The organism is Nocardia sp. NPDC003183, assembly GCF_053590715.1.
This window is the reverse complement of the sequence record NZ_JBSFTG010000020.1, coordinates 56221-107095: the sequence shown is the minus strand read 5'-3', so window position 1 is coordinate 107095 and position 50875 is coordinate 56221. Positions and strand designations below refer to the sequence as shown.

42 protein-coding genes (1 of these 42 cut by a window edge) are annotated in these 50875 nt (G+C 68.4%); 20 read left to right on the top strand and 22 right to left on the bottom strand.

The features are described 5' to 3' along the window. From ACWDXS_RS32940 to ACWDXS_RS32915, 6 genes are all read left to right on the top strand, one after another. Window positions 1-264 (top strand): hypothetical protein (locus ACWDXS_RS32940; protein WP_449971818.1); only part of this gene is annotated, 264 nt, incomplete at its 5' end. A gap of 202 nt (window positions 265-466) precedes the next feature. Beyond that, window positions 467-1045, top strand: a complete 579-nt coding sequence (locus tag ACWDXS_RS32935) for a hypothetical protein (protein WP_378995000.1) — start codon at window positions 467-469, stop codon at window positions 1043-1045. 170 nt (window positions 1046-1215) lie between these two features. Next, window positions 1216-1530, top strand: a complete 315-nt coding sequence (locus ACWDXS_RS32930) for a hypothetical protein (protein ID WP_449971815.1) — start codon at window positions 1216-1218, stop codon at window positions 1528-1530. Between the two features lie 136 nt (window positions 1531-1666). After that, window positions 1667-2308 carry a class I SAM-dependent methyltransferase gene (locus tag ACWDXS_RS32925; RefSeq protein ID WP_378995004.1) on the top strand — a complete coding sequence of 214 codons (642 nt, stop codon included), beginning with the start codon at window positions 1667-1669 and terminating at the stop codon, window positions 2306-2308. A 34-nt stretch (window positions 2309-2342) separates the two neighbouring features. Further along, the gene (locus tag ACWDXS_RS32920; RefSeq protein WP_449971812.1) at window positions 2343-3011 is read left to right on the top strand and encodes a DNA alkylation repair protein; all 669 of its coding nucleotides are present in this window, start codon (window positions 2343-2345) and stop codon (window positions 3009-3011) included. An 89-nt stretch (window positions 3012-3100) separates the two neighbouring features. Then, window positions 3101-4771 (top strand): DUF885 domain-containing protein, encoded by a 1671-nt coding sequence (locus ACWDXS_RS32915; protein ID WP_449971809.1) that lies wholly within the window; start codon window positions 3101-3103, stop codon window positions 4769-4771. Window positions 4772-4778: 7 nt separating this feature from the next. Here ACWDXS_RS32915 and ACWDXS_RS32910 read toward each other — a convergent pair whose 3' ends face one another. Next, window positions 4779-5690 carry a hypothetical protein gene (locus ACWDXS_RS32910; RefSeq protein ID WP_449971806.1) on the bottom strand — a complete coding sequence of 304 codons (912 nt, stop codon included), beginning with the start codon at window positions 5688-5690 and terminating at the stop codon, window positions 4779-4781. A 154-nt stretch (window positions 5691-5844) separates the two neighbouring features. Between ACWDXS_RS32910 and ACWDXS_RS32905 the strand changes: the two genes are divergently transcribed. The 3 genes from ACWDXS_RS32905 (at window position 5845) to ACWDXS_RS32895 (ending at window position 8881) form a co-directional block, all read left to right on the top strand. After that, window positions 5845-6123 carry a hypothetical protein gene (locus tag ACWDXS_RS32905; protein WP_378995012.1) on the top strand — a complete coding sequence of 93 codons (279 nt, stop codon included), beginning with the start codon at window positions 5845-5847 and terminating at the stop codon, window positions 6121-6123. Window positions 6124-6215: 92 nt separating this feature from the next. Continuing rightward, window positions 6216-7481: a YhgE/Pip domain-containing protein gene (locus tag ACWDXS_RS32900; RefSeq protein ID WP_449971803.1), complete on the top strand. Its 1266-nt coding sequence runs from the start codon at window positions 6216-6218 to the stop codon at window positions 7479-7481. Window positions 7482-7630: 149 nt separating this feature from the next. Beyond that, window positions 7631-8881, top strand: a complete 1251-nt coding sequence (locus ACWDXS_RS32895; RefSeq protein WP_378995016.1) for a PucR family transcriptional regulator — start codon at window positions 7631-7633, stop codon at window positions 8879-8881. Between the two features lie 25 nt (window positions 8882-8906). Here the strand turns inward: ACWDXS_RS32895 and ACWDXS_RS32890 are convergent, their stop codons facing one another. Genes ACWDXS_RS32890 through ACWDXS_RS32875 form a run of 4 tightly spaced genes read right to left on the bottom strand, consistent with a single transcriptional unit; the run spans window position 8907 to window position 20886 of the window. Next, on the bottom strand, window positions 8907-10205 hold the full coding sequence (locus ACWDXS_RS32890) for a protoporphyrinogen/coproporphyrinogen oxidase (RefSeq protein WP_449971800.1): 1299 nt from the start codon (window positions 10203-10205) through the stop codon (window positions 8907-8909). Then, entirely contained in the window at window positions 10202-11191 is a 990-nt protein-coding gene (locus tag ACWDXS_RS32885) for an AfsA-related hotdog domain-containing protein (protein WP_378995021.1), read from the bottom strand. Before ACWDXS_RS32885 ends, ACWDXS_RS32890 begins: the two co-directional genes overlap by 4 nt. Further along, complete coding sequence (locus ACWDXS_RS32880) at window positions 11188-14385, bottom strand: type I polyketide synthase (protein WP_449971796.1); 3198 nt, start codon at window positions 14383-14385, stop codon at window positions 11188-11190. The genes ACWDXS_RS32885 and ACWDXS_RS32880 overlap by 4 nt, the downstream gene beginning before the upstream one ends. A 24-nt stretch (window positions 14386-14409) precedes the next feature. Further along, window positions 14410-20886 (bottom strand): type I polyketide synthase, encoded by a 6477-nt coding sequence (locus ACWDXS_RS32875; protein WP_449971793.1) that lies wholly within the window; start codon window positions 20884-20886, stop codon window positions 14410-14412. 236 nt (window positions 20887-21122) lie between these two features. Between ACWDXS_RS32875 and ACWDXS_RS32870 the strand changes: the two genes are divergently transcribed. The 3 genes from ACWDXS_RS32870 to ACWDXS_RS32860 are packed head-to-tail and all read left to right on the top strand — an operon-like array spanning window position 21123 to window position 24429. Next, window positions 21123-22019, top strand: a complete 897-nt coding sequence (locus ACWDXS_RS32870; protein ID WP_449971789.1) for an oxidoreductase — start codon at window positions 21123-21125, stop codon at window positions 22017-22019. Between the two features lie 25 nt (window positions 22020-22044). Then, window positions 22045-23217: a lipase family protein gene (locus ACWDXS_RS32865; protein WP_449971826.1), complete on the top strand. Its 1173-nt coding sequence runs from the start codon at window positions 22045-22047 to the stop codon at window positions 23215-23217. A gap of 24 nt (window positions 23218-23241) precedes the next feature. Next, entirely contained in the window at window positions 23242-24429 is a 1188-nt protein-coding gene (locus ACWDXS_RS32860) for a lipase family protein (RefSeq protein ID WP_449971786.1), read from the top strand. Here the strand turns inward: ACWDXS_RS32860 and ACWDXS_RS32855 are convergent, their stop codons facing one another. From ACWDXS_RS32855 to ACWDXS_RS32840, 4 genes are all read right to left on the bottom strand, one after another. Continuing rightward, window positions 24430-26496 (bottom strand): xanthine dehydrogenase family protein molybdopterin-binding subunit, encoded by a 2067-nt coding sequence (locus ACWDXS_RS32855; protein WP_449971783.1) that lies wholly within the window; start codon window positions 26494-26496, stop codon window positions 24430-24432. After that, entirely contained in the window at window positions 26493-27479 is a 987-nt protein-coding gene (locus ACWDXS_RS32850) for an FAD binding domain-containing protein (RefSeq protein WP_449971780.1), read from the bottom strand. Before ACWDXS_RS32850 ends, ACWDXS_RS32855 begins: the two co-directional genes overlap by 4 nt. After that, window positions 27476-27934 (bottom strand): 2Fe-2S iron-sulfur cluster-binding protein, encoded by a 459-nt coding sequence (locus ACWDXS_RS32845; RefSeq protein WP_449971778.1) that lies wholly within the window; start codon window positions 27932-27934, stop codon window positions 27476-27478. The genes ACWDXS_RS32850 and ACWDXS_RS32845 overlap by 4 nt, the downstream gene beginning before the upstream one ends. 194 nt (window positions 27935-28128) lie before the next feature. Further along, on the bottom strand, window positions 28129-29367 hold the full coding sequence (locus ACWDXS_RS32840) for an alpha/beta hydrolase family protein (protein ID WP_449971775.1): 1239 nt from the start codon (window positions 29365-29367) through the stop codon (window positions 28129-28131). 184 nt (window positions 29368-29551) lie between these two features. On the opposite strand from ACWDXS_RS32840, the gene ACWDXS_RS32835 reads away from it, so the two are divergent. Then, window positions 29552-30337, top strand: coding sequence for an alpha/beta fold hydrolase (locus ACWDXS_RS32835; RefSeq protein WP_379315119.1), 786 nt, complete (start codon window positions 29552-29554; stop codon window positions 30335-30337). Between the two features lie 27 nt (window positions 30338-30364). Here ACWDXS_RS32835 and ACWDXS_RS32830 read toward each other — a convergent pair whose 3' ends face one another. The 3 genes from ACWDXS_RS32830 to ACWDXS_RS32820 form a co-directional block, all read right to left on the bottom strand. Then, entirely contained in the window at window positions 30365-30805 is a 441-nt protein-coding gene (locus ACWDXS_RS32830; protein ID WP_449971772.1) for an anti-sigma factor antagonist, read from the bottom strand. 144 nt (window positions 30806-30949) lie between these two features. Continuing rightward, a complete protein-coding gene (locus tag ACWDXS_RS32825) occupies window positions 30950-32053 on the bottom strand; it encodes a glutamate--cysteine ligase 2 (RefSeq protein ID WP_449971769.1) in 1104 nt (367 codons plus the stop codon). Between the two features lie 79 nt (window positions 32054-32132). Continuing rightward, window positions 32133-32306 carry a CsbD family protein gene (locus ACWDXS_RS32820; protein ID WP_378995042.1) on the bottom strand — a complete coding sequence of 58 codons (174 nt, stop codon included), beginning with the start codon at window positions 32304-32306 and terminating at the stop codon, window positions 32133-32135. A 124-nt stretch (window positions 32307-32430) separates the two neighbouring features. On the opposite strand from ACWDXS_RS32820, the gene ACWDXS_RS32815 reads away from it, so the two are divergent. Beyond that, window positions 32431-33117, top strand: coding sequence for a PAS and ANTAR domain-containing protein (locus tag ACWDXS_RS32815; RefSeq protein ID WP_378995044.1), 687 nt, complete (start codon window positions 32431-32433; stop codon window positions 33115-33117). Between the two features lie 84 nt (window positions 33118-33201). On the opposite strand, the gene ACWDXS_RS32810 is transcribed toward ACWDXS_RS32815, so the two are convergent. Beyond that, window positions 33202-33570, bottom strand: coding sequence for a hypothetical protein (locus tag ACWDXS_RS32810; RefSeq protein ID WP_449971765.1), 369 nt, complete (start codon window positions 33568-33570; stop codon window positions 33202-33204). 271 nt (window positions 33571-33841) lie between these two features. Beyond that, window positions 33842-35989 carry a catalase gene (locus ACWDXS_RS32805; RefSeq protein ID WP_449971762.1) on the bottom strand — a complete coding sequence of 716 codons (2148 nt, stop codon included), beginning with the start codon at window positions 35987-35989 and terminating at the stop codon, window positions 33842-33844. A 311-nt stretch (window positions 35990-36300) separates the two neighbouring features. On the opposite strand from ACWDXS_RS32805, the gene ACWDXS_RS32800 reads away from it, so the two are divergent. The 4 genes from ACWDXS_RS32800 to ACWDXS_RS32785 all read left to right on the top strand — a co-directional run bounded on the left by ACWDXS_RS32800 (window position 36301) and on the right by ACWDXS_RS32785 (window position 38737). Continuing rightward, window positions 36301-36738: an anti-sigma factor gene (locus ACWDXS_RS32800; protein WP_379313981.1), complete on the top strand. Its 438-nt coding sequence runs from the start codon at window positions 36301-36303 to the stop codon at window positions 36736-36738. 97 nt (window positions 36739-36835) lie between these two features. Beyond that, a complete protein-coding gene (locus tag ACWDXS_RS32795) occupies window positions 36836-37675 on the top strand; it encodes an RNA polymerase sigma factor SigF (RefSeq protein ID WP_379313982.1) in 840 nt (279 codons plus the stop codon). 136 nt (window positions 37676-37811) lie between these two features. Beyond that, window positions 37812-38231, top strand: coding sequence for an STAS domain-containing protein (locus tag ACWDXS_RS32790; RefSeq protein ID WP_378995053.1), 420 nt, complete (start codon window positions 37812-37814; stop codon window positions 38229-38231). A gap of 77 nt (window positions 38232-38308) precedes the next feature. After that, complete coding sequence (locus ACWDXS_RS32785) at window positions 38309-38737, top strand: ATP-binding protein (protein ID WP_379313983.1); 429 nt, start codon at window positions 38309-38311, stop codon at window positions 38735-38737. On the opposite strand, the gene ACWDXS_RS32780 is transcribed toward ACWDXS_RS32785, so the two are convergent. From ACWDXS_RS32780 to ACWDXS_RS32750, 7 genes are all read right to left on the bottom strand, one after another. Beyond that, the gene (locus ACWDXS_RS32780) at window positions 38712-39710 is read right to left on the bottom strand and encodes an iron-containing redox enzyme family protein (RefSeq protein WP_379313984.1); all 999 of its coding nucleotides are present in this window, start codon (window positions 39708-39710) and stop codon (window positions 38712-38714) included. The two genes, ACWDXS_RS32785 and ACWDXS_RS32780, sit on opposite strands and share 26 nt — an antisense overlap. Continuing rightward, window positions 39707-39940, bottom strand: a complete 234-nt coding sequence (locus ACWDXS_RS32775) for a CDGSH iron-sulfur domain-containing protein (RefSeq protein WP_449971756.1) — start codon at window positions 39938-39940, stop codon at window positions 39707-39709. Before ACWDXS_RS32775 ends, ACWDXS_RS32780 begins: the two co-directional genes overlap by 4 nt. Beyond that, window positions 39900-40571 (bottom strand): HemK2/MTQ2 family protein methyltransferase, encoded by a 672-nt coding sequence (locus tag ACWDXS_RS32770; protein ID WP_379313985.1) that lies wholly within the window; start codon window positions 40569-40571, stop codon window positions 39900-39902. The genes ACWDXS_RS32775 and ACWDXS_RS32770 overlap by 41 nt, the downstream gene beginning before the upstream one ends. Window position 40572: 1 nt before the next feature. After that, window positions 40573-40863 carry a hypothetical protein gene (locus tag ACWDXS_RS32765; RefSeq protein ID WP_449971752.1) on the bottom strand — a complete coding sequence of 97 codons (291 nt, stop codon included), beginning with the start codon at window positions 40861-40863 and terminating at the stop codon, window positions 40573-40575. Between the two features lie 114 nt (window positions 40864-40977). After that, on the bottom strand, window positions 40978-41937 hold the full coding sequence (locus ACWDXS_RS32760) for an Acg family FMN-binding oxidoreductase (RefSeq protein ID WP_449971749.1): 960 nt from the start codon (window positions 41935-41937) through the stop codon (window positions 40978-40980). A gap of 75 nt (window positions 41938-42012) precedes the next feature. Beyond that, window positions 42013-42201 (bottom strand): hypothetical protein, encoded by a 189-nt coding sequence (locus ACWDXS_RS32755; RefSeq protein ID WP_449971746.1) that lies wholly within the window; start codon window positions 42199-42201, stop codon window positions 42013-42015. 68 nt (window positions 42202-42269) lie between these two features. Beyond that, window positions 42270-42647, bottom strand: coding sequence for a nuclear transport factor 2 family protein (locus ACWDXS_RS32750; protein ID WP_449971743.1), 378 nt, complete (start codon window positions 42645-42647; stop codon window positions 42270-42272). 38 nt (window positions 42648-42685) lie between these two features. Here ACWDXS_RS32750 and ACWDXS_RS32745 point away from each other — a divergent pair, with 38 nt between their 5' ends. Then, a complete protein-coding gene (locus ACWDXS_RS32745) occupies window positions 42686-43258 on the top strand; it encodes a TetR family transcriptional regulator (RefSeq protein ID WP_449971740.1) in 573 nt (190 codons plus the stop codon). Window positions 43259-43296: 38 nt separating this feature from the next. Here the strand turns inward: ACWDXS_RS32745 and ACWDXS_RS32740 are convergent, their stop codons facing one another. Continuing rightward, window positions 43297-48759, bottom strand: a complete 5463-nt coding sequence (locus ACWDXS_RS32740; protein ID WP_449971737.1) for an ATP-binding protein — start codon at window positions 48757-48759, stop codon at window positions 43297-43299. Between the two features lie 478 nt (window positions 48760-49237). On the opposite strand from ACWDXS_RS32740, the gene ACWDXS_RS32735 reads away from it, so the two are divergent. Further along, window positions 49238-50875: the 5' portion of an FAD-dependent oxidoreductase gene (locus ACWDXS_RS32735; RefSeq protein WP_387448609.1), read on the top strand. It continues 111 nt past the right edge of the window; only the first 1638 of its 1749 coding nucleotides appear in the window; the start codon lies at window positions 49238-49240; its stop codon lies beyond the right edge, outside the window.

The following is a 50875-nucleotide window of genomic DNA, read 5'->3' as shown; positions in this document are numbered from 1 at the left end:
AAGCGGATCAATGTCGATCGGGTCGATGAGGCGTTGTCGACGAATCCGACGAAGATCGCGACGGGTTGCCCGTTCTGCCGGGTGATGCTCAACGACGGGGTGACCGCGCGTCAGGAGCAGGGTCAGGGCGAGGGTGTCGAGGTTGTCGATGTCTCGCAGTTGATGCTGGACTCGATCACCCGTATCGATTCCGCGGCACTGTCGGCGAACCTGGTCGTCGTCCAGGAGCCCGAAGACGAGCCGGGACCGTCGACCGTCCCGTAGGACCGGAATATTTCCGGTAACCGTACCGATATCTACGGTGTGGCAATGTAATTCATCATTTATGTCGAAGTGATGATGTTTTTCCGGTATCACCGCTGGTGGGTTCCACGGAATCGCCGTCGATGCGAAAATGTCCTCGGACCGAGATCCGGTCCGGCAGAGGATGTTCCGCCGGATCTGGCGGGCAGACTGGAGGGGCAGGATGCATTTCTCGTCTCGAACAAATTCGGGCGCACAACGACTCGGCGTGATCGCCGCTCTCGCGGCAGGTGCTGTCGGCCTCGCGGCCACCACCACCGCGCAGGCCGCACCATCAGCCGCGGCTCCGATCGTGCAGGGTGTCGACAGCGGCGTGGCGTTCACCGCGAGTCCGCTGGCCGATGGCTCCGGGCTCACGGTGTCCGCCCCGGACGGCACGTTCCGGGTCGTCGGCGGTGCGGTCACGCTCACGAACAGGGAGGGCAACGTGGTCGCGGCCGTGCCGACCCGCATCATCACCGGAGCAGGCGATTTCGACCTGGTCGCGGGGATCTCCGCCGACGGCAGGTCAGCGACGCTGACCCCCACCGCCGCACCGGCCGTCGTCACCGCCAACATGGCCGAATTCGTCGACGCGGCCGGTGACACCGAGGCCCGCAAGCAGCACAACGCGGGCATCGGCGCGCTCATCGGCGCCGGCATCGGCGCTGTGCTCGGCTTCTTCCTCGGCGGAGTCGGCGCGCTGGTGACCATCCCGATCGGTGCGGGCATCGGCGCCCTCATCGGCTACTCGACGCCGTAACGGGTCCCGAGTGGTGGCCGGCCTCGCGCGGTCACCACTCGGACCGTCGCCGGGTCGCCACCACAGGGTAGGCACCGGAGGACACACGAGTGTTCAACGAAACTGTCTGTGGGACAAGATAAGTTGAGCAGCGAAGCCGTGAGACCGCGCGGCGCTCAGTTGGCTCCGCTGTGTCCGACCCCGCACGCTATCCGACCGCTCATCAGGGCCGGACATTTCACCAACTCCCCGCGCGGCCGCAGCAGTCGTCGGGTGGGTGGATCGTGGCGGCGGTACTCGTGATCGTGGGCGGCCCCGGCATCACCCTAGCCGTCGGCCAAGACCTCGGCTCCGCCCTCGCAGGCCCGATCCTGCTCGCGGTGGCCATCGCGATCACCGCCGTCCTGCTCGGCATCGCCATTCTGATCGTCACCCTCATCCGCCGCAGCCGCGCCCAGCGACCACCGGCAAGCGGATTCAGGCCCGCGATGCCTCCATCGATCTAGACGATGCTCCCGCGCAGGGCAGATGCCTTCGCGGCAGTTCGCAGCCGGCCGCTCGTCCGATCAGCCGGCTCGGACTTCTCACCATCGCGGCTAAGGTCGGCAAGGTTGGCATAGCGGCCGAATCGAGGGAGCGATCATGAACGCGTCGAACGAGCGCACACCCAGTGGCTGGGAGGACATCGTCGCCGCGGATCCGGCGCATTCGAGCCGGTATGTGGAGCGCTTCCGGACGCTTGCCACGCAGGGGACCGACATCGTAGGTGAGGCGCGGTTGGTCGACGCGATGCTCGGACGTGGCAGCCGGGTGCTCGACGCGGGGTGCGGGCCGGGGCGGACCGGTGGATACCTGCACGATGTGGGGCACACGGTGGTGGGCGTCGATGTCGACCCGGTACTGATCGACGCGGCACGCGCGGACCATCCCGGTCCGACATGGCTGGTCGGCGACCTCGCCGAGCTGGACCTGCCCGTCGCCGACTTCGACGCCATCGTGTGCGCGGGCAATGTGATGACGTTCCTGGCCCCGTCCACCCGGTCGGCGGTGCTGGCGGGATTCGCCGGGCATCTCGCGCCGGGCGGGCGGGCGATCATCGGATTCGGTGCGGACCGCGGCTACGAGTTCGCCGAGTTCCTGACCGACGCCGGATCCGCCGGGCTCACCGTCGACCTGCTGCTGTCGACCTGGGATCTTCGGCCCTTCACCGACGACTCCGACTTCCTGGTCGCGGTGTTCTCCCGAGCACCCAGCCCTGGCACCTCGACACGGTCCGACGCATGATGGTCTCCGAGGAGCACTAGACCAGGAGGCGCAGGTGCCGGAAACGACGGTGGACGAGGTGCTGGCCGAACTGGCCGCCCTCGACAACCCGAAGATGCGCGCGGTGAACGAAAAGCACGGCGACGATCACTGCGTCAACCTCACCGAGCTGCGCGCGCTCGCCAAACGCCTGAAGACACAACCGGCGCTTGCCCGGCAACTCTGGGACACCGACGACACCGCGGCGAAACTCCTCGGCCTGCTGATCTGCCGGCCGAAGATGTTCGAGCGTGACGAACTGGACGCCATGATCCGCCAGGCACGCACACCCAAGGTCCACGACTGGCTCGTCAACTATGTCGTGAAGAAGAACCCGCACGCCGAGGAACTGCGTGTCGCCTGGTTCGACGACCCGGACCCCGTGGTCGCGAGCGCGGGCTGGGCACTGACCACCGAACGAGTCGCGAAGAAGCCCGACGGCCTCGACCTCACCGGTCTGCTCGACCTCGTCGAAGCGCAGATGAAAACCGCACCCGATCGCCTGCAGTGGGCGATGAACCACTGCCTCGCCCAGATCGGTATCGACCACCCCGGCCATCGCGCCCGCGCCCTCGACATCGGCGAACGCCTCCAGGTCTTGAAGGACTACCCCACTCCCCCTGGCTGCACCTCCCCGTTCGCACCCACCTGGATCACCGAGATCGTGCGTCGGCAGAGTGCCTAGTGGTTCCGGTGCGGCGCGCTCACACCGCGGTGGCCGTGCTCGCGATCGTAGGTTGCCCGCGGGCGGCCGATGGCCGTTAGCGTGTCCGCATGGGTGTGGATGAGATCTGTGATCGGTTCGTCGAGGATTACGCGGCCGCTGATCCGGTCACGGCGACCATGTTCGGCATCGCGGGACACGACGATCGCCTGACCGACTATTCGCCTGCCGGGCACGATATTCGGGCGCGGATAGCGCGAAATGCGTTGCACGCCATGCTCGCCGCACAACCTACTGATGACGGCGAACGCGTAGCGAAAGCCGTGTTCACCGAGCGAGTGGGGCTCGACGTGGAGATCCACGACGCCGGGCTCCCCCTCGCCGCGCTGAATGTGATCGAAAGTCCGGTACAGCACATTCGGATGGTGTTCGACGTGATGGCCGCCGAGACTGCCGAGGACTGGGCGGTGATCGCCGAGCGTCTCGCGGGGGTGCCCGAGGCGCTGGCAGGTCTGCGGGCTTCGCTGCTGGTCGCGGCCGAGCGCGGGCAGGTCAGTGCGCTGCGCCAGATCATCAAGGTCGCCGAGCAGGCGGACACCTGGGCGGGTTCCGGCGCGAACACCGGGTTCTTCACCACTTTTGTCGCCGCCGCGGAAGGTGTCGAGGGTGCGCCGCTGGCGCGGCTGCGGCAGGGCGCGCATGCGGCCGAGCAGGCATATGCCGCTCTCGCCGAGTTCCTGCGCGCCGACCTCATGGCGAGCGCGCCCGCCAAGGATGCCGTCGGCGAGCAGACCTACCGGCTCTGGTCACGCTATTTCACCGGCGCGAACCTCGACCTGCGGGAAGCCTACGACTGGGGCTGGGCGGAATTCGCCCGGCTCGAGGCCGAGATGATCGCCGTTGCCGCCCGGATCGCGCCGGGTGCCTCCCTCACCGAGACCGCGACAGCGCTCGACGCAGACCCGAAATACCGGGTGCGCGGGCGGGCCGGACTCCGGGCGTGGCTACAGAAGATGTCCGACGAAGCCCTGACATCGTTGCGCGAGAAGCACTTCGAGATCCCCGACGAGCTCATGCGATTGGAATGCACCATCGCGCCGCCGGGCGGAGTCGTCGGTGCGTATTACATCGGCCCGACCGCCGATTTCCGCCGACCCGGACGCATGACCTGGTCGGTGGAGCCGGACAAAGAGGATTTCACGACCTGGCGCGAGGTCAGCACGGTCTATCACGAGGGTGTGCCGGGCCATCATCTTCAGATCGCGACCGCGGTGTACGAGGCGGATTCGCTGAACACCTACCAGCGGTTGATGTCGTTCACTTCCGGGCACGGCGAGGGGTGGGCGCTCTATGCCGAACGCCTCATGCAGGAACTCGGCTACCTCGACGACGACGGCCACCTGTTCGGGATGCTCTCCCAGCAGCTGTTCCGCGCCGCCCGGGTGGTCGTGGACATCGGGATGCACCTCGAATGGGAGATTCCGGCCGGCGCCGACTTCCACGAGGGCGAGCGGTGGACTCCCGATCTCGGCCTGGAGTTCCTGCTGACGCGGACCCTCGAAGACGAGACCACCGCTCGCGACGAGATCGACCGCTACCTGGGCTGGCCCGGACAGGCGCCCGCCTACAAGATCGGTGAACGCCTCTGGCTGGCGGCTCGCGAGGAAGCCCGGGCGCGCGCTGGAGCGTCGTTCGACATGCGGCGATTCCACACCCGCGCGTTGCGATTGGGCGGTATGGGACTGGACACGATGCGGGCACAACTCGCCGCCATGGAGTGAGCGGACTTCAGAACAGGCTGGTCTGCGCGGGTTCCGGCGTCGCCGTGATCGCGGAGTCGAGTTCGATGCGGCGACCGACCAGGCGGGTGTCGTTGACCAACACGAGTTCGCTCGCGCCCGCGGTGTCGCGGCAGGCGATGGTGTGGCCGTGCGCGGTGACCGCGTCGAGGACGTATTCGCCTGGCTCCCCGGCGATTTCGGTGGCGACCGGGAATCGGCCGTACGCCTGGATCGTGGCGTAGAAGTCCCGCCCGCCCGACCAGGCGATGTCGGTGCGCGTGATGTCGGCGGGCAGCGTGCCCGCGGCGTGCTCGGCCGCGTCGGCGACCGCGGATTCCAGCACCGCCCAGGGGCGCAGCGGTTTCGTGAGGATGCGGGTCTTGGTGACCCCGGCGACCGCCTGCCCGATCCCGGCTCGCTCGGTCACCGTCCGTTCCAGATCTCGAACGTGCAGCCCGTCCGGGGAATCGGTGATGAACCGGGCGACCAGCGCACCCTGTTCGAAGAGACGGCGATTGCGCCGCGACGCCGAAGCCGTACCGACCTTGGTCATCCCGTCCCCGAAATACGCGATGTAGAGATGGTGCGGCTGCGACAGATAAGCCCGGACCTGTTCGGGCAATGCCGTGAGCGGGCCCCGGTGGCTGTGCACCACCGACCACCCCTCGGTGACCCGGCACTGCTCGCACTGGCGCCCGGTCTCGATCCGTGCGCGACGGGGACACGCAACTTTCCCGCGACGTCCCGCACCGAACCCGTTGTAGCCCAAGCAGAATCGTCCCGAATCGGTGATCCGGAACGCCAGCCGCGTGCCGATCCCGGGCAGCAGCTCGGTGGTCCCGTCGTCGCCGAGCAGCTCGTAGAACCATCGACCCTGCTCGTCCCAGCGAGTGCCGCAGTACAGGGCGGTGGAGGTCATCGGTCGAACCTACACCGGCCGGTCGGTGCGGATCACAAGTCGGCAGCCGAAAGATATCTGAACCACCAGTAACCCCGGCACGATTTCCCACACCGTGAATCGGTCACCTACGTTGAGCGCACAGCAGGGGTGCGAAACCGGTAAGGGGAAAACAATGGACGATCTCGAGCTGCTACTCGACACGGCATTCACTGTGACACCGACCGTCCACATGGATTGCCTGACGCAACAGCTGATGGTCGCCGTCGAATCCTGTTCGCGCAACGGAATCCCCTTTCCCCGAATATGGGAAGAGGTCGAAGACGCACTCGACATGGTCCCGGCGGGCATCCCCGCCGAGTGGCGTTCAGAACTGAGGCTCTACCTCAGCGATCACGTGATTTCGGCATTCATGAATGTACCGTCCGACGCGAAACCGTTACCCGGCGTGTGAGCTTTTTCGGACCGGCGCCAACGCTCGATCACCGGTGTTGGACAGATTCCAACGCACCGCCGCGCGGCCTCGGCCGCTGTTAGCGTGCGGCGGTGCGTATCTGGCTGTTCCCGACGATCGTCCTGACCTTGCTCAGTGCGCTGATGGCCACGATGTATCTCGGCTACATCGTGGACCCCGAGAAGAATCTGCACGACTTCCCGATCGCGCTGGTCGACCAGGATGTGGGCGATACGCTCGGTTCACCGCCGCAGTGGCGCGATATCGGCAACGAGATCACCACAGCATTGCGCGACGGTGTCCCCGCGGACAAGATCGACCTGCGCGTACTGGGAATTGCCCAAGCCGAAAGACAGCTACGCAGCGGCGAACTCTACGGCGCGATCATCATCGCGGGCGACTTCACCAAACGACTCGGCAATCTCGGCATGGGAAGCGTGATTCCCGGCGAGATCGAACGTCCCACGATCACCGTGCGGACCAATCCACGCACCGGCGCGTTCGCCTCGGCGATCGTGCAGCGATTCAGCGACCGGGCGTTGACCGAGGTGAACACGCGGATCGGTGAGCAACTACTCGATACCGTGGCCGGGTCACTCGGTCCTGACTACGCACTGCCGGGTGCGACCGCGGTGACACTGCGCAACCCGGTCGAGGTGATCCACACCGAGTTCCATCCACTGCCCGACGGCAGCGGGGCCGGGCTGGGTGCGTTCTTCTACGCTCTCGTACTCCTGCTCGCGGGCACGCTCGGCGCGATGATCGTCCACACGATGGTCGACGGCGCACTGGGATTCGTGCCGACCGAGTACGGGCCGTGGTCACCGCACGTGCGACCCGCGCGGATCTCCCGATGGCGCACACTGCTGCTCAAATGGGGCGTGCTCATCGTCGCGGCGCACCTCGTGGCAGCGGTACTGCTCGTCGTCGCGCGCGTGCTGGAAATGCCGATCGCGCAGCCCCTTCCGCTGTTTCTCTACAGCGCGTTCGCGATGATCGCCGTCGGTGTCACCGGCCTGTCGGTGCTCGCCGCGCTCGGCTCGGCGGGGCTACTGGTGAACTTGATCGTGTTCGTCATTCTCGGGCTGCCGTCCTCGGCCGGTTCGGTGCCGATCGAGGCCACCCCTCGCTACTTCGGCGTGCTGGCCTCGTTCGAACCGCTGCATCAGGTGTACACGGCGGTCCGCGCGATCCTGTACTTCGACGCCGATCTGGGGTCCGGGCTCGCGAGGGGTTTCTGGATGACTGCGCTGGGCCTGGCGGTCGGACTGGTACTCGGCGCGGCGAGCACGTCGGTCTATGACCGCGTCGGCCTGCACCGCAACCGTGCAGCGAACGGTGACCCCACGCGCTTGTGAGTCCGCACAACCCCGGCTGTGAGGCCGTCGTGATCCCACCAGGCCATTCCATGGGACCGGCGACTACGACCTCCGATGTGGCTATGTTGCGATTCACACAAGTCCCACGACCAGCCCCATTCGCTGTCTGCCACACCGGAGTGCACTCGATGAATTCTCAAGCCATGGACCGGATACCCAATCCGCTCACCATCGCGGGCGGCCGGGCCGCGTCGAGTTTTCTGGGAAACGCCGACGAGCTGGTTTCGCAGCTGGTCTCCTATTTCGCCGAGAACGTGATGCCCTGCCAAGCACTGCCGAGCGAGGCGATGCGCGGTGACGTCACCGAGTTCACCCGCCGCTGCCTGGCGCTGGCGATGGAGATGCTGGACAAGCGCACCACGCCGTCCGAGCAGCAACTGGTGGCGCTGCGCGCGGCATCCGCCCAGCACGCGCGGGAAGGCGTGCCCGTCGGCACCTTGTTGCGCGCCTACGCGGAGGGGTTCCGGATCGGCTTCGAGCTCGTCGTCGGGCAGGTGACCGCAGCCGACCTCGCCGAGGTCGTCGCGGGTACCCGCCTGCTGCTGCGCACGCTCGAGGTCATCAACGCGACGGTGACGAGCGCCTATCTCGACGAACAGCGCCAGGTCGCCAAGGAACACCAGACCGGTGCGCAGACGATGGTGTCGGCGCTGCTGAGCGGCCACGGCGTCGGCGCGCTCACCCGGCAGACCGGGATCAGAGTCGCCGATTCCTATCAGGTGGTGGCGCTGATGATTCCGGAGCTGGCCGAGGAGCACGACCCGCGCGTGGACGCGCAGGTGGTGGCGCGCCGCAAACTGCGGCGGGTGCAGGCGGCGCTGGCCGATGCCTTCGCCTCACGATCACTGGCCCTGCTGAGCACCAACGGTGGCACCCTGCTGATCCCGAGCGATGAACCCGAGCTGGTGCGCATGACCGGCGATGTCCTCGCCACGATCAGCGCGACCTCGGGAGTCGAGCTCACCGCGACCCTGGTACCCGCCCCGACCGAGCAGATCCCGCAGGCCACCGAGGAGGCACACGAGCTGCTCGAGCTGGTGCGTGGCATCGCCAAACCCGCTGGGCTGTACGAGCTCTCGGATGTGGCGATCGAATATCAGCTCACCCGCCCCGGTCCGGCGCGCGAGCATCTGGCCGGTGTCATCGCCCCACTCGCCACCCATCCCGAGCTGCTGGAAACGCTGCGGACCTATATGGCCACGGGCCTCAATCGCAAAGCCACCGGCCGGCGGCTGCATGTGCACCCCAACACCATCGACTACCGGCTGCGTCGAGTGAGCGGGCTGACCGACCTCGACCTGACCACCGCGGAGGGCATTCTGCGGGCCCGTATCGCACTGCTCGCCGACGATATGGTGCACACCCGGGGCGCCGCGTGATCTCGCGTGGCGCCCCGGACCTGGCTCACGCGATCAATGCCCGGGCCGCGGCGATGCCGGATCGGTAGCAGGCCTCCAACTGGGCGCCCAGCAGGTAGTCACCCGCAAGCTGGAGTCCCGCAACGGATTCGGTCTGTTCGCGCACCACTGTGCGGAAACCGGCGTGATCGGGGAGGTAGGCGCAATGCGCCGCGGCCCAGCTGCGCGTTTCGGTCCGCACCCGCTCGATCGCCGGGCCGCCGAGATGACCGCGCACCTTCGCCTCGGCGTCGTCGATCCACGTCGCCAAGAGCTGCGCATCCGGACTCGGCCGGGCATCGCGCCCGCTGAAGGTGTAGCGGACGATATCGAGATCGTTCACCCCGTAGACCCCCGCGGCACTGCACGGCCCCGAGTCGAACGCGATCGAGCGAACGGTGCTGCCGAAGAAGGGCCGCTCGTACTGCACCACCGCGACCGTGGACGGGTAGTAGGCCACCTCGCTCAATGCCTTGCTCAGCGCGGGAACCACGGGTTCCAGCAGGCCGGCCGCGGCGTGCGCCGGGGTCGCCAGGACAACACCGTCGTAGGCGGAAAAGGTAGTGGCACCACCGTTTTCCGCGGTATCGAGCCCGATCACCCGGCCGTCGCGCACCACGAGGCGATCCACGCGGGTGCCGAGCCGGACCGGCACCTGTCCGGCGAACCAGTCCAGGACCGGCTGCATGCCGTCGACGAGCTGGTCGTAGCGATCCTGCACCATGCCGAGGCTCACCCCGAACGCGCCGAGGTACACCTCGTCCGGCTCGGCGGCGTTGAGCCGAACTGTCAACGGTCGCAACACAGTACGTCCGAACTCGGCGCCGAAATGCGCGCCGAGCGCGACGCTGTCGTTGGCGGTGCCCGCTCGCCCGAACCAGTCCGACCCCAGGTAACGATTGCGTTCGTCGAATCGAACGCGCGCACCGTAGTAGAGCATGCGCGCCGCGTCGATCGGCGAACCCATCCGCAGCAGATGGCGAAGGAATCCGGCGATGCCGGGGTTGTCGAGTGTCACCAGTTCGCCGTCGATGATCTGCGAGCTGTTGATTCCGAAGGGCTCGTACACCCGTCCCCCGGACGCGGCGACGAACCCACGCAGCTCGTGGTAACGGCGGCCGATGTTCTTGCCGCCCATCATGATCGGCCGACCGCCGAGGGAGTCGAAGCCGCAGCGGCCGCCGAGCACCGCGTCCTGCTCGAGCAGTTCGACGGTGTGGCCTGCCCGGTGCAGCGCGAACGCGGCGCCGATGCCGGACAAGCCGCCGCCGATGACCGCGTACCGTTTCGCCGATGCTGTCGTCATGATCCGAGCTCCTGTCGTTGCGTGGACACGGGATAGTGCGCCAACTCGACGTGGGCGAGGGCGATGCGGTTGCCGTACTGGTGCAGCGCCACTTCGACCGTGATCTCGTCCAGGTCGAGATCGCCGACGGCGGCGGTGGTGCAGGTGATGGGGGCGTCCAGTTCGGCGAAGTCGGTGAACTGGGCTTCGAGGTCGATCACCGCGGCGACCGGTGAGCCGAGCAGTCCCGCCGAGGTCGCGGACAGCACCGCTGCCTGCCGGAACGCCTCGAGCAGCAACGGGCCGGGGACATGGTCGTATTGATGGTCGAAGAAGCTCGGATGGCCGCGGTCCACCACCACGACGAGGTCCTGTGCCGTGGTGCGGGCCAGCACGACATTGCGTGGGTCGCGCCTGCCGACGAGTTCGGGTGGCAATCGCCGCACCGAGTCGGGGCCGACCGCGGCGAGGGTGGAGCGCTTGCCCTGCTGGAGTTCGCGGAACTCGTCGTAAGCGTCACGGGGAAAGGTGATTCCGCTGCCGCGCAGCGTCATGGCCAGTGCCCCGTGGACGGACAGCGTGGCGTCGAAGGATACGTCGTGGTAGTACCCGCGCCCGGTGCCCGCCGCGCCGGGACGCAGGCGCACCACCCCCTCGAGCGGGTCTCGTTCACTGTCGCGGAACAGGCTCAGGTCTTCCACCGCGAACGCCATCCGTTGCAGGCTGGCCGGCGCGTCGGCGGGCACACCGAGGTGTCGCTGACCGACGACGAGCAGTGCCTGGCGGACGGCCTCGACGGCGGAGAACGGATCGTGGTAGGCGACGAGCCGATCGAACCACAGCGAGTGCGCCCGCGGCACCTGCACGGCGGCGAGGTATTCCGAGCTGCCGACGACGGCGGTGTCGGCGACGTAGACCTCGGCGAGTCCGCGCCGGTGAGCCAGCGCGGCGGGCACCAATTGTTCGAATCCGAGGGTGCCGCGTACCGGCGACAGTCCCCCGCTCATGCGAGCACCGTCTCGTGGGTCGGCGCGTCGCTCCAGATCCTGGTGACGAGTACGGCACCCAGTGCCCGTGGCGTCGGGTGGGTGAACAGATCCTCCAGCGAGAGCTGGGTGCCCGCAGCGGCATTGATCCTTCCGCGCAGTTCGAGAGCGGACAGCGAGGTGAGCCCGATCGCGAGAACGGTGGCGTCGAGGTCGATCTCGTCCGCGGTGAGGTCGATGAGGATCTCGCGGATCTGATCGACCACCAGGCCGACCGCGACATCGCGGCGCCGGTCCTCGGGAACGGTCAGCAGGTCCGAACGCGTGGACGGTGTCTCCCCTGCCGGTGCGTCGTGCCGACCGGCGATCCGGTCACCGGCGAGTTCGGCGCCGGCGACGCCGATCATGCTTTCGAGGACGGCGCTGTCGGTGTGGACCCAGTAGCGGCGATGCTGGAACGCATAGGTCGGCAGATCCACGGCCCTGGTGGTGTCGCCGGAACACAGTGCCGACCAGCCGACCTCGGCACCGGCCACCCAGGCTCCCGCAACGGCTTCGATCGCCGAACCGGCTTCGTCGGCGCCGGGTCGCAGCACCGGAACGGCTGTGCTGCCGGTATCGGCGAGTGTCTCGTAGACCAGGCCGGACAGGGTGTCTCCCGCGCCGAGTTCGAGATAGGTGACGACGCCGGATTCGTGCAGCCGCAGCACACTCTCGTGGAAACGCACCGGCTCGCGGGCCTGACGTACCCAGTATTCGATCGAAGTGAGCTGTCCCGGTGTGGATTCCGTGCCGGTCACGGTGGAGAGGAATGGGATGCGCGGTTCCTGGAGGCGAACGGTCGCGACGACCGAGCGGAAATCGTCGACGATCGCATCCACGTGCGGCGAGTGGAAGCCCCGGTCTACGCCGAGCCTGGCTACTCGTCGGCCGCGTTCGCGCCAGTGCCGGGCGAGCTCACCCACCGCGGCGACATCGCCGGCGATCACGGTGGCGTTCGGCCCGTTGGCCGCGGCGACCGATACCTCGGCCTCGCGACCGGCGATGGAGGCCGCGACCTCGGCCATGGATGCCCGTACGGACACCATCGCTCCCGGGCCCATCCGCTGCATCAGCCGACCACGCGCGGCGACCACGGCCATCGCGTCGTCCAGGGACAGCACACCCGCGACGTGCGCGGCGCAGAGTTCACCGACCGAGTGACCGACAACGAAATCCGGCACCAAGCCCCAGGATTCGAGCAGCCGGAACAGAGCCACCTGCACGGCGAACACGGCGGGCTGGGTGTAGTCGGTTCGCGCGAGCAACTCACCCGTCCCGAACATCTCGGTACGCAACGGATGCTCGAGATAGGCGTCGAAACCCGCGCAGATCGTGTCGAGCGCCTCGGCGAACACCGGGTACGTGTCAGAGAGCCCGCGGCCGATGCCCGCGAGTTGCCCGCCCTGACCGGGGAACATCATCGCCAGTTTGCCGCCGGTGCCACGGCGTGACAGGACTGCCGAGGGGGCGGTGCGTTCCTCGGCGATGGCCGTGAGTCCGTCCAGGAACTCGCCGCGGGTGTTCGCCACGACGACGGCGCGATGGTCGAATCTCGTTCTCGTGGTTGCCAAGGAGTGCGCGATGTCGGCGAGATCGTCCGGGGAATTCGTGACTGCCGCGCGCAGGCGGGCCGCCTGGTCACACAGTGCGGCGGCGGTGCGTGCCGAGAGCAGCCACGGAGTCGGCGAGGGCGTGGGCCTCGCATGCGCCGGGGCGACAGTCTGCGGGGAGGCGACCGTGGACGACACCGCGTGGCGGGTGTCGGCCGAAATCGCCGCAGGTGCTTCGGATTCCGGTGCTTGCTCGATGATCAGGTGGGCGTTGGTGCCGCTGATGCCGAAGGACGACACCGCGGCCCGGCGTGGGTGTTCGGAGGTCGGCCACGGCTGTGGCCGCAGCGCCAGCCGGATTCGATCTCCGGTCCAGTCGGCGTGCGAGGTCGGCGCGTCCACGTGCAGCGTGGGCGGAACCATCCCGTGCCGGATGGCCTGTACCGCTTTGATCAGTCCGGCCACGCCCGCGGCCGACTGCGTGTGTCCCATATTCGATTTCACCGATCCCAGCAGCAGTGGTGGCGCACCGTCGCGCTGCCCGTAGGTGGCCAGCAGGGCCTGCGCCTCCACCGGGTCACCGAGTACGGTGCCGGTGCCGTGGCCCTCCACCATGTCGATGTCGGACGCGCGCAGACCAGCGTTGGCCAGCGCGGACCCGATCACCCGCTGCTGTGCCGGTCCGCGCGGTGCGGTGAGCCCGTTGGAGGCGCCGTCACTGTTCACCGCCGAACCGCGCAGTACCGCGAGCACTCGGTGCCCGTGTCGCTGCGCTTCCGACAGACGTTCCAGGAGAACGACACCGACGCCCTCACCCCAGGCGGTGCCGTCCGCGCCCGCGGCATAAGACTTGCATCGACCGTTCGGCGCCAGCGCACGCTGACGCGAGAACAGCGCGAACGGCATCGGGGTGGACATCACCGTCACGCCGCCGGCGAGCGCCATGCCGCATTCGCGCAGCCGGAGCGACTGCATCGCCTGATGAATCGCGACCAGCGACGAAGAGCAGGCGGTGTCGACGGTGACCGCCGGGCCTTCCAGACCCAGCAGGTACGCGACCCGACCCGCCGCCATCGAGGCATGGTTGCCGGTGAAGTAGTACGTCTCCGCCCCATCCCAGGCCTGCGTGGCGCCGAATCCGTAACCCTGATCGCTGAATCCCACGAACACACCGGTATCGGTGCCGCGCAATGTCGTCGGGTCGACGCGGGCCTGTTCGACCGATTCCCAGGCGAGCTCGAGCAGCAGGCGCTGCTGCGGGTCCATCGCCTCGGCCTCGCGCGGGCTGATCCCGAAGAATCCGGCGTCGAACTCGCCCGCACCTTCGAGAAAACCGCCCTCTCGCACATAGGATTTGGCGAACTTGTCCGGGTCGGGATCGTAGAACCCGTCCACGTCCCAGCCGCGATCCGCCGGGAACTCCGAGATCAGGTCGCGCCCCTCGATCAGCGCCTCCCACAGGTGCTCGGGCGATTCGATCCCGCCGGGGAACCGGCACGACATCCCCACGATCGCGATCGGTTCCCGTGCGCGTGCCTGCTCGTCCTCGAGCTGCTGTCTGGTCTCCTGTAACTGCCGGGTGGCGCGTTTGAGATACGTGCGAAGTTCCGCTTCGGTGGCCATCGGCCTCTCGCTTTCTGTCTCGGCTCAGACCGAACGGACCTGGTCGATGAGATCGAACAGGGCGTCGTCGTCGGCACCGTCGATGTTGTCGACCAGATCGCGCGCCGAGTCGCCGCGCAGGGTGCGCACGAGGTCGTTGATCCGCAGCAGCAGTTCCTCGACCCGCTCCGGTGGCAGCTCGATACCGGCGCATCCCGCCGCCACTGCGTCGAGCTGTCCGACGATGCGGGCGCCCGGGTCGTCCACGGGCGCGATCTCGGTGCGCAGGTAGCTCGCCAGCGCGGTGGCGTTGGGGTAGTCGAAGACGATCGTCGTGCGCAGCTTCGCGCCGGTGGCCGCCTCCAGCCGGTTGCGGAATTCCACGGCGCCCAACGAGTCGAAACCCAGGTCGGTGAACGCGGTATCGGCGGGCACCGCCTCCGCCGACGCGTGACCGAGGACGGCCGCCGCGTGCGACCGGATGACGCCGAGGATGATCCGCTCCTGTTCGGCGGGCTCCTGACCGGTGAGGCTCGACAGCAGCTTCGCCGACTCGTCGGAGCCACCGCCGGCCGCCCGGCGCGGGCCGCGCAGCAGCGACCGCAGCATCGCGGGCATCTCGTCGACATCGCCGAGCGAGCCCAGTGCCGTGAGGTCGAGGCGTGCGGGTACGGCCAGTGCTCTGCCGGTCGACAGGGCGTTGTCGAACAGGGCCATCCCGTCGTCGTCGGTGAGCGGGACCAGCCCTTCGCGGCGCATTCGCCGCAGGTCGCGCTCGGTCAGGTGCCCCGTGATGCCGGTCCCGCGCTCCCACAGCCCCCACGCCATCGCGGTGGCGGTCAGGCCACGGTGTCTGCGGTGCTGGGCCAGCGCGTCGAGGAACCCGTTGGCCGCAGCGTAGTTCGCCTGGCCCGGGTTGCCGAGCAGGCCCGCGATCGAGGAGTACATCACGAACATCGCCAGCGGGTGCCCGCCGGTCACCTCGTGCAGGTGCCAGGCGGCATCGGCCTTGGGGCGCAACACTGTGGCGATGTGTTCGGGAGTGTGCTCGCTGAACAACGCGTCCTCGACGACGCCCGCGGTGTGGACGACGCCGGTGAGCGGATGCGCGGCGGGGATCGCCGCCACCAGTGCGGTGAGAGCGTCGCGATCGCCGACATCGCAGGCGGCGATGTCGACCTGGGCGCCGAGCGCGGTCAGCTCGGCGGCGAGTTCGCTCGCGCCGTCCGCGTCGGGTCCGCGACGACTGGTGAGCAGCAGGTGCCGAACTCCGTGTGTGGCCACCAGATGCCGGGCGGCCAGCGCGCCGAGGCCGCCGGTGCCGCCGGTCACCAGAACGGTGCCGTCGCGGTCGAGTGGGGTCGGCACGGTCAGGACGTATTTGCCGATGTGGCGTGCCTGGCTCAGCTGACGGAATGCCTCGGGCGCACGCCGCACGTCCCACCGGGTCACCGGAAGTGGTTGCAGGTCACCGAATTCGAACAGCCTGCGCAGTTCGGTCAGGATCTCGTGCAGCCGGTCCGGGCCTGCCTCCATCAGGATGAAGTTCTGGTACCGGACGCCCGGGTGGGTTGCCGCGATCTCGTCGGCGTCACGCAGATCGGTCAGGCCCATCTCGATGAACCGACCGCCGCGCGGCAACAGGTCCAGCGACGCGTCGACCTTGTCGCCCGCGAGGGAGTCGAGCACGACATCGACACCGCGTCCGCCGGTCGCTTCGAGGAACTTCGCCTTGAACTCGGTGGTTCGCGTATTGCCGATCCGTTCGTCGTCGAAGCCGTTCGCGCGCAGCACATCCCACTTGCCGGGGCTGGCCGTGACGTAGAGGTCCAACCCCAGATGGCGGGCCAACTGGACCGCGGCCATGCCGACACCGCCGGTGGCGGCGTGGATCAGCAGCGACTCCCCCGACCGCACCCGCGCCAGGTCGACCAGCGAGTAGTAGGCCGTCGCGAACACGATCGGTGCGGCCGCCGCCTCGTCGAACGACCAGCCTTCCGGAATCTTGATGACCGTGCGCCGGTCGGCCACCACCGTGGCGCTGACGCCGGTGAAGATGCCCATCACCCGATCGCCCACCGCGAAGTCCACCACGTCGGGAGCGACCTCGACGATCACCCCCGCACCCTCACCACCGATGGCGGTGTTCGGGATCGGGTACATCCCGAGCACGATCAGCACATCGCGGAAGTTGACACCCGCCGCGCGCACCGCGATCCGCACCTGTCCGGGTCCGAGCGGCTCGATTTCGGCCGGCGCCAGAATCATGTTGTCGCCGTTGAGGGTTCCGCGCCCGTGGTCGACCAATCGCCAGTCGTGCGCACCGAGCAGCTCAGCCGACCCGACCGTGTCCGCACCCGCGCGCACCAGGCGCGGCGCGTGCGCCTCCCCGTGCCGGATCGCCAGTTGCGGCTCGGTGGTGAGTGCGGCACAGCTGCGCACCGCCTCGCGGTAGTCGCTGCGATCATCGAGATCGAGCAGCGCGATGCGGCCGGGGTTCTCGTTCTGCGCGGACCGCAGCAGACCCCACACCGCCGCGCCGGCCAGGTCACCGACATCCTCGGCGCCATGGATCGCCACCGCGCCGCTGGTCACGAAAACCACCAGCGCCTCGGCGAATTCGTCGTCGGTGAGCAATCGCTGCACCACCGTCTGCACGGCGATCACCTGCTCGCGCACGGCGGCGGGAACGGACGCGGTGACATCGCTGTGCACGCGCACGACAACGAGATCGCGATCAGCGCGTGCGCAGCGCTCTACAGCTACCCTGCCGTCCACAGAGTCCAGCTCGGACCATTCGCCCGGTCCCGCAGTGGGTTCGGGCGAGGGAACGGTCACCCAGTTCATCTCGTACAGTCCGCCGTCCGAGGACGCCGGGCGCTGACCCAGCGCTTCGAGGGAGATCTCGCGCAGCGCCAGTGATCGCGCACTGGCCACCGGCCTACCTGCCGAATCGGTGAGTTCGAGACCGATGCGGTCGGTGCCGACCGGCGTGAGGCGAACCCGCAGCGACGACGCGCCGACCGCATGCAGCGAGACGCCTTCCCAGGCGAACGGGAGCCGGATCTTGCCGGATTCGGTCGGGCCGACCGTGCCGGTCGCGATCATCGCGTGCAGTGCGGCGTCGAGCAGCGCGGGGTGCAGACCGAACTCGGCGGCCTCCCCGATGGCTGATTCGGGCAGTGCCACCTCGGCAAAGACCTCGTCGCCGTGGCGCCAGATCTGGCGCAGGCCTCGAAAAGCGGAACCGTAGTCGTAACCGACCGCGGCCATCGCCTCGTACGGGTCGCCGACGGCCACCGCCACCGCACCCACCGGCGGCCAGGCCCCGCCGGCCGGCACCGCGATCTCGTCCGACGGTTGCATGGTGCCGGTGGCGTGTCCGGTCCACGGCAGCTCCTCCACCGACGCTGTCTGTAGGCGCGAGTACACCCCGACTGTCCGATGCCCGGATTCCCCGGCCGGTCCGACCAGCACCTGCAGTTCCACCGCGCCGGTCTCGGGAATCACGAGCGGGGCTTCGAGCACGAGTTCGCCGACGGTCGGGCACTGAACGAATTGACCTGCATGCCAAGCGAGTTCGATGAACGCGGTACCGGGCAGCAGCACCGCGCCACCGATCCGGTGTCCGGCCAGCCACGGGTGCGAGTGCAGCGACAGTCGCCCGGTCAGCAGCAGTCCACCGTCCTGAGCGAGGCCGATCTTCGCACCGAGCAGCGGATGGTCGTCGGCGTCGAGCCCGGCGCCACGCACATTGCTGCCCTCGCTCACCTCGAGCCAGTACCGATCGCGCTGGAAGGCATAGGTCGGCAGGTCTACCGGGCGGGCGTCGGCGCCTTCGAAGAGCGAGCCCGGATCCAGCGCTGCCCCGTGGGAATACAGAGTGGACAGTCCTGCGACGAACGCGAGGTCGCCCGCGAGGCCCGGCCGCTGCAACGCGACGGCGGCCATCGCCGCACCGTCGTCGACGATCTCGTGCACCATCGCCGTCAGCGCGGCCCCCGGCCCCAACTCGGCAAAGCAGTTGACCCCGCCCTGTTCACGGGCCCACCGCACCGCGTCCAGGTAGCGAACCGGCTCACGCAGGTGGCTCACCCAGTATTCCGGCGAGCACAACTGCGCGGCCTCGGCCACCTTGCCGGTGAGCGCCGAGATCACCGGCACGGTCGGCGGGCGATAGGTCAGACCCCGGCAGACTTCACCGAATTCGGCCAGCACCACGTCCATCTGGGGCGAATGGAACGCATGACTCACCCGCAATCGGTGGGTACGCACGCCGTCGGCCGCCAACTGCTCGGCGATGGCCGTCACGGACGCGTGCGCACCCGAAACAACCACGGACGCGGGCCCGTTCACCGCGGCGATGCTCACGTCGTCGTATCGACGCACGAGTTCGGCGACGGTCTCGGAGTCCGCGGCGACCGCGACCATCGCCCCACCCGGCGGCGCGGACTGCATGAGCCGACCACGGGCGGCGACCAGGGTGCAGGCATCCGGCAGCGACCAGACCCCGGCCACATAGGCCGCCACGATCTCACCGATCGAGTGACCGAGCACGAATGCCGGTCGCAATCCCCAGGATTCGGCCAGCCGGTACATCGCCACCTCGGTAGCGAAGAGCGCGATCTGGGCGATCTCGGTTCGGTCGAGCGAGGTCGCGTTCGCCCGATCGTCGAAAATCATCTCGCGCAGCGGCGTTTCGCGATGCTGATCGAATTCCGCGCAGATCTCGTCGAAAGCGGCGCGATAGACCGGGTAACCCTCGTACAGCTCGTGCCCCATCCCGGCGCGTTGCGCGCCCTGACCGGGGAACATCGCCGCAGTGACGGCCGCGATGGCGCTGCCACGCACCACATTCGGTGCGCCCTGCCCGTCCGCGAGTGCTCGCAGCCCGGCTGTCAGCTCCTGGGCATCGTGGCCGACGATCACGGCGCGATGCTCGAACCGGGCGCGGGTGTCGAGCAGCGCGACACCGATATCGACCGGGTCGGCGCCGTGTTCTGCCTCGACCCGACCGAGCAGCGCGCCTGCCTGCGCGGCCACCGCCGCGTCGGACCGCGCGGTGAGGACCCACGCAATCACCGGCGGTGCGACGATTGCGGCCGATCGCTCGATCTCCGGCGAGGACTCGCCCCGCTCGATGACGACGTGCGCATTGGTGCCGCTGATCCCGAACGACGACACCGCGGCGCGCGGCGTCCGCCCGGTCGCGGGCCATGCCCGCGCCTCGGTGACCAACCGGACCGAGCCCGACGACCAGTCCACATGCGGCGTCGGCTCGTCGACGTTCAGTGTCGGCGGCACCACCCCGTGCCGCATCGCCATCACCATCTTGATCAGCCCACCGACCCCGGCGGCGGCTTGCGTGTGCCCCATATTCGACTTGAGCGACCCGAGCAGCAGCGCCTCCCCGCCCTCGCGCTCGGCGCCGTAGGTCGCGAGCAAGGCCTCCGCTTCGATGGGGTCACCCAGGCGGGTACCGGTGCCGTGCGCCTCGACGACGTCCACCTCGGTCGTGCTCAACCCGGCATCGGCCAGCGCGGATCGGATCACCCGCTGCTGGGACCGCCCGTTCGGGGCGGTCAGACCGTTGGACGCGCCGTCGGAATTCACCGCGGTGCCACGCACCAGACCCAGGATCTTGTGCCCGAGGCGCCTGGCCTCGGAGACGCGCTCGAGCAGCAGCATGCCGACGCCCTCGCCCCACGCGGTGCCGTCGGCGCCCGCGGCGAACGACTTGCATCGGCCGTCGGCCGCCAGCGCACGCTGGGTGGAGAACGCGACGAACGCGGCGGGCGTCGCCATCACGGTGACACCGCCGGCCAGCGCCATCGTCGACTCGCCGGAGCGCAACGATCGCACCGCCTGATGAATCGCGACCAGCGAGGACGAGCACGCCGTGTCCACGGTGACCGACGGACCTTCCAGCCCCAGCACATACGACACCCGGCCCGAGGCGATACTCGACGCCTGACCGGTCATCAGGAACTGCTCGATCGTCGCGCGCACCCGCTCGTCGATATCGCGCGACGACGGGCCCTCGGTGTCGGGCATCAAGCCGACGAAGACCCCCGTGGCGCTACCGCGAACAGTCGTCGGGTCGATGCCCGCCCGCTCGAAGGCCTCCCAGGCCGTCTCGAGCACGAGTCGCTGCTGCGCATCCATCGCCTGCGCCTCACGCGGGCTGATCCCGAAGAAGTTCGCGTCGAATCCGGTAGCGCCGTCGAGGAATCCGCCCGTGCGCACATACGACTTGCCCGGCACACCCGGCTCGGGATCGAACAGGCCCTCCACATCCCAGCCGCGATCGGCCGGCCACTGCGACACCAGACTGCGCCCCTCGACCGCCGCCTGCCACAACTCCTCCGGCGAGGTGACCCCACCCGGATAACGGCACGCCATGCCGACGATGGCGATCGGCTCGGTCGCCCGCGCTTCCACATCATCGAGGCGCGCGCGGGTGGTCTGCAGTTCCCGGATCGCCTTCTTCATGTAAGTGCGTAGTTCGTCTTCGCGAGCCATAGGGCAAACATCTCCTGCATCAGAGGTATCGACAGGGAATCGAGCAGTGCGGCGGGATCGGGTATTCGCCCGGCAATCCACTCGACAACACTGACCGGCGCCACGCTACGACAGCGGGCAACCGAATTCCTCGCGCGCCGGGCCTCTTTGGGAAACGACCAACGGTCCTCGCGTCGTCCCTGACATTTTCCAAACGCATTGCCACCCGGTGACCACGATTCGTAAGGTCATGCGCCATGGCAAGGACTCCCGATCCGATACCGGATCAGCACGGCCGACGATTCGTGATCACCGGAGCCAACGGCGGCCTCGGTGAGGTGGCAACCCGCACGTTGGCAGCCCGTGGCGCCACGGTGATCATGGCGTGCCGTGATACCGAACGGGGTCGCGCCATCGCTGATCGGCTGGTCGGCGATATCTCCGTGGCAGCCCTGGATCTTGCCGATCTGTCCGACGTACGGCGCTTCGCGCAAGAGTGCGGCGAATTCGATGTGCTGATCAACAATGCCGGATTGATGAATGTGCCGTTCGCCCGTACCGCCGACGGATTCGAAACACAATTCGGCGTCAACCATCTCGGTCACTTCGCGTTGACCGGCCTGCTGCTGGATCGGATCCAGGACCGGGTCATCTCGTTGTCGAGCATTTCCCACGGGTGGACCAAGGCACTGCCGCTCGACGATCTGCGCTTCGAACACCGCCGATACAGCCGACACGCGGCCTATCCGGAATCGAAGCTGGCCACCCTGATATTCGGCCGCGAACTACAGCGCAGGCTCCGCGAATCCGGGTCGACGCTGCGTTCCTACGCCGTGCACCCCGGCGTCGCACCGACCGGACTCGTCGCCAAGACGCAGACGCCACTCGACTACGTCGCCGAGCCGTTCATCCGCCTGGTAGGCCAATCACGGACCGCGGCAGCACAATCGATGCTCTACGCCGCCACCGCCCCGGATGCGGATCCCGATATCTATTGGGGCCCGACCAAGCTGTTCAACACCCGGGGACCGGTCAGCGCCTGCCCGTCGAGCGCGCTGTCGCAGGATCGGGCCCTCTGGCAGCAGTTGTGGACGGCATCCGAACGCGCCACCGGTGTTCGCTACCCCGCGTCGGCGGTGATCCGTGAGAATTAGCCTGCGCACCCTGGCTTGCGCCGTCATGGTCGGGCTGGTCACCGCCTCCGGCCCACCGGTGGCCACCGGGGCACCACCGGTGTATCCGGCTCCCGACCCCGACCCCTTCTACGCCGCGCCCGCCGACATCGCGAGCAAGGAACCCGGGGCCGTACTGGCGGTCCGGGTCCAGGAACCACTGCCCTACTTCCCCACCGCCACAGTCACTTTGGTGAAGTTCCGGTCCAACGACTCCCAGGGCAGGCCGATCGCCGCGACCACCACGATCCTCACCCCGAAAGACCATCGCCCCGGCGCGCCGTTGCTGTCCTACCAGCACATCATCAACGGTCTCGGTACCCAGTGCGCGGTCTCGCGGGCCCTCTACGCCTACGATCCGAATCTGCTCTATCGCGCTGTGCCGCTGCTGAACACGATGCTGCTGCGCGGCTGGAGCATCGCGCTACCCGACCATCTCGGCCCCAACGCCGCCTACGGCGCGGCCAGACTCGGCGGACAGATCACCCTCGACGGCATCCGCGCCGCGACCAGGGTCGCGGAACTGGGTCTCGCCGACAGCCCGGCGGCCATGCTCGGGTACTCCGGCGGCGGCATGGCGACCGGCTGGGCGGCCGCGCTCGCACCGCAGTACGCGCCCGAACTGCGCCTGGTCGGCGCCGCGCAGGGCGGGGTGCCGATGAACATCACCACGATGGCGCGCGCCCTCGGCTTCGCCCCGCACCCCATGTTCGGTCTCGCGATGGCCGCGGCACTCGGCCTCGAACGCGAGTACCCCGACCGCCTCCCGATCAGCGGGCAGCTCAACGACACCGGCTTGGCGGTACGCGATGCCATGGCCAACGGGTGCACGGTCGAACTCATCGCCGCCGGAGCCATGCACAGCGCCTCCGACCTCGCCTCGACCGTCTCACTGATCGACGACCCCCGGGCGTGGGAAGTGGGCGACGCCAACAGCCTGGAACTGTTCGAGCCCGTGCCGACGATCCCGATCTTCGAGTGGCACACCCCCATCGACCCACTCATCCCCGTCGACGCGGTCGATCGCACGAACCAGCGCTACTGCGAGGCCGGGACACCGGTGCACTCGGAGCTCTATCCGAGCCCCGACCACCTGGCCACCGCGGTCATGGGTTTCCCGTCTGCCGTCGCGTGGCTCGACGCCCGCTTCCGCGGCGAGCCCGCGCCGAGCAACTGCTGACCTCCCGAGAGATAAGGATCCACCATGCGCCGGATTTTGACGGCCGCACTCACGGTGCTGTTCTACGGCCTCACCGTCGCCATCTTCGCTCCCGCGGCGACGCCGGAGCCGCGTTACCCCACCCCCAACCCCGATCCCTTCTTCACCGCACCGGCCGATATCGGCGACTTCGCGCCCGGTGATGTGGTGCGGCAACGGAAGTTCGACCTCGGCCCCTACCAGGGCACCGATATCTGGCACGTCGCGTTCCGCTCGACCAACTCCGCGGGTGACCCGATCATGGGCGTCACCACGGTCCTGATCCCCGCCGGTGTCACGAACCCGCCGCTGGTGTCCTACCAGGCGCTGATCAATTCCCTCGGCACCAAATGCAACCCTTCCACCTCGCTGATCAACGACGAGACCCCCGACGCGTTCGGCGCGGCTCTGCCGCTGGGCCGCGGTTGGGCGGTCGCCTTGCCGGACTACCTCGGGCCGAATGTCGCCTATGGCGCCGCCCGGCTCAGCGGCATGGTCACCCTCGACAGTGTGCGAGCGCTCCAGCGCGCGCCCGAACTCGGCCTCGGCCAGTCCCCCATCGCACTCGCCGGGTACTCCGGCGGCGGGCTGGCGACCGCGTGGGCGGCCGCGCTGCAACCGACCTACGCACCGGAATTGACGCTCGCGGGCGTCGCCGCCGGCGGCATCCCGGCCGACCTCGAACAGATGGCCCTCGGGATCGGCTTCGGGCACCATCCCGGTTTCGGCCTCGCCTGGGCGGCGGCGATGGGTCTGGAGCGCGAATACCCCCAGCGTCTGCCCATTTCCGACCAGCTCAACGGCGAGGGCCTGTGGTTCCGCGATTTCACCGCTGACGAATGCCGGCGCTTCCTGCTGTTCCACGGTATAGCCCGCAGCGCCGAACAGCTGGCAGCGACCAAGTCCCTGATGGACAGCCCCGAGGCACGAGCGGTGTTGCGGGAGAACAGTTTGCGCTACGACCCCGAGGTGCCCGAGACGCCGATGTTGATCTGGCAGGGCGTCTTCGACGAACTGACACCCTTCGACGCCGTCGAGGACGTAGCCACCCGCTACTGCGCGGCAGGCGCGCCGGTCACGTTCTCCCGCTATCAGATCGCCGAGCACATGACGACCGCGGTGGCGGGTCTGCCGGAGGCCTGGAACTTCATCGAAGCCAGGTTCCGCGGCGAACCCGCGCCGACCCGCTGCTGATCAGAGCGCGCCGAGCAGGTCTTCGAGGTGAATGGGGACGCGGCGAACGCGAACGCCGGTGGCGTGGTAGACCGCGTTGCCGACCGCGGCCGCCGAGCCGACGATGCCGATCTCGCCGATTCCCTTGCTGCCCATCGGGTTCAGATGCGGATCGTGTTCGTCGATCCAGCTGACGTCGATCTCGCCGATATCGGCGTTGACCGGGATGTGGTACCCGGCGAGATCGTGGTTGACCACGGCGCCGAGGCGCGGATCGAACTCGCTCTCTTCCCACAGCGCCATCGACAGACCCATGGTGACAGCGCCGATGAACTGGGAACGGGCCATCCGTGGATTGATGATGCGGCCCGCCCCGAAAACGCTGACCACGCGCGGAACCCGGATCTCGGCGGTGTCGGTGTGCACGCGGACCTCGACGAAGTGCGCGCCGAACGCATGGGTCGAAAAGTTCTCTCTCCCTGGATATTCGGGCGCCTCGACCGTGATCTCGGCGCCGTCGGCGGGTTCCGGCCCGAAGCGGTCACGGAACGCTCGCGCGGCGGCCACCACGGCCGAACCCCACGACGCCATGCCGGCCGAACCGCCCGCGACCGTCCCCTGGGGGAGGTCGGAATCGCCGATACGCAGATCGATGCGATCCGTGTCGACCCCGAGGGCGTCGGCGGCGATCTGGCCGAGGGAGGTCCAGGTGCCTGTACCGATATCGACGGCGTCGATGGCGACTTCGTAGCGGTCGCCGCTGTGGCGCACGCGGGCGCTGTTGCCCCCGGCGGTGTCGGCCGGGTAGGTCGCCGCGGCGACCCCGGATCCGATCAGCCATCGGCCATCGCGGCGCGACTTCGGTGCCGGGTCACGCTCTGCCCAGCCGAAGCGCTGCGCCCCGGCACCCAGGCATTCGACCAGCCCACGGGTGGAGAACGGGCGCCCTGATTCCGGGTCGACCTGGGGTTCGTTGTGGATGCGCAAGGCGATCGGGTCCATACCGAGGGCGACCGCGAGTTCGTCCATCGCCGTCTCCGCGGCGAACATGCCCGGACAGTGCCCGGGCGCCCGCATCCATGACGAGACGGGAACATTCAGTGCCGCGAAACGATGCGAGGTCGATCGGTTGGCCGCCGAGTACATCACGCGGGTCGCCACGGCGGTCTGCTCGGCGAATTCCTTCACCGTGGAGACCTGTGCGATCGCGTCGTGGGCGATGGCGGTCAAGGTGCCGTCGGGGTGCGCGCCGAGCCGGACCCGCTGGCGGGTCGGCGTCCGATAACCGGCGAGAGAGAACAGCTGTTGCCTGGTCAGCGGCAGTTTCACGGGTCGCCCGTCGCAGAGTTTCGCGGCCATCGCCGCGAGCACGATATTGGCGTGCGGCTCACCTTTGGATCCGAAGCCACCGCCGACGAAGGGCGCGATCACCCGCACCCGCTCGGGCGCCAGGCCGAACAGGGCCGCGATCTCGGCGCGCACCACGTGCGGGCCCTGGGTGGAGTCGAACAGCGTCAAGGTGTCGTCGGTCCAGTGCGCGATGGTGGCATGCGGTTCCATCGGGTTGTTGTGGACCATCGCGGTCGTATAGGTGTGGTCGATGGTGACCGGGGCGATCGCCATGGCGGCGTCGACGTCACCGATCGTGGTGTCGGTGGGAAAGCCGCCGCTCACCTCCTGCGGGGTGTAGAGGTCGGCGTCGAGGGTGACGGCGGCGGGCTGCTCGTCATAGGTCACGCGCACCTGGGCGGCGGCTTCGCAGGCGACTTCCAGGCTCGTCGCGATGACGGCGCCGATCACTTGCCCACGGAACGCGACCTCGCCGTTTTGCAGGATGAACAGTTCGTTGTCGTCGTCGACGGCCAGCCGGGGAGCATTGTGGTGGGTGAGCACGGTGACGACGCCGTCCATCCGTGCGGCCACGGAAGTGTCGATCTCGCGGATGCGCCCGCGGACGATCGTCGACTGAATCACGAAGCCGTACAACGGATCCCGCTGCGGATGCTCCATCGCGTAGGGCGCGACGCCGCGGAGTTTGGCCGGTCCGTCGACACGGGTGGGTGAGCTGCCGATCGCCGGTGGGTTCATCGCACCTCGCTCAGCTCGCGCAGGGTGGCGACCAGCACATTGCGCGCCAAAGGGATCTTGAAACCGTTCTGACGCTGTGCGCGCGCGTCGGCGAGTTCGGCATCGGCCGCGGCGGCGAAGTTCTCCTCGGTGGCGGCCCGGCCACGCAGTCGGGCCTCGGCGGCGAATGCCCGCCATGGTTTGGCAGCGACACCGCCGAACGCGATCCGCACATCTCGCACGAGGCCGTCGGCGATGTCGACGGCGGCGGCCACCGACACCAGGGCGAACGCGAACGACGCACGATCGCGGACCTTGCGGTAGGTGGAGGTGCTCGCCCACTCGAGCGCGGGCAGGTCGACGGCGGTGACGAGGTCACCGTGGTCGAGGATCGTGTCCCGGTCGGGTTCGTCGCCGGGCAGCCGGTAGAAGTCGGCCAGTGGGATCTCGCGCTCACCGACGGCGCCGAGCACCCGCACGACCGCACCCAGCCCGGCCATCGCCACCGCCATGTCGGAGGGATGGGTGGCGATGCACTGATCGGACGCGCCGAGGATGGCATGGTCGCGATCGAACCCGCCGATCGCCGAGCATCCGCTGCCCGGTTCGCGCTTGTTGCACGGCACAGTCGAATCCTGGAAGTAGGGACATCTGGTGCGCTGCAACAGATTTCCGCCGGTGGTGGCGAGATTGCGCAGCTGGGCCGACGCGCCCGCCAACAGTGCCGCCGACAGCACCGGGTACCGCGCCCGGATGGCCGGATGCGCGGCAAGATCGGCATTGCGCACCGCCGACCCGATGCGGACACCGCCGTCGGGCAGCGGGGTCACCTGATCGAACGGCAGTCCGCTGACATCGACGAGCTTGCCCGGCGCGATGATCCCCAGTTTGAGGTGATCGACGAGATTGGTTCCCGCACCGAGGAATACGGCGTCGGGCTCGGCGAGTACCGCCGCTACCGCTTGCCCCGCATCAGTGGCGCGTTCGTAGGCGAACTCCCTCATCGAGCGACCTCCTGAATCGCCGCGACGATGTTCGGATACGCCCCGCAGCGACACAGATTGCCGCTCATTCGTTCCCGGATCTCGTCGGCGCTCAGCACGATCTCGCCCGCGGGGTCCGCCGTCACGTGACTCGGGGCGCCCGCCCGCACCTCGTCGAGCATGCCGACCGCCGAACAGATCTGGCCCGGCGTGCAGTAGCCACACTGGAAGCCGTCGTGTTCGAGGAATGCTCGCTGGACCGGATGCAGGTCGTCACCGTCGGCCAGTCCGTCGGCGGTGACGATTGTCGCCCCGTCGTGTGCGACGGCCAGCGCGAGACACGACGTCGCCCGTCGGCCGTCCAGCAGCACAGTGCACGACCCGCATTGCCCGCGATCGCAGCCCTTCTTCGGGCTGGTGACGCCCAGCTGTTCACGCAGGGCATCCAACAGGGTGGTGCGGGTGTCGATGTCCATCGAACGGCCTCTCGTCGTGGGACACCGACTCCGCACAGACCCTCCGGGCCCGCTACCAGCACGTACGCAACCACTGTGCGCACCTCGGCCACGCTACCAATCCGGCCGTGGGCCATCGTGGACCTCGACCACATCCGCCGTGGTTTCACCGGACATCACGACCGGCGGGATCACCGGGACGTGCGCGCTGCGAGTCAGCGGGCGAAGCGGGCGTTCACCCAGGCGAGCGCGTCGTCGTTGCTCGCGCCGAGGATGGCGCGGTGATCGACGCCGGGGTAGGTGCGGTATTCCACGGGTTGGCCGGTCAGCTGCTGCTGAGCGACCATGGCGTCGGTGCCGGCGGGCAGGACGACGGTGTCGGCCTTGCCCTGCAACACCAGCATCGGAGTGGTCAGCGCCAGCCCGCTGGGGTCGTTGCCGTCGAGAACTCGCACCAGCGCACTGGGATCGGCGTCGGCGGAGAACGTGTCACCCGCGCCGAACCCGCCCCAGGAATCCCGCTCACGCAGCTGTCCGATGCAGCGGTCATCGGCCTGGCCCACCATCGAATCAGCTTCGGCGGTAAGAAATGCCGACGGATCGATGTCGGCGACGGTCTGGGCGCCACGGATGAACAACGGAATGAACGACACCGAGCCCGCCGGTGCGTCCACCTTCGCCGCGATGCCGGTTCGCTGGGCGAGGGCGAAAGCCTGCACGACCGGCCCCAGATGCGAGGCGGGTGCCATCGCCACCGCACCGAGCAAGCGCAACTGCGGCGCCCACTGCTGCGAGCGCGCGTTGGCGTAGACGGCGGCCTGACCACCCTGCGAATGTCCCATCGCCACCCAGCGAGTCCCGATCTCGGGCGCGATCACCCGCGCCGCCAGCGCCATGTCCGCGACCGCACGCTGCTCGGCCTCCCCGATCAGATACCCGTGCGGGCCCGGCGTACCCAAACCCTGATAGTCGGTCTGCGCCACCGCGTATCCGGCGGCGATCCATCGTGCCAGGGTCGCGCGCGTCAACGAGGTGTAGTCGTGAGCGGGGAACCCCGTACCGGTGTCCCGCGACGGTGCGCACACATCGGCGGTGCCGGTGGTGCCGTGTGCCCAGGAGATCAGCGGCCAACCGCCGGGCGGCGGCGTTCCCTCGGGAACAGCGACCGTACCGGAGACGGCGACCGGCTGACCGTGCACATCCACCGACCGGTAGAGCACAAGGAAATTGCGCGCCCCAGGCAAGCCCGGCTCCCCGGCAATCGGCTGTGACGAGATCACCGATCCGTGCTCGCCGGCCACCGAATACGGTGCCGGAGAATAGAATTCGAGACCGGCTGCCGCGGGATCGGCGGAGGCGGCTGGGACCGCCGAAGCGCAGACGGCCAGCACCACCGCGACCGCCCGTGCGCATCGACGCACGACAATCGACGCCGACTCCGTGCCTGATCCCATCACCACTGAATCCTCCTGATTCGTCGCGTCGAACACGTTCCCGGTCGGGCCGCGGCGCAATATACCGCTCCGCCGGGCCGGGCTCCCGTGGCGCACCGATGAGTTTGCGGGGGCGACATCGTCGTAGTGGTAGACAGTGGATCGATCGGGATCCGCGCGCGCCGGGCACCGAAAGGAACGAGCTATGAGGATCGCTACGTCGAAAGATGGCACCGAACTCGCCTACGACGTGTCCGGTGACGGGCCCGCGCTGGTGTACATCACCGGCGCGACGTGTTTCCGGCGGTTTCGGCCGATCGCCGGCGATGTGCGGGTGTTCGCCACGCGCTTCACCGTCTACAACTACGACCGGCGCGGGCGCGGGGACAGCGGGGACCTACAGCCGTATGCGATCGAGCGGGAAGTCGACGACATCGAGGCGATGGTGGACGCCGCCGGTGGGCGCGCGATTCTCTACGGACATTCCTCGGGTGCCGCGCTGGCGCTCGAAGCGGCGGTACGGATGCCGGACAAGATCGACAGGGTCGTGATCTACGACGCCCCCTATGTGCACGACGAGACCGAACGGGCGTCCTACGCCGAGCTGGCCGCCACGGTGCGGGCGCTGCTCGACCAGGCGAAGAATGCGCGAGCGCTGAAGGCGTTTCTGCGCGGGATCGGGATGCCGGGCGCGTTCGTCGCGCTGCTGCCGCTGTTTCCCGGGTGGACAACGATGAAGGCCCTCGCCCCCACACTGATGTACGACATCGCGATCACCGAAACACTGCCTCCGGTGCAACGGTTCGAGGAGATCCGGGTTCCCGTGAAAGTCGTTGTCGGGGAGAAGAACCCGACCGGGATGCATCAGGTGTCCCGGGAGCTCGCCGCGGCGATTCCCCAGGCGTCGCATCGGGTGCTCGCCGGGCAGGACCACATGGTCAGCGCCAAGGCGTTGCTGCCGATTCTCACCGACTCCGTTGCGAACGATTGAACCCGGGCCTGGGTTGCCTGCCCAGGTCTACGTCGTCGTCCACGACGCCGGGGGAATCGTTCGGGTGGGCTGCGCGGGCGCGGCGGCCAGAGCCTCGGTTCGGCTCGGGTAGACGGGTAGCCACTCGGTGAGACCGGCCGCGACGATGATCCGGTTGGTGACCGACGGCACGAGATTGACCACACTCATCCGCAGCCGGCTCTGCTGGGCGCGGGTCGCCATGTCGAGGATCGCCCGGCAGGACATGAACGTCACGTCTCTGATGTCGATCACCAGGTGACCCGACTCGCCCTCCGCCGTGATGGCTGCGTCGAGAACGGTGCGCCATCGAGGCAGGTTGCACGCGTCGATCTCGCCGTGCACATGCAGAACAGTGGCCGTGTGATGGAAGGTGACCTCCGCACGCAGTGCCGAGTCGGATTCATCGATCCGCGACGGTTGGTCGCCATGGCCGGAATGGGTGTTCACGAGTGCCCGATCCCTCGACACCGGCAGGCATACACACTGCCCCAGCCGGTCCTGGTGGCTCAAAATCGGCTGGTGATCCCATTTCAGCACGCCGAATCGATGGTGTCTGCGGATGTGATGGATCTGATGCGCGCGGCGTCGCGATCAGCGGCAGCCCTCGAGGGTGGCGTCGGCGAGTTCACCGATCACATCGGCGATCTCGCGTCGCCGGTTCATCGCCGCCAACTGCCGGCGCGCGCCGTTTCCGCGCTCACCGAGCGCCCTGACCGCATCGGTGACGAAGTCGTGGTCACCACAACGATGCAATGCCGGCGCGATGTCCTCGACCAGCCCGGCCAGCAGGTCCTGGTGGGGAACGACGCGACCCGCGACGAGGTCGAGGCCGTTGCCGTCGAGCCCGGATCGCGCGGCGTTCCAATAGGCGGCGCGCAGGACTTCACCGGGCACCGTGGGAGCGGGAATGTCCTGCGCGATCGCGTCGAGCGCGGTAGTGACGATTCCGCGGATGAGGGCGGCCAGCAAGGCGGATTCCTCGGCTGTCGCCGGGACATCGCTCACGCGGATCTCGACAGTCGGAAAGGATTCCGACGGGCGGACATCCCAATAGACCATCTTGTTGTCCAGGATGCTGCCGCTGGATCGCATCATCGCGACCATCGATTCGTAGTCACGCAGCGACGCGAAATACGGCGGCGGACCGGCGCTGGGCCACCGGCGCCACAAAATACTGCGCCAACTCGCGTAGCCGGTCTCGCTGCCGCGGTAGATCGCCGAATTCGCGGTCAAGGCGAGCAGTACCGGCAATCGTGGCCGGACATGATTGCTCACCAGCACCGCGGTTTCGCGGTCGGGCACCGCCACGTGCACGTGGCACCCGCACAGCCCCTGCTCGTGGGCGATCATGCCGAAAGAGTGCGCGATCCGCTGATAGCGCGGCGTATCGGTGACCGGGTATCCCTCGGGGACGGTCGGTGGAACCGCGACCGCCAGCAACCGGGTGCCGTGCTCGGCCGCGCATTCGGCCACCCGGCGCCGTGCGGTCCGCAATTCCGCCAGCAAGGCGCCGATCTCGGAGTGCACCGCGCTACTCGTCTCGACCTGACAGCTCGTCAGCTCCAGCTGCAGATCGATCCCGGCCTTCTTCGCCGTCTCGGCGACCAGCGTGTTCTTCGGCGCGGGCGCGCCGGACGCGGGATCGGTCAGCAGGAACTCTTCCTCGACGCCGACCGTCGGTACATGCGCGGACACTTGCTCACCTCCAGCACCTGCGGAGCGGGCCCGGGTCATCGGCCCGGTGAAGGACCGATGACCCCGGCGGCGTGGCCGGTCAGTCGCGGAAAGCGTCCTTGACCTTCTCGCCTGCGTCCTTCAGGTTCGACTTGGCCTGCTCGCCGCGACCCTCGTTCTCGAGATCGCGATCGTCGGTGGCGCGGCCGGTGGCTTCCTTGGCCTTGCCTGCCAGCTCTTCGGCCTTGTTCTTCGCCTTGTCAGCGATACCCATGACATTCCTTTCAGGCTGTTTCTCGGCCACTCGGTGGCCGTGGGCCGTCCTGGGGACCCATCGACGGCCTACCCGGGTCTTTCAGGTGCAAACAGGCTCGGCGTCCAGGGTGAATAATCAACGCATGACCGAACTGGACAACGCATCCACCGCAGAGCGCGCGCTTGTCGAACGCGTGGTCGGGGTCGGCGACTCGTTGACGGTCGGCCGATTCCGGTTTCGATTCGCCACCCGGCAATGGGAATGGTCCGATGAGGTCGCGCGGATGCACGGTTACCAGCCCGGCACCGTGCCGACGACCGAAATGCTGCTCTCGCACAAGCATCCCGACGATCGTGATCGGGTCGCGGCCATGATCACCTCGGTCGAGGACAGCGGCGCGTTCTCCAGCCACCACCGCATCATCGATACGCACGGCCGGGTGCGCGATGTGCTGGTCGTGTCGGAGCCGCTCGCCGACGTGGACGGGACGGTGATCGGCACCGAGGGCTATTACATCGACCTGTCCGACACCGCGGCCGAATACCGGCGCGAGGCGCTCGACAGCACCCTGCCGGTGCTGCTGGAGGCGCGCATGGTGATCGAACAGGCCAAAGGCGCGTTGATGCTCGCCTACAGCGTCAGCGCCGACCAGGCGTTCCGGGTACTCCAGTGGCGCTCGCAGGAGACCAACGTGAAGCTGCGCGCCATCGCCGAACGCGTGGTCGCCGCGCTGCCGACGGTGGCCGGTGACGAGGTGCGGTTGCGCACCCGGCTCGACCACGTCCTGCTGACCGCGCACGAAGGCGCCCAGGTGGACCGCAACGGTTAGTGGCGGCTGACGATCAAAGCCCCAGCGGGGCCGGGCGGTGGTCCAGAGAACCGACCTCCCTGATTCCCTATGGCCGCGGATTCCCTATGGCCGCGCCGCGAGTTCGGGGCGCGGTGACACCGAGGACGCGGTCCGAGCCGAGCCGAGATCTAGTGCCGCGCTGAGACCTCGAAGGATCGGCGGCGGCGGAACGTCGGGGCCCGGCGGCTCCGGCGGAACGGGCACCGGGTCACCGGGACCGAGCGGAGTCGGCGGGGCGGGCACCGGATCGGGACCGGGCGGGCTCGGCGGCGGGGGCACCGGATCCGGGCCGGGCGGGCTCGGCGGGCTGGGTGGGGCGGGCACCGGATCGCCCGGGTTCGGCAGGAACGGGTCCGGCGGCGGGCCTGGTGGTGTGGGTTCCGGCGGCGTCGGCACCGGGTTCGACTCGGTGCGCTCGATCGCGAACATCATCGCCTCCTGTCATCGGTGTTGCGGCGGGCGCACGCCGTTGGGCACCCGCGAAAGGCCGCGACGCAGGTCGAGCGCGCACCGCGATGACGTCGTTGGCATCGTGATGGTGCGCTCGACCTGCCCCGAGGTAACTCCGGTGTCGACACCGTCCTACGAAAGCGTGGCTGAGCCGTTTCTTCGGCGCCCGTTCCACATTCGGCTGATCGCCACACTCGTGGGATGCCCGCGCATTCGCACTCGAAACGACGGACGCGCACAGTGTCGGTGCGGGTCAGGAGCCGGCTTCGATGCGCGCCCACGCACGATGCTCGGCCAGATCGGTGAGCAGCCCGCTCGTCGCTGCCACCGCGTCGGCGACCGTGATTCCCGGTGCATCGGGTTCGATGTCGTTGCGCTGCAGCACCGAGGCCGCGGTGCCGACCGCGGCGATCGCCTTGCCGTGCCGCCACATCTCCTCGACCAGCAGGTTCACGCGGGAGTCCGCCGGCGCGGCCAGCAACAGCGCGCCGTCGAATTCGACCGATCGCATCGTGGCGAAAGTCCGCGCCACCGGCACACCGTCGATGACACCGCCGCGCGCCGCGACAACCATCGGCCGGACCCTGGCCTCTTCCAGCGCGGTCGAGACCTCCCGTATCGCGTCGCCCGAGGTGGTGTCATCGACCAGCAGCGCCACCGTCCGCCCGTCCACCGGGAAACTGCCGTGTCGCTGCGACAACGCGGGACTCGGCGCGAGGTCGACATGGTCGCTGTTCGGGGCGGGCTTGTCGAGGCCGAGTTGACCGGCGACGTAGTCGGCCAGCCCGTCGTCGACATTGACCAGCATCTGCAGAGCGCGCCGCTGAATCGTCTCGGACTGGCATTTCCCGAGTTCGAAGGAGAACGCATCGGCGAGATGCTGCTGTTCGCCGGTTGTCAGGCTGCGATAGAACATGCGCGGCTGCGAGTAATGGTCGGCGAACGACACCGATCCCGCACTGTTGGCGGAGGTCCGCAGTTTCGCGGTCGGCGGCGGAATGGGTGTCGGCGATTCGACGAAGGCGTCGCCGGCGAAACTCGCCGCGTAGGGGCACCCGCCGCCGAGCGAATTGGGTTTGTAGGCAGCGACTCCGGGGTGGACGGCACCCTGGTGCATCCCGTCCCGAAAGAGGTCGTTGACGTCGGCGTGCGGCGTATTGATCGGCAACTGGGTGAAATTCGGGCCGCCGAGCCGACTGATCTGGGTGTCGAGATAGGAGAACAGCCTGCCCTGCAGCAGTGGGTCGTCGGTGACCTCGATGCCCGGAACCAGATGTGTGGGGCAGAAAGCCACCTGTTCGGTTTCGGCGAAGAAATTCTCCGGATTCGCGGTGAGCCGCAAGGTGCCGATGGTCCGCACCGGCGCGAGTTCCTCGGGGACGATCTTGGTCGGGTCGAGCAGATCGATGCCCTCGAAGAGGTGATCGGGAGTGTCGGGAAATACCTGCACACCGAAATCCCATTCCGGTGCGTAGCCCGCCGCGATCGTGTCGGCCAGATCCCGGCGATGGAAATCCGGGTCGAAACCGGCCGTGAGCTGTGTTTCCTCCCATAACATCGAATGCACGCCCAGGCGCGGCTTCCAGTGGAATTTCACCAGACTCGTCGTGCCGTCCTCGGCAACGAGGCGATAGGTGTGGACGCCGAATCCCTCCATCATCCGCAACGACCGTGGCAGCGCCCGGTCCGACATGTTCCAGAAGGTATGGGCGGTCGCCTCGGTGTGCAGCGTGACGAAATCCCAGAAAGTGTCGTGGGCGGATTGCGCTTGCGGGATCTCCCGATCCGGCTCGGGCTTTCCTGCGTGGATCACATCGGGGAATTTGATCGCTTCCTGGATGAAGAACACCGGAATGTTGTTACCGACCAGGTCGTAGACCCCTTCGCCAGTATAGAACTTCACCGCGAAACCGCGGGTGTCGCGCACCGTGTCGGCCGACCCGCGTGAGCCGAGCACCGTCGAGAACCGTACGAAGACCGGCGTGCGCGCGTCGGCGGCCAGGAATTTCGCGCGGGTCAGCGACGCGGCGGCGCCGTTGGCGACGAACACACCGTGAGCGGCGGTGCCACGAGCGTGCACGACCCGCTCGGGGATGCGTTCGTGATCGAAGTGGGTGATCTTCTCGCGCAGGTGGAAGTCCTGCAGCAGCGTCGGGCCGCGCGGTCCCGCCTTGAGCGCGTGATCGGTGTCGGCCACCCCCGCGCCCTGCGGGGTGGTCAGCCGAGGCCCCTGCTGGGCGCGCACGCTCGCGTCACCGGGAATCGGCGCACCCGTGGGACTGCGCAGCGCGGGCCCCTGCTGGTCGGCTGCCGGACCCGCCTGCTCACACGGTATCCCGGCGTCCTCGTCGGGCGGAGTCGGCGGATGGGTGAATTCGGACGGAATATCGCGGTCGGTCATGGTATTTCGTCGTCCCTTCGTCGCGCGCGGGGAATTCGGAGAACGGCCTGCCACTTCTTCGACGGACTACCGCGTTATCGGCGGGGCAAACAGCGGTTCGGACTCGGCTCGTGGGGTAAGCGGCGCCTATGGAGATAATTGCGATCGTGGCTTTGGTTGCCCTCGTCGCGGTGGTGCTGGTGATGCGCAAGACCCGGGGCAGGCGACCGGGAGAACCGGAGTCGACGGGCAACGACCCGAAATGAGCTCGAGGCGTGACCCGGCGGTTACGGGGTAACCTCCGACAAACGGTAGTGGATGAGGGAGGTGGCGTGCGGGCTCGAGATCGCGACACCGCTCCCCGCTCGAGAACTGTCGGGTTCCAGGTGCCCGCCGAACTGGACCAGCTGAGCATGGTGCACGCCCTCGCCGAGACAGTGCTGCTCGTCGGTGGTTTCGCGCTCGACGAGGTCACCGACCTGCTGCTGGCTCTCGACGAGGTCGCCACCGCGTTGATGCTGGTCGCGACGCCGGACTCCCTGCTCGACTGTGCGTTCACCGGTGGAGACGGAGCGCTCGGCGCCCGGGTGAGCGCAGTGGCACGAGAGCCCGCCGCCCTCGATGAGCAGTCCTTCGGCTGGCATGTCGTCGCGACGCTGACCGACGCGCTGCGCACGGACTACGCCGGGTTCGACGCGGCCCGCGGCGGCTACCCCACCACGGTCGAATTCGGCTGGATCCGGCGATTGCACGGACCTGCCAAGTCGTGACCATTGCGCGCTAGCCTCGTGGGTAGGGCATAGCCCCGGGTCCCGGTGGGTACCCCATGAACACATCTGCAACCGCCTGGAAGTGAGGCAAGTAGCGATGACATGGGAATCAACGACAGTTTCGGCCGACCGTTCGACCGCCCGGCGATCGCATTCGCACGGCGACAGCTACGACAACATCGAACCGTGGTTCGAGAAGCTGCGGGCGCTCGAGCCCGGCGACGAACACCACGACACCGTGCGCGCGCAGGTGATCGAACTGTGCTTGCCGCTCGCCGATCACATCGCGCGCAAGTTCAACGGCCGCGGCGAGCAGTTCGACGACCTCGAGCAGACCGCCAGGGTGGGCTTGGTGCTCGCCGTAGATCGCTATGACGTCACCCGCGGCTCCTCATTTCTGTCCTTCGCGATCCCGACGATCATGGGTGAGGTACGCAGGCACTTCCGCGATCGCACGTGGGCGGTCCGGGTGCCGCGCCGGCTCAAGGAGATCCAGCTCAGGATCGGGCCCGCCACCGAGGAACTCTCGCAGCGGCTCGGCCGGTTCCCCACCGCGCACGAACTCGCCGACGAACTCGATGTCGACCTGGTCGAGGTGACCCGCACGCTGGTCGCGGGCAACGGCTACCAGACCAACTCCATCGACGGCGTCACCCACGACGGCCGAGACAACTCCACCCAGCCGATCACCGACACGCTCGGCAGCGACGAGCCCTGCTACCAACTCACCGAGGACGCGATGGCGGTACGCCCGCTGATCGCCGCGCTGCCCGCCGAGGAACGGCAGGTGCTGATCATGCGTTTCTACGAGTCCCAGACGCAGGGCCAGATCGCCGAGCACCTGGGTGTCTCGCAGATGCAGGTCTCGCGGATCCTGTCGCGGACCTTGACCTTTCTGCGTGAGCAAGCGCTCGCCGAGCCGACGTCGACCCAGTGACAGCGGCGCCGACACGTGCCAGAATTGTTCCAGGTTGAGACCTCCAGCCGACCCCGGTCCTCGTCTACCGCTCCCCCGAGCCGGTAGACGCCTGTCGGCAGCGACGACCGGTCATTCCTGTCGCACAGGAGGTTTCATGTCTGTCGTCACGGATCGTCGGCATTCGAGTCGGCTGCGCTGGTACCGCGGCTGCTCCGCGGATACCGCGGCCGAGCCGGCCTTGCGCGACCCGGGACGACCTGGCTGCTGGGTACTCCAGGGCGGCATCGAGCTCGACGCGGCGCGCATGCCGCGATTCCGTTCGCTCCTCGATCGCTCCGTGCGTTCGGGCGCACGCGTCGTCGTCATCGACCTGCGCGACACCGAATTCCTGAGTATCCGCGTCGCGGCGATGCTGCGCGACGCCAAGGTCGAGGCGTGGACGCACCGGGTCGACATTCGCCTGCTCACCGGCACCCGTGAGGTGGAGCGAGCGCTGGATCTGGTCGGTGTGCGGCCGCTGTTCCGGTGTTACCTGTCGATCGATGAAGCCTCCCGATCGGAACCAGGTCACTGACAGGCCGTTTCGATCACCCTGATCCTGGGTATGCGCTCGATGAAGCCACTCCGGCGCACGCTCGGGAGGAGGACATCGTGGATTCGAGCGACCGGATCATCACCGACTCGACCCGTGCGACATCGACCCGCGTCCAGATCGACGCCGATCTGAGCCAGGTTGTCATGCTCCGGGCGGTCGCCGAAACTGTCGCCTTGATCGCCGGTTTCACAGTCGACGAGGTAGCCGATATCCGCGTCGCGCTCGACGAGGCGGCCACGTGCCTGATCCTCGACGCGGTACCCGAGTCCGAGATCCACTGCGAGGTCACCGCCGACGGATTCCGGATCCGGGTCGCGGTTTCCGCGGTCTGCGACAGCGACCACCCGGTCGACACGACCGGTTTCGGCTGGCACGTGATGCACTCGATCACCGACCATCTCACCGCAGACCACGAGGCCTACGACCGGGAACAGGGCGGTTACCCCGTCGGGATCACTTTCACGCAGGTGCGGCGGGTGCACTGAGCGCCTCGCGCAACGAGCTGCGATCCGCGTTCCAGCACGTCAGGACGTGTTCGGCGAAGCGATCCTCGAGCAGGTTCGTCGCCTGGATACCGAACACGACCGAGGCAGCTCGGCCGGGTTCGGTGGCCAGCAATCCGGCGATGACGTCGCGCCGCATCACCTGTTCGTGCACGGCGTCGGCTTCGACGTGTTCGGTGTAGAAGTGCGCGCACGCGGGATGCGGGAGCAGCGTGCGGGCGAGCTCGGCCAATCGGCGCGACGCAGGCGGCGAGGTGATCTCGGCGGTCGCGAAATGGCCGATCAGCGCGCCGCGCAGGCCACGGTGCAGGCCGAACAACGTCATCATGTCCACCAGCGCCAGCATCGGCGCGGGCACGGTGTCGAGGTAGTGCAGGTAGCCCGGCTCGAGGTCGGCGCCGGACAGGAGATCGGCGAAGAGTCGCGCGTGCACGCGTTCGCCGCGGCCGGCGCCGAACTCGTCGAACTCGACCGCCACCAGCGACGCTTTCACCTGTCCGCGCAGGCGCGGGATCACCCAGGCGTACGGGTCGGCTTCGATGTGGTGATAGATCGAGCGGTGGACGAAGTATTCGCGCAACCGATCGGCCGTTCCCCGCTCGGCGAGGAATCCCGCGATGCCGTCGGTGTCACGGGTCGGTTCGAGGAGACGGTCGAGTTCTGCCTCGACGTCCTCGCCGCCGGGGACATCGGCATGCAGGGCGGTGAGCAGCTGGTTCTCCAGGTCGCGGCGCAGCCGCAGCAGGTCGGGATCCCACTCCCAGTTCTCGTCGACACCGGCGAATCCCTGATAGTGCAGTTCGTAACAGGTGTGCAGGGTCAGCAGGAGATCCTCGCCGTAAGGGTCGAGTCCGCCGACCTCGGGAACCGCCGAACCCGGTGTCCGCGTGAGCAATTCGGTGACCGCGGCAGACAACTCGCCACGCGGGCGCGGCAGTGATCGCAGAGCCGTCATTCGGTACTCCTCGGATGACGCCGGCGCCGGTGGCTCGTATCGCACAGCGGGTAGGTGCTCGACCGGCGACACAGACACAGCGCCACCACGAAACGGTCGCAGTGCAGGACCGTCCCGTCGGGGGTGACCACGTCGACGGGACCGTCGATGAGCGCGGGCCCGCCGTCGGTGAGCACGACCCGCCGCGCCTCAGGCGAGGTCGGCGACGGGAGACGATGTTCGGTCGACACGGATCACCACCAGTTCCTCCTCACGCTGGCCGGGCCGGATGAAGCCGTTGGCGGCCAACCATCCGGCGCGAGACCGCATGACCGGTCCGAACGGCACCGTTCCGGTCGCCGCGACCTGGGCGTTCGCGCCGATTCCACGCAGTTGGCACAGGCTGCGCTCGGGGTCGTTGATCGCCGAATGCACGATCAACCCGACGCCACGCTCGGTGAGCAGGTCCGGCAGCATCGCGCACAACCGGTCGAGCACACTTCGGCCGTCGGGGCCCGCGTCCCAGGCCAGCGCCGCACCGCGACCGGTCGCCCGGCCCGCGGGAACATAGGGCGGATTCGCGACCACCACGTCGAAGCGCGGCAGCCGCAGCGCGGATCCGAAATCGCCGTGCAGCAGCTCCACCGCGATGCCGCGCAACCGGCAGTTCATCCATGTCGACATCAGCGCCGACCAGGACAGGTCGACGGCGGTCAGACTGCTCGCGCCCGCCGCGGCGGCGGCCATGGTGAGCGCGCCGGTCCCCGAGCAGACGTCGAGCACCCGCCCGCCGGACAGCGACGGCACTTCACGCATCGCACGACTGAGCAGCCAGGTATCGGCCTGCGGCCGGTAGACCCGCGGCGCCCGCAGGACGACCATCTCAGTGTCCCCGTGGCTCGCCCAAGGCGAGACCCTCCTGCGCCTTCACCCGTCGGTGCTCGGCGACCACGAGCCCGATCCCCACCGCCAGACACACCGCGCACGCCACACCCGCCAGCACGGCCCAGCCGCCGAAGCCGTACCCGGCCGCGGTGAGCGTGAGACCGAGCAGCACCAGCCCGATAGCGGCAAGAATCAATCCGGGCCAATTCCTGGTGTCCCTGATCGACTCGCCCGCATGGGTTCGAGTGGTCCGAGCGTCATCGGGAAACTGTTTCTCTGACTGATTCATCGCGCAGCTCCTTTTCGAGGACGAGACCGCCCTGTGGTGGACATGCCCGCAATCCATCGAAGCAATCAGCCGCCCTCGCGCCGACGCGGTCGAAACACCGATCGACCAGGTGATTCAGTTCGTTTCGATGACCTCGGTCACCGGGCGGCGCGGGGTGGATTCCAAGGGTGCCGCGGCGTGCGGCATGACGCCGACTCGGATCATGACGTGCGGATAGGCGCATTCCTGCAGGACCGTGGTGCGGATCTGGTCGCGGAGATCCAGCATGCCGAGAGGTTCGGATTGCAGGCTCGTCGCCAGGCCGAGGTAGGTGGCCTGCAGCAGGATCGCGCTCGTTGCCTGACCCGCGCGCAGCTGGGAGACGCGGTTATCGTGCGGGGTGCACACGACCAGCCAGTGGGCGGAGTCGGGCTCGTCGGTGTACTCGGACAGTTCCGCTTCGGCGAACACCCGCACCGGTAGTTCGTCCGATGAGCGTGCGACGGGTGCGTTGCGGGCGGGTACGCCGTTGGGCTCGCCGTGGCAGCCGCTCCACTGCTCCAGTTCCGCCAGGTAATTCGTGTCGGTCGCGTGCCGGGCGGCGGCTCGGCGCATGGGGGCGGCCAGCTGCGAGAGCATGCTGTCGGGGACGTGCCGGGCCGCGGCCCCGAACGGGGCCGCGCATCGCGACACCGCACGCAGGTCGCGCGTGGGCACCGGCGCGCCGGGATAGCGGCGCCGATCGGATTGGCGCAGGTGGATGGCGGCGGCCAGCCGGATATCGCGATCCGACGGCGGACGCGGGGTGAACCGCACCGTCGCGAGGTGGTCGGGTCGATCCGGGTCGGGCAGCCGATCGATCTCGGCCTGCCAGCCCAGCATGGCGAACGCCACCTCGAGATGATGCAGCGCGGCGCCGCAACTCACCACGAGAGCGCGTGCCAAGGGGTCTGTCGCGGTGACCTGACGCCCGAAGTCGGCGAACAGATCGACGCGGCCGCGCTGGATCCGCCAGCGCCACGGTTGGGTGTTGTGCACCGAGGGCGCACGCACCGCCAATTCGAGTGCGTCTCGGCACGTTGTGATGCTCGGCATGTCTCGCCAGTCTTCCTTCCTGTACAGGTCGGCGTACTGCGGCTGGACTCGACCCTAGGTGGCGAATCTGAGAAATTACACAGCCGGAGAGACCTCGGTCGGGACGCTGGTGGCCGCTGCCCAGTGCAGCAGGCAGTCGCAGGTATCGAAGTGCCGCACGTCGCCCGCACCGAGGTCGACGGTGATCCATCGGTGGTTGACGTCGTGATCGATGCGCTGCCAGCTATCGCAACCATCGCGGTCGCAGTGTCGAGCCAAGGCCATCGGAACGCTCCTACTCGTGATGCGAAGAGACCAGGATATAGGGGCATTCGATGTGGTCAGGACCACTCCTACGACTTCGGGGTCACAGCGACTTGATGAATCCGCCGCACGCGTCCGTCGCCGGCGACGCTGCCGATCATGATCCATTCGATCCGCAGGTGCCCGAGCTTGCGATGTTCGGCGTCGAGGCGGCACCGCGCGGCGAATCGGTGGCCGTCGACGAGCAGATCGTCGATCGTGACATCGACGGCGGTGACGTTCTTGCGGGCGGGCGACGCGTGCGCGATCAACCGGTCGCGGTCGAGCTCGGTGCCGTCGGTCTGCCAGATCACGTCCTCGGTCAGGGTGCGATCCACGATCGCGGCGGGGTCCTCGTCGGACAGGGCCATGTCGCGGGTGTAGTCGAGCACGAGTCGACGGGCTGCGCGTTCAGTTATCTCTGACATACCTGACAATTTTAAGTGGGCTGTTATCGTTGTCAATCGTGTCAGAGATAAGGCGGCGCCGTCAGCGCGTAGAGGTAGGGCGCAACCGGTCGGCGCTGGTCGCCGCCGCGATCCGGGTCCTGGGCGAGCATCCCGAGGCGAGCATGGCCGAGATCGCCGCCGCGGCGGGGGTCACCCGCCAGACCGCGTACGCGCACTTCGGTACCAGGGAGATGCTGCTCACGTCGGTGCGCGACGAACAGAGCCGACGCGCGCTCGACGTGCTGGAAGCCGCCGACCTCGGCACCGGCACCGCCACGGCAGCTCTCGACCGGCTCCTCGCCGCCGTCGCCACGATGCTGGCCGAACAGACGCGATTCGACTTCTCCGACAGCGACTCCGCGGCCGACGCCGCACGCCACGTACCGGTCGAGGAAAACCTCGACGCGCTGATCCAGCGCGGCCGCGAGACCGGAGAATTCACGACGGATCTGTCCACCGAATGGCTCGTCGCCGCAACGATCGCGCTCGGCCACGCGGCCGGACAGCAGCTGCGTGGCGGCCGGGTCGACGCGGCCACGGCGGCCACGCAGTTCCGATCGTCGGTTCTGCGCCTGTACGGCGCCGACTGACCGGGCTCGGTCGAATACCGAGCCCGGTCCGCCGAGTACTACGCCGGCAGTCGCGCCTCGATCGCGTCGATGATCCGCGGACGCAGATCCGCGACGCTGACGATGGCGTCCACCGAACCCACCTCGACCGCGCGCTCAATGTTGTGCACGCGGTCGAATTCCGCGGCCACATCGCCCAGCTTCTCCGCGCGCACCGAGGACCGTGTCTCGTCGAGTTCGGCACTCAGCGTCGCGCGGTCGGTGCCGACGGCATTGGCCACCCGGCTTTCCAGCTCCCGCACGCGCAGATCGGCCGCGGTCCTGGCCTTCACCTCACCGGCGAACACCACCGCGGCGGCCGGCGCGCCGCCGAGCACCGAGGCGAACGATCCTTCGAGCGCGAGCACCGTCATGTTCGGATTCAGCGCCTTCGAGAACACCACGAACGCACCGCCGTGGTAGCGCGAGATCACGCAGAACACGATGGGGCCGTCGAAATTCACGATGGCACGGCCGATTTCGGCGCCGTACTCGAGCTGCAGCTTGCGCATCGATTCGGGCGAGCCGTCGAAGCCGGACAGGTTCGCCAGCACCACCAGCGGCCGGTTACCGCTGGCCGCGTTGATGGCCCGTGCCGCCTTCTTCGACGAACGCGGGAACAGGGTGCCCGCGGTGTAGGTGTCGGGTCCGTCGGTGGACGGGAAGCCGCGTCGCGCCACATTGCGTGACTCGATTCCCAACAGGCACACCGGGATTCCGCCGAGATGCGCGTCGTGCACCACCGCGGTCTCGGCGTCTGCCATCCCGGCCCAGCGCTCCAGGACCGGGTGGTCCTGGTCGGCCAGTGCCCGCATCACCGTGCGAATGTCGAAGGGCTTCTTGCGATCCGGGTTGGCGTGAGCGGAGAAGATCTCGCCGACGGTGGCGAAGCTGCTGTCCGCCAGCACATGCGGGAAGCTCGAGATGTCGCGGTCGACGGGATCGCCGGTCGCGGCCCGGCGCGGCGCCTGCTCCCCCGGGGCGACGTAGGTGTGGTCGTAATGGGCCATCAGCACATCGCGGGCGGCGGACAGGTTCGGCGCCCAGTACTGCGCCTGCCCGTTCGGGCCCATCACCCGGTCGTAGCCGCCGATGCCGAAGTTGTCCTCGGCCGAGACACCGCCGGAGAAGTCCAGCGACTGCTTTCCGGTGAGCACCATGGCCGAGTCGGGCGTCATGACCAGCACACCCTTGGTGTGCATGAGCATGGTGGCCTCGGCATTCCAGTACGGCTGCGCGCCGACGTTGATGCCGGCGACCACGATATTGATCTCGCGACCGTCCTGGGTGAACTCGACGATCCGCTTGAGCGCGGCCGCCACCCAGTCCATGTTCTCGGTACCCGAGGACATCGAGATCCGCGCGCCCGAGGACAGCGCGTACCACTCGAGCGGCACCTGCAGGCTCTCGGCCAGATCCAGCGCGGCGATCACCCGGCGGCATTCCGGCTCCGAGAGCGCGCCGAGGGACTTGGTGGGGTCACCGAGCAGCAGCACTCGGGTCACGCCCTGCGGATGCTGCGCGGTCGCTGTGGTCACCACACCGGCGACGATCGCCGCGGTGTTGTGGCCCTTGGGCCGATCGACCGGCACCAGCGCATGGTTCGCGTCGAGATCGTATTCGGCGAAATCGCCCAGCAGCGACGTCAGTTCGTACGGGTACACGGTGTTGCGGGCCGCGGCGCGCAGCACCTTCTGCCGGTATTCGTCCAACGGCTCGACGGGTTCGTCGGTCCGTTCGCCGACCGTCACCTCGGATCCGCCGTCGGGACGGAACGAGATCCGCACGCCGACCTTGGTGAGCTCGCCGGTCTCGGGATCGCGCTGGCGGGCGATGAGCAGGATCTCCTCGAGCCCGGCGCCCGCAGCCGTCGGCAGCACGTGGCCGCCGATGGTCTCGAGCTCCGCGCGGGTGACATCCATGTGCGGCCAGATGTACATCACGATGCGGTTGGTGTTGAGCCGCTTGGCCGAGGGGAACCGCGACTGGGCCCGCCGGATCGAGTCGACGCAGGTGGCAATGGCGCTCTCGGCGGTGGGCAGGGCGACCAACCGGCCGTCGTGATCGCGCAATGCCGCGAGGTCACGGACCTGGGCGAAGGCGATCAGGCGCTCGTCGGAGGGGTTCTCCTTGGCCACGCCGCGGAACAGGTAGACCTCTTCGTCCGAGGACGGCAACCGGGTGAGGTCGAACTTGCGCAACCGCTCCAGCTGCATCCGCTGCGCGATGTAGGGGTGCAGTCCGCGGATCAGCCGTTCCTCGGCCATCCCCGTCACCGACGGACGGAAGGTGAAGTGGTGGTGCATGACCGAACCGCCGCTGCCCGCGACGGTGGCGGTGATCCGGTGCACCTGATTCGGTACCGGGTGCGCGCCCAGCACCTCCTGCAGGGCCGCGGCCATCGCGTCGAAGTCCTCGGGCTGCGATTCCCAGCTGAGGTAGATGTCGGCGTCGATGGAGACGGCGCCGCTCGCCAGTTCGGCGAGCCCGTCCAGTGCGGCGTCGAGCTTGTCGAAGCCGACGGCGGTCGAGACCAGCGTCGAACCGTAGCGTTCGGCCACGACGAACGTGGTGTCGCCGACCTGTTCGGTGCGGACGCCGGTGAGGCCCTTGTTGCCGTAGTAACGCCGGGTCAGCACCTCGAGCATCGAGGTGTGGTCGGGCTTGTCGCGCTCGAGCCGCTGGCCGAGCAACCGCACCAGGGGTTCGGTGCTGCGCACCATTTCGGCGATGCGGGCGCCGCGATCATCGGCGGCCGGGTTCGCGTCCAGGTAGCTCAGGTGCTTGCGGACGTTGGTGTACACGCGAGCGCGGTTGCGGCGCAGCAGCGGCTGGCCGTACCAGGCGTAGACCAGACCGCGGGCGAGATCGGCGATCACCGGGAAACGCACCTGCGTCGCCGCGACGAGACGCTCGAGCGCCAGGCCGACGGGTTCGCGCAGCACCTGGTCGGGCATCGGCTCGGTCAGCCATTCGCGCAGCAGCGCGGTGACGACGGTGACGGTGTCGGTGGGACGCTGCTGAGCGAGGAAGATCCGGAAGACCGCCGCTTCGAGGTCGGGCGTGCGGTCCAGCTCGGTGACGCCGTAGTGGCGCAGCGCCGTGCCGAGTTTGGCCTGGTACGACTCGGGGAGCCCGGCCCGCTCGACATCGAGACTCTGCAGGTAGGTGTGGAAGTACTCACGGGCGCTGTGGACGTGACCCTGGACGTGATCGTCGTCGGCCGACCGATTGTGGCTCAGCTCGGCGAGATCGGCGAACATCTGCACCAGTTCGAGCTCTTCGGCGAGCGGGCGCAGGCTGTCGGCGACGGCTTCGCGGCGGGCCGTGAGGTAGTCGTCGAGGACGCGGCGGTCGTCGTGCGGGTCCACGTCGAAGCCGAGCAGCAGGCTGCTCAGGTCCTGCAGGCCGCGGGCCACGCGCTCGTGGGCGCGCAATGGTGTTGCCGCGCTGGGCAGATCGAGCTCGACGGTGCCGGTGGTCTCGGCCTCGGCGGCTTCGTCGTCGTCGGCGAGCGGCTCGAGCCGCAGCAGCGGGGCGCCCGCTTCGACCTGGGTGCCGACCGAGACCGCGCATTCCTTCAGCCGGGCCCGGAACGGTGCGCGCAGCACCGTTTCCATCTTCATGCTCTCCAGCACCAGCACCGGCGCTCCGGCCTCGACCTCGGCGCCGACCTCGAGCGGCGTGCCGACGACCAGCGCGGGGGCGGGCGAGCGGACGACACCGCCCTCGTCGCGGCTGATCCGGTGAGTCACGCCGTCGACGTCCACCACATGGGTGGGTCCGTGGGTGCCGGTGATCAGGCGGTAGCGGGTGCCGTTGACGACGATCTGGCCGGTGTGGTGATCGAAACGCTCCAGATCGACATCGGCGGTGCGCAATTCGCCACCGGCCTCGATGCCGACGCGGAAGCGGTGCGCGCCTATCCGGGCCACGCGCACGCGATATCCCGCGCCACGCAGCTTCAGATCCAGCGGCCGTCCGCTCTCGTGCTGTACCTGCGGACGCCCGCCGGACGCGGTCGAGAGCAGTCGATGCCGCTCGACCCGCTCGTCTTCCTCGTAGGCGTCGATCGCGGCCACCGCCAGCGCGACGGTGGAGTGCCGATGGGTCACCAGGCGGCCTTCGCCGCGCACCCGGTCGATCCAGCCGGTGTCGGCGCTGGCGTCGATGACCTCGGGCTGGTCGAGCAGGTCGAGGACGAAACTCTTGTTCGTCGCGCCGCCTTCGATGACGACGCGGGTCTGGGCCATGGCCCGGCGCAGCCGGCCGAGGGCCTCGGCGCGATCGCGGCCGTAGGCGATGATCTTGGCGATCATCGAGTCGAAGTCGGCGGGGATCGTGTCGCCTTGGCTGACGCCGGTGTCGACGCGGATACCGGGACCCGCGGGCAGATCGAGGCGCACGATGCGGCCCGGGGCGGGCGCGAAGTCGCGGTCGGGGTCTTCGGCGTTGAGGCGGGCTTCGATGGCGTGGCCGCGCTCGACCGGCGGCTCGCCCTCGAGCTTGATGCCCGAGGCAACCCGCAGCTGCGCGTGCACCAGGTCGAAACCGGTGGTGAGCTCGGTGATCGGGTGCTCGACCTGCAGGCGGGTGTTGACCTCGAGGAAGGCGAACAGCTGGTCACCGGGGTGGTAGAGGAACTCGACGGTCGCCGCGCCGCAGTACCCGACCGCGATCGCCAGGCGCTCGGCGGAGCCCTTGAGTTCAGCGGTCTGCTCGGCGCTCAGCACGGGAGAGGAGGATTCCTCGATCACCTTCTGATTGCGTCGCTGCACCGAGCAATCGCGCACGCCCAGCGCCCACGCGGTGCCCTGACCGTCGGCGATCACCTGGACCTCGACGTGCCGGGCGCCCGTGACCAGGCGCTCCAGGAAGACGACGCCGCTGCCGAAGGCGCGGGCGGCCTCCTGCTTGGTGCGCTCGTAGGCGTCGACGAGTTCGGCCTCGTTGGTGATCACGCGGATGCCGCGACCGCCACCGCCGGCGGTTGCCTTCAGCATCAGCGGGTAGCCGATCGCGGTGGCCGCTTCGATGGCGTCTTCGACGGTGTCGACCGCGCCCCGGCTCCACGGCGCGACCGGCACGCCGACTTCCTCGGCGATCAGCTTGGCGCCGATCTTGTCACCGAGCTTGCGCATCGCCTCGGCGCTCGGCCCGACGAAGGTGACGCCGATGTGGTCGCACAGTTCGGCGAACGCCGGATCCTCGGCGACGAAGCCCCAGCCGACCCAGGCCGCGTTGGCCTTGGTGGCCACGAGGGCATTCTCGAGGGCTTTGAGGTCGAGATACGGGCGTGCCGAGGCCGGACCGAGGTCGTAGGCGATATCGGCTTCCCGGACGAAGGTGGCGTTCCGGTCCACGTCGGTGTGCAGGGCTACGGTTTCGATCGGTAGCCCGGTTGCCGCCGCCAGATCACGGACGGCATGGATGAGGCGCATAGCGGCCTCGCCCCGATTCACGATGGCGATACGGCTGAACACTCGCCGACTCCTTCCATTTACCCAGGACATCGTCCTGCGGGTGAGATTTGCAACTCCCGGTCCGTGCGCAGTCTGCACCCCCGTGCCCCATATACAAGCACCGTGCGCGGGTTACCGGCACGTAGCCAAGGCACGAGCGGCCGCCGAGCACCATACAACCTGACGAACGCGAGCGGCCGGAGGCGCTGAGATGACCGCTGGCAGGCGTCGCGATGCCCGCTGGTTGAACAAGTATCTCCCCCGAGTGAGTGGACGGCCAAGGTCTGCGGTCCCGGACCATCCACTCACTGCGAAATCCTATCAATCATGTTGACCTACAACATATTCGAGGTGGCATCCCACCCGTCCCACCAGGTGCGGGACGTGGGCGGGCCTTCGGCTGTCATCCGTGCCATAACTACGCGCCCGAGATCGTGAGTTCTGCCAGTCGGCGCGCCGAATCAGTCGCGTCGGCACGCGGGCTTCTACCGTCGGGTCCGTGTCAGCAGACTCTCCCGGCAACGCCGCCGCCCCTTCCTATGACTACGACGTCTTGATCGTCGGATCCGGGTTCGGTGGCAGCGTCACTGCCCTGCGCCTGGTGGAAAAGGGATACACCGTGGGTGTCCTCGAAGCCGGTCGCCGGTTCGCGGACGCGGACTTCGCCGCGACCAACTGGGATCTGCGCCGGTATCTGTGGGCCCCACGGTTGGGTTGCTACGGCATCCAGCGCATTCACCGCCTGCGCGACTGCTTCATCCTGGCAGGCGCCGGGGTCGGCGGTGGTTCGCTCAACTACGCCAACACCCTGTACAAACCCGGATCGGCGTTCTTCGGCGACCGGCAGTGGGCCGATATCACCGACTGGGACGCCGAGCTCAGCCCCCATTACGACCAGGCCCGCCGCATGCTCGGCGTCGTGCGCAATCCGCACATGACTCCGGCCGACACGATCATCGAGTCGGTAGCCGACGAGATGGGAGTCGGCGACACCTTCGTCCCGACCCCGGTCGGGGTGTATTTCGGCGAACCCGGCCGGACCGCTGCCGACCCCTACTTCGGCGGCGTCGGTCCCGAGCGCACCGGCTGCATCGAGTGCGGGGAATGCATGACCGGCTGCCGTCACGGCGCCAAGAACACCCTCGTCAAGAACTACCTCGGGTTGGCGGAGCGGGCCGGCGCCGTGGTCTCGCCGATGACGACGGTGACCGCGATCCGGCCCCGACCCGACGGCAGCTGGCTGGTCGACACCGAACGCACCGGGAGCTGGATCCGCAAACACCGTGCCACCCGGTCGGCGCGACATGTCGTCCTGGCCGCGGGCACCTGGGGCACCCAGCACCTGCTGTTCCGCATGCGCGACACCGCGGTGCTTCCCGGGATCTCACCGAGACTGGGTGTGCTCACGCGCACCAACTCCGAAGCCATCCTCGGCGCCGGACGCACCGAGGTCGACCCCGCCGTCGACATCACCAAGGGCGTGGCGATCACGTCCTCGTTCCACCCCACGCCGAACACCCACGTCGAACCCGTGCGCTACGGCAAGGGGTCCAATGCCATGGGATTGCTCAACACCTATCTGGTCGACGGCGATCAGCGCCTGCCGCGATGGTCGCGGGTGCTGCTCATCGCCGGGCGACACCCGGTGCAGACCGTGCGACTGCTGCGCACCACCCGGTGGAGCGAGCGCACGCTGGTCCTGCTGGTGATGCAGAGCCTGGACAATTCGATCACCACCTACACCCGGCGCGGGGTGTTCGGCCGCCGGTTCACCAGCAAGCAGGGTTTCGGCGAACCCAACCCGTCGTGGATCCCGCCCGGGCACGAGGCGACCCGGCACGTCGCCGCGAAACTCGGTGCCACACCGGGCAGCACCTGGCCCGATGTGTTCAACGTCCCGATGACCGCGCACTTCATCGGCGGTTGCGTGATCGGTACCGATGCGAGCGACGGCGTCATCGACCCCTATCACCGGGTCCACGGCTACCCCGGTCTCAGCGTCGTCGACGGTTCGGCGATCTCGGCCAACCTCGGCGTCAATCCGTCACTGACGATCGCCGCCCAGGCCGAACGCGCGGCCGCGCTGTGGCCCAACAAAGGCGAACCGGATCCACGCCCCGCACCCGGCGATCCCTAC

Excerpts from the sequence above, each read along its gene's own strand:
- ACWDXS_RS32935 (WP_378995000.1), top strand. The coding sequence starts at position 467 with ATGCATTTCTCGTCTCGAACAAATTCGGGCGCACAACGACTCGGCGTG.
- ACWDXS_RS32925 (WP_378995004.1), top strand. The coding sequence starts at position 1,667 with ATGAACGCGTCGAACGAGCGCACACCCAGTGGCTGGGAGGACATCGTC.
- ACWDXS_RS32915 (WP_449971809.1), top strand. The coding sequence starts at position 3,101 with ATGGGTGTGGATGAGATCTGTGATCGGTTCGTCGAGGATTACGCGGCC.
- ACWDXS_RS32910 (WP_449971806.1), bottom strand. The coding sequence starts at position 5,690 with ATGACCTCCACCGCCCTGTACTGCGGCACTCGCTGGGACGAGCAGGGT.
- ACWDXS_RS32905 (WP_378995012.1), top strand. The coding sequence starts at position 5,845 with ATGGACGATCTCGAGCTGCTACTCGACACGGCATTCACTGTGACACCG.
- ACWDXS_RS32895 (WP_378995016.1), top strand. The coding sequence starts at position 7,631 with ATGAATTCTCAAGCCATGGACCGGATACCCAATCCGCTCACCATCGCG.
- ACWDXS_RS32890 (WP_449971800.1), bottom strand. The coding sequence starts at position 10,205 with ATGACGACAGCATCGGCGAAACGGTACGCGGTCATCGGCGGCGGCTTG.
- ACWDXS_RS32885 (WP_378995021.1), bottom strand. The coding sequence starts at position 11,191 with ATGAGCGGGGGACTGTCGCCGGTACGCGGCACCCTCGGATTCGAACAA.
- ACWDXS_RS32880 (WP_449971796.1), bottom strand. The coding sequence starts at position 14,385 with ATGGCCACCGAAGCGGAACTTCGCACGTATCTCAAACGCGCCACCCGG.
- ACWDXS_RS32875 (WP_449971793.1), bottom strand. The coding sequence starts at position 20,886 with ATGGCTCGCGAAGACGAACTACGCACTTACATGAAGAAGGCGATCCGG.
- ACWDXS_RS32870 (WP_449971789.1), top strand. The coding sequence starts at position 21,123 with ATGGCAAGGACTCCCGATCCGATACCGGATCAGCACGGCCGACGATTC.
- ACWDXS_RS32865 (WP_449971826.1), top strand. The coding sequence starts at position 22,045 with ATGGTCGGGCTGGTCACCGCCTCCGGCCCACCGGTGGCCACCGGGGCA.
- ACWDXS_RS32860 (WP_449971786.1), top strand. The coding sequence starts at position 23,242 with ATGCGCCGGATTTTGACGGCCGCACTCACGGTGCTGTTCTACGGCCTC.
- ACWDXS_RS32855 (WP_449971783.1), bottom strand. The coding sequence starts at position 26,496 with ATGAACCCACCGGCGATCGGCAGCTCACCCACCCGTGTCGACGGACCG.
- ACWDXS_RS32850 (WP_449971780.1), bottom strand. The coding sequence starts at position 27,479 with ATGAGGGAGTTCGCCTACGAACGCGCCACTGATGCGGGGCAAGCGGTA.
- ACWDXS_RS32845 (WP_449971778.1), bottom strand. The coding sequence starts at position 27,934 with ATGGACATCGACACCCGCACCACCCTGTTGGATGCCCTGCGTGAACAG.
- ACWDXS_RS32840 (WP_449971775.1), bottom strand. The coding sequence starts at position 29,367 with ATGGGATCAGGCACGGAGTCGGCGTCGATTGTCGTGCGTCGATGCGCA.
- ACWDXS_RS32835 (WP_379315119.1), top strand. The coding sequence starts at position 29,552 with ATGAGGATCGCTACGTCGAAAGATGGCACCGAACTCGCCTACGACGTG.
- ACWDXS_RS32820 (WP_378995042.1), bottom strand. The coding sequence starts at position 32,306 with ATGGGTATCGCTGACAAGGCGAAGAACAAGGCCGAAGAGCTGGCAGGC.
- ACWDXS_RS32815 (WP_378995044.1), top strand. The coding sequence starts at position 32,431 with ATGACCGAACTGGACAACGCATCCACCGCAGAGCGCGCGCTTGTCGAA.
- ACWDXS_RS32810 (WP_449971765.1), bottom strand. The coding sequence starts at position 33,570 with ATGATGTTCGCGATCGAGCGCACCGAGTCGAACCCGGTGCCGACGCCG.
- ACWDXS_RS32805 (WP_449971762.1), bottom strand. The coding sequence starts at position 35,989 with ATGACCGACCGCGATATTCCGTCCGAATTCACCCATCCGCCGACTCCG.
- ACWDXS_RS32795 (WP_379313982.1), top strand. The coding sequence starts at position 36,836 with ATGACATGGGAATCAACGACAGTTTCGGCCGACCGTTCGACCGCCCGG.
- ACWDXS_RS32790 (WP_378995053.1), top strand. The coding sequence starts at position 37,812 with ATGTCTGTCGTCACGGATCGTCGGCATTCGAGTCGGCTGCGCTGGTAC.
- ACWDXS_RS32780 (WP_379313984.1), bottom strand. The coding sequence starts at position 39,710 with ATGACGGCTCTGCGATCACTGCCGCGCCCGCGTGGCGAGTTGTCTGCC.
- ACWDXS_RS32770 (WP_379313985.1), bottom strand. The coding sequence starts at position 40,571 with ATGGTCGTCCTGCGGGCGCCGCGGGTCTACCGGCCGCAGGCCGATACC.
- ACWDXS_RS32765 (WP_449971752.1), bottom strand. The coding sequence starts at position 40,863 with ATGAATCAGTCAGAGAAACAGTTTCCCGATGACGCTCGGACCACTCGA.
- ACWDXS_RS32760 (WP_449971749.1), bottom strand. The coding sequence starts at position 41,937 with ATGCCGAGCATCACAACGTGCCGAGACGCACTCGAATTGGCGGTGCGT.
- ACWDXS_RS32755 (WP_449971746.1), bottom strand. The coding sequence starts at position 42,201 with ATGGCCTTGGCTCGACACTGCGACCGCGATGGTTGCGATAGCTGGCAG.
- ACWDXS_RS32750 (WP_449971743.1), bottom strand. The coding sequence starts at position 42,647 with ATGTCAGAGATAACTGAACGCGCAGCCCGTCGACTCGTGCTCGACTAC.